At 28.4% G+C, this 57671-nt stretch carries 13 protein-coding genes and 2 pseudogenes (2 of these 15 running past the window's edge); all 15 read right to left on the bottom strand.

Annotated elements, in window-relative coordinates:
- Positions 1–4504, bottom strand: the 5' portion of a protein-coding gene (locus P3X86_RS02755) for an amino acid adenylation domain-containing protein (protein ID WP_483291094.1). It extends 380 nt beyond the left edge of the window; the window shows 4504 of its 4884 coding nt (coding positions 1–4504); its start codon is at positions 4502–4504; its stop codon lies off the left edge, out of view.
- Positions 4505–4602: 98 nt separating this feature from the next.
- The gene (locus P3X86_RS02750) at positions 4603–10395 is read right to left on the bottom strand and encodes an amino acid adenylation domain-containing protein (protein ID WP_483291093.1); all 5793 of its coding nucleotides are present in this window, start codon (positions 10393–10395) and stop codon (positions 4603–4605) included.
- A gap of 150 nt (positions 10396–10545) precedes the next feature.
- Positions 10546–10797: a phosphopantetheine-binding protein gene (locus P3X86_RS02745; protein ID WP_483291092.1), complete on the bottom strand. Its 252-nt coding sequence runs from the start codon at positions 10795–10797 to the stop codon at positions 10546–10548.
- A 22-nt stretch (positions 10798–10819) separates the two neighbouring features.
- Positions 10820–12214 carry a phosphopantetheine-binding protein gene (locus P3X86_RS02740; RefSeq protein WP_483291731.1) on the bottom strand — a complete coding sequence of 465 codons (1395 nt, stop codon included), beginning with the start codon at positions 12212–12214 and terminating at the stop codon, positions 10820–10822.
- A gap of 195 nt (positions 12215–12409) precedes the next feature.
- Positions 12410–13588 (bottom strand): annotated as a pseudogene (locus tag P3X86_RS02735) (amino acid adenylation domain-containing protein); the annotation flags it as partial.
- 159 nt (positions 13589–13747) lie between these two features.
- Positions 13748–19762 (bottom strand): annotated as a pseudogene (locus tag P3X86_RS02730) (SDR family NAD(P)-dependent oxidoreductase); the annotation flags it as partial.
- Positions 19755–23708 (bottom strand): SDR family NAD(P)-dependent oxidoreductase, encoded by a 3954-nt coding sequence (locus P3X86_RS02725; RefSeq protein ID WP_483291091.1) that lies wholly within the window; start codon positions 23706–23708, stop codon positions 19755–19757. The gene P3X86_RS02725 and the pseudogene P3X86_RS02730, both read right to left, overlap by 8 nt.
- Positions 23709–23717: 9 nt before the next feature.
- Positions 23718–24977, bottom strand: a complete 1260-nt coding sequence (fabD, locus tag P3X86_RS02720) for an ACP S-malonyltransferase (RefSeq protein WP_483291090.1) — start codon at positions 24975–24977, stop codon at positions 23718–23720.
- Positions 24978–25006: 29 nt separating this feature from the next.
- A complete protein-coding gene (locus P3X86_RS02715; protein ID WP_483291089.1) occupies positions 25007–32857 on the bottom strand; it encodes an amino acid adenylation domain-containing protein in 7851 nt (2616 codons plus the stop codon).
- Positions 32858–32887: 30 nt separating this feature from the next.
- A complete protein-coding gene (locus tag P3X86_RS02710) occupies positions 32888–34021 on the bottom strand; it encodes an adenine nucleotide alpha hydrolase family protein (RefSeq protein WP_483291088.1) in 1134 nt (377 codons plus the stop codon).
- Positions 34022–34071: 50 nt separating this feature from the next.
- Positions 34072–43338, bottom strand: a complete 9267-nt coding sequence (locus tag P3X86_RS02705) for a non-ribosomal peptide synthetase (RefSeq protein WP_483291087.1) — start codon at positions 43336–43338, stop codon at positions 34072–34074.
- Positions 43339–43377: 39 nt separating this feature from the next.
- Positions 43378–46509 carry an amino acid adenylation domain-containing protein gene (locus P3X86_RS02700; protein ID WP_483291086.1) on the bottom strand — a complete coding sequence of 1044 codons (3132 nt, stop codon included), beginning with the start codon at positions 46507–46509 and terminating at the stop codon, positions 43378–43380.
- 34 nt (positions 46510–46543) lie between these two features.
- Positions 46544–48397, bottom strand: coding sequence for an asparagine synthase (glutamine-hydrolyzing) (asnB, locus tag P3X86_RS02695; RefSeq protein ID WP_483291085.1), 1854 nt, complete (start codon positions 48395–48397; stop codon positions 46544–46546).
- A gap of 1 nt (position 48398) precedes the next feature.
- The gene (locus P3X86_RS02690) at positions 48399–54050 is read right to left on the bottom strand and encodes an SDR family NAD(P)-dependent oxidoreductase (RefSeq protein WP_483291084.1); all 5652 of its coding nucleotides are present in this window, start codon (positions 54048–54050) and stop codon (positions 48399–48401) included.
- On the bottom strand, positions 54043–57671 hold the final stretch of the coding sequence (locus P3X86_RS02685) for an amino acid adenylation domain-containing protein (protein WP_483291083.1). The gene runs 4126 nt beyond the window's last position; 3629 of the gene's 7755 nt are visible here — the last part of the coding sequence; its start codon lies off the right edge, out of view — the gene reads right to left on this strand; it ends in the stop codon at positions 54043–54045. The genes P3X86_RS02690 and P3X86_RS02685 overlap by 8 nt, the downstream gene beginning before the upstream one ends.

The raw sequence follows: 57671 nt of genomic DNA, 5'->3' as shown, positions 1-57671 counted from the left end.
CTTTCACTTCTTTCAATAATTCTTTGATTCTCTGCACTGGGCTAACAAAATTTCTAATTGCTAATGTGTTGATAAACACTCCTACTATATTCTCTGTTTTTGCATGATGCCTTCCTGCTATAGGAGTACCAACAACAATATCTTCTTTCTTGCAAAACTTATATAGTAAAATAATGTAAGCTGTTAACGAAGCCACATACATGGTTACTTTATTCACCAAACATAAATTTTCCAATCTCAATTTCAATGTATTCCCTACCTTGAATTTAACACGTTTCAATCGTCCATCAGTTCTATAATCTAGCGAAGCACATTTACTAAATATATTTTGCCTTAAGTCATAATTCTTAAGATTATTGTCCCAATACTCTCTTTGCATCTTAATACCAGCAGTTTGCAATAACCTGCTTTGCCAACAAGCAAAATCTTTATATTGCAGTTCTGTATCAATTAAGTTTTCTCCACTATATAACATAGATAATTCCTTTAATATAATTTTACATGTCATAGCATCCGTACATATATGGTGTATGTCCATCAACATTATACACTCATTAATATTACATCTAATAATACCTACTCTTATTAATGACTCTGGTTTACTTAAATTAAATGGTTTTATAAAGTTTTGAATTAAATTATCAATGTTGTTATTATCCTGTTTTATTACTTCAATATTAAAATCTATATTTTCATTAATTATCTGTATTACGTCATCTTCATTCAATTTATAATGAGTTCTAAAAATTTCATGTCTTTTTATTAAACTTTTAAAACATCGTTCTAGCTTTTTAATATCCAATTTACCTTTTATCAATTTTATCGTTTGTACATTATAAGCAGTGTCTAATGGATTTAAACTTTGCAATACAAACATTCTTTTCTGACTAGATGAAACGGGATAAAATTCTCTTTTTTCAATCCTTGTTATTGTTTTTAATGAATGTTTCGAAGATTTATTTTCATCTATATATTTTGCTATATTCTCTATTTTCAATAGTTCTAGTATATCTGTAATCAAAATATTAACATCAAATTCTTTTTTTATCCTAGATACTAAAACCATAGCATTAATTGAATGTCCTCCCAGCTCAAAAAAACTGTCTTTTATTCCTATTTTATCTATGTCTAAAATATCACTGAAAATATCAACTAATAATCCTTCTGTTTTGTTTCTTGGAGGCTCATATTTTGAATTACTACATCCTTTAAGTCTTATCTTCAGTAATTCCCCTCTATCAATTTTTCCATTTGAATTCTTAGGAATTGTATTAACTTGCACATAATATGAAGGAACTTCATAGTCTGGAAGCTTCATCATTAAAAATTTCCTTAAATCTACAGTAGAAATATTTTGCTTAGCAACAAAATATGCTACTAGATATTTACCTCCCATATTATCCAATTTATCTAATACCACGACTTCTTTTATAATTCCATCCTCTTCAAAACAATCTTTATACCCTAATTCTTTTACAATACTATATATAGAATCAATATTAAAACTAGGATTCAATTCTTTTATAGCATTCTCTTTACTCGACAAACCCAGCCTACAATCCCAGCTTAATGGAATCATATAATTATGAAAACCTCTATTTTTTAGATGCATATATATTCCAACATCATTAATCAAACAATTTGATGAACAAAACCCTGTATCCTCTGGCATGCTCCATTGCTTGTCTCTTTCTAATAAGTATTTATGAATCATATCTGAGGAACTATTAGCATATCTAAAGAAATCAATAAAATAAATGCTTTCAAAGCTTTTATCATCTAATTTTATATTTAACAACTCACTAATTCTATCATTTATTGAATGATATATCTTTCTAAACTCTATTAGCTTTTCATCTATATTATCCTTATCGTATAAGTTAGCTTCTATAACAGACTGTAGTTTAGTATCTATTATTTGTCCTCTTGACAAACCTGTTATAATTACATTAATATTATTTTCAAAGGCTATTTTTGTGCTAATAGTCGTCAAGGCTTTGAAGCATCCACTGCATACAGTAGAATCTTGTTTTAAACTTTCTACAAATATTTCATATATATTACTATGAGTGTGTATTATGCTATCTACATTTAGACTACTTGTTATTCTCTTAATATTTTCAAACGCTCTTTGAGAAATATAGCCGTTATCAAAAGTAAAGGCTAAGACTTTATAACCCATCTCAACCAATTGATATAATACATAAGTACTATCTTTACCTCCGCTATATAAAAGCATGCAATCATACTCACTTTTTTTCTTTTTAGAAGCTTTATTCATCAATATTTTAAAATCATCTATTCCTTTAAAATAATCGTCAACTTGATCCTTATATTTTTCATATTCCTCACATATATTACATAATCCACTATCATGAAAGGTAGCATCTGGGCATTTTGATGTCATCAAGCAAGTTTTACATTCAATTACTTTGCTCTCTGTATTGTTTTTCTCTTTTTGATATGTCAATATTGTATTTTCTATTTCTTCTAATTCAATTCTATATCCTCTTATTTTGACTTGTGAATCAATTCTTTCAACATACTCTATATGTCCCTTGTAACTCCATCTACCCAAATCACCAGTTTTATACATAATAGAGTTATCATCATACGGATTATTAATAAATTTATAACTAGTTAATTCTTTGTTGTTTAAATAGCCTAGACCTATACAATTTCCTGATACATAAATCTCTCCAACAACTCCAAAAGGAACAATTTGTAAATTTTCATCAAGTACATAAATTTTTTGGTTAGCTAAAGGAGTTCCAATCGGTATTGTATTACCAGTATCTTCTAAATTATCTTTGCTTAATAAGAATGTAGTATTATCTACACAACATTCAGTAAGACCATATATATTATTGATTAGCACGTCCTTTTTTTCGTTTTTACTAAAAAATTTCTTAGCTAAACTATAATTTAATTTCTCTCCTCCTATTATAAAATGTTTAACTTTCAATTTGGATTCGTTTTTTAATGAATTAGCAATAATGCTTATATGAGAAGGGGTACCATCTGAAATATCTATACTGTTTTCAGAATAAAAATTTATTAAACTAGCTCCAGTTATTTTTTCATATTCTGAAGGGATAACTAATTTATGTCCATTGATTAAAGCCATAAATATTTGCTGTACGGAAGCATCAAAATAATACGGTGCTAAACAAGCTATGTTTAAGTTTTCTCCATAATTACTATAAATACTATCATATAACCCTAATATTAAATTTATAACATTCTTATGGCTTATTATACTCCCTTTTGGTTTGCCTGTTGTTCCTGATGTATATATTATATAAGCCAAGCTATCTGATGATATATTGTTTTTTGGATTTAATATTGTTTTGCTTGGTTTACTACTATCTACGGTAAGTACATTTTTTTCATTAACAAAAGTTATATTTTTTCTTAAATCAGCAGTGGTAATAATTTTTTTAGTAGTACTATCATCTAATATATATTTAACTCTGTCTATTGGATTATCAATATTTATTGGTAAATAACAACCTCCAGCTTTTATTGTACCTAATATTGCCACAATCATTTCTATAGATCTTTCAAAATATAATCCGACAACTTCACCTATCTTCAACCCACTTTCTATTAGCTTGTTTGCTACTTCATTGGCTTTCATATTTAATTGATGATATGTTAGCTCGTAATTTAAATACTTTACTGCAATGTTATAAGGCCTCTTTTCAACTTGCTTTTCAAATAAGTCACTCAATGTCTCATCGTCATCAAAACTTATATTCTTTCCTTTTCCTAAACTTAACAATCTAATTTTATCCTCCTTTGTTATAACCTCTATCATATTTAATTTAATACTTGTATTTTCGGATGTTTGTTTTAAAAAATTTATTAGATTGTTTTTTATAGCGTTAAGCTTTAACTCGCTAATCAAGTTATTGTTATATTTTATACTGCAATAGATACCTCTTTCTTTAACTCTAAAATTAAAAATTGTAGAAACATCAAATCCACTTATATCTTCGCTTGAACCAATATTTTCTAATCTAACTATTGTGTCGACTATTGCAGTCTTCTTATCAAACTCTTCTATTCCAGCAATTTGTTGTATTTGTTGTATTTCTATATCTTTAAATTTATTAATGTTACTAAACATTTCTTTGATTTGTAATAATAATTCTTTAAATTCTCTTTTTTCATCTATACTACTTTTAAGTATTAAGATATTATGTTTCTGCTTATATTTTTTATTAATTTCCTCTACTCCTACAACAACTTCATCATCACCAGTGTAAACTTTTAATATATATTGAACTGCAGCTATCATATATAAATATATACCTACATTTGAATTGTTACATATCATTAAAATTTTTTCTGATATTTCCTTTGGAATCATAAACTCTATATCTAAATATCTGCCATCTGTATCCATGGTTTTATCTGCAAACGTGCTTTTTTGCATATCTTTATCTATAATTTTTTTCCAAAATTCTTCACAGTTTTTTATATTGCTTTTTGAATTCATTAAATATCACTCTTTCATTTAAACTTTTTACTAATAGAAAAATAGAGAGTATAAATAATAACTAAAAATAATTATTATTTTCCTCCCATTATAAATCATTAAAAATTAAACTCTAGTTCTTCCATTTCATATACTTCATCATCAAAATTTTCTGCATACACTTCATTTAAATGAATATCTATATTTTCAGTAATAATACTTATCACTTTTATATAATACTCTATAAGGTTTTCTATTGTTTCTCTAGCAAACAATTTCGTACAGTATTCGAAATTTAAATATATATTTTCCTCTGTCTGGAAAGCATTTAGTGTAATATCAAATTTTGATATTTTATTCTCTGTTTGTATATATTTAATTTTAATATCATTTAAGCTCAATTCATTATCATAACTAGATCTAAAATTGAACGCTATATCAAATAAAGGGTTTCTTCCAGGTTCCCTGACTATATTTAATTTGTCTAGTAATTTTTCAAATTCAAAATCTTGGTTTGCATAACATTTTAATAAAGTTTCTTTTACTTCAAACAAAAATGATTTAAACGTTTTAGTCCCTTCTGGCTTAACTCTTATTGCAAGAGTATTTACAAACATGCCAATAATATCTTCTAAATCAGCATGATTACGCCCTGCTATCGGAACCCCTATTATTATATCTTCATCGCAAGTGTAATTTGCAATAAGAGTAGAATATGCTGTAAATAATAGCATAAACATAGTTACATTTCTTTCAAATGTTATATTTTTTAATTTTTGTGTCAATTCTTCTCCAAGCTCAAATTTTTGACTATTACCTTCGAAACTTTGAATTTTGGGTCTTGAAAAATCTATTGGCATATTTAATTTAGGTATTGAATCTTTATACATATTTAGCCAATATTTTTCTTGTTCTTTAAACTCTTTTGTTGCTATATAATCATTTTGCCATTCTGAGAAATTTTTGTATTGTATTTTTAAAGGTAACAACTTGCTACCTTCATATAATTTTGTGAATTCTTCCATCAATATTTCGATGGATTTTCCATCTGATATTATGTGATGTATATCAACTAATAATATATGTTTTTTTTCAGCAATTTTTATTATTCGTGCTCTAATTAAAGGTCCTGTTTTTAAATCAAATGATTTAATAAATTCTTTTTTTAGTAACTCAAAGTTAATTCGTTTTAGATTCAACTCCTTATACTCAACGTTAAATTCTATTTGGTCATGAATTTTTTGCACGATTTCATTATCTTCATATTTGAAGGTTGTCCTCAACGCTTCGTGTCTTTCTATTAATAATCTAAAGGAATTATTAATCTTTTCTAAATCCAACTTACCTTCTAAAGTCATCACTACTGGTATATTATAGTTTGTACTTTGTGGATCAAGTTGTACTAAGGAGTACAATCTTTTTTGAGAAGATGATGCTACGTAATGTTGTTTTTCTTTTATTTCTTTCATTGATAAAAATTTATTTTCTTCAATATTATATATCTTTTCAGCTATATTTCTAACATAAGGAGTTTCAAATAAATCATTTATGGTGATTTTAACATTAAATTCTTTATGGATTTTTGATAATAGTAAGATTGCTTTTAATGAGTTACCACCTAAGTTAAAGAAATTATCATTCATACTTATTTTATCCATTTTCAATAAGTCTTTTAACATATTGCATAGTCTTGTTTCTATTTCATTTGCTGGAGCTAAATATTCTTGTCTTGTCTCATCAACTTCTTCAAAAGGCAATGCTTTTACATCGATTTTCCCATTGAATGTAATTGGTAATCTTTCTAATTGTTTGATGTACTGTGGAATCATATATAAAGGAAGTTTTTTTCTAAGTTTTGTTTTTATAAATTCTATATCTAATGTTTCATTTGATATGATATAAGCACACAGATGCTTTTCTCCATCTTTACTATTTTTATCTATCACAACTGCTTTTTCTATATTTCCATCTTCTAACAGAACATTTTCTATTTCACTTAATTCTATTCTATATCCTCGTATTTTAACTTGATTATCTAATCTCCCCAAAAACTCAACATTTCCATCATCTAACCATCTAGCAAAATCACCTGTTTTATACATTTTACAATTTTTATCAAATATATCCTCAATGAATTTCTCTTCTGTCAGCTTCTCTCTATTTAAATAACCTCTTGCTACACCATCTCCCCCAATATATAGTTCGCCAGGAATTCCAATTGGTTGGACCTTACGGTTTTTATCTAAAATATAAAACCTAACATTAGGCATAGGTTTACCAATAGGAGTATTTTTTATATTTGGTATTTCACTATATTTTTTTTCATAATAGCTTGAATCTATTGTTGCCTCTGTTACTCCATAACTATTTAATATTCTTGTATTTTTATCTAATTTGCTAACAATCTTTTTATATTCATTTATTGGACATATATCTGATCCCATAATAAGTATTTTAAATTTTGGCATTTGTAACTTATTATCATCAATATAATCTATTAATGCACCTATCAATGATGGTGTAGATTCAAATATACTAATCCTTTTCTCTAAGATTAACGAGTATAAAAGATTAAAATCATTTTTAACTTCTGTTGTACAGATAATCATCCTGCCACCATTTAAAAGTGCTCTAGATAAATCACCTGCAAATACGTCAAAAGAAATACTTGCAGTTTGCAAGAGGTTTATCTCACTTTTGTATAAATCATAACATTCTCTCCATCCCAATGCTGCATTAGTTAAATTCGTATGACTTACTAATACGCCTTTTGGTTTTCCAGTCGTTCCAGAGGTATATATCACGTATGCTAAATCTTCTCCCTTGATTATTTCGGATAGATTTTTCTTATCTTCTATAATCATTTCTTTATCTTTAATATCAATAATATCGCCATTAAAGAAATCTATTTCTTTAACCTCTCCTTGAGTTATTATCAGATTCACTTTACTATCTTCAATTATAAGTTTCTTTCTAGCTTTTGGATATTCTATATCTATTGGTACATAAGCAGCTCCTGATTTTAATATCCCCAATACGCTAATAACCATGTTAATAGATCTATCAATCATTATTCCTACTAGTGCATTTCGAGAAACGCCTTTCTTATTCAATACTCTTGCTAGTTTATTAGCTTTTTCATTTAGTTTTTTATAAGTAATCAACTCATCTTTACATTCTACTGCTATATTATTAGGTGTAAAATTAACTTGCTCTTCAAATAAATCTATAAAGTTTTTACTATAGTCATATTCTCTTTGTGTATTATTGAAATCTAATAACAACTGTCTTTTTTCTAATTGAGAAATCATATTTACTTTCGATAGTTGTATATTACAATTATCAAGTATTTTGTTTACAATGTTTTCAAAATGATTTGTCATTCTTTTTATAGTTTCTTTTTTAAATTTGTTAGCATTATATTCAAAGATAAACTGTAATTCTTCTTCAGAACTTTTCATTACTACATCTAATTGTATATCTAGGTTTGCCTCTCTATAGTTAAATTGATTATTAGGTTCAAAACCTAAATCATCTAAATCTAAATCTTTATTATTTTCTGTATCAGTATGAAAATTAACAAGAGTATTAAATAATGCACCTATTGGTAAATCATTATTAATCATTTTTTTCTCTTTTATGATATCAAATGAAAAATATTGATTTTTGTAACATTCTATAAACAACCTTTTTGTTTTTTTCAAAAATTCTGTAAATGTTTCTTCTTCATTAATCTTCAATCTAATTGGGATTATGTTTATAAATGGACCTATTATATTCTTGTATTCTATTAAATTTCTTCCTGCTGAGATTGAACCAATAACTATATCATCTTGCCCACTATATTTATTTATTAATATTGTATATAGAGAAAATATAACCATATGCAAGGTTGCATTATTTTTACCTGCTAACTCAGATAATCTTTTTGTATATTCTTTTGACATTCTTATATCTACTATTTGTCCTTCATATCCATCATTTTTATAGTCAGAAGGCATATTTAGTAGTGGCACACCGTCGTCAAACTGATTAAGCCAAAATTCTTGTCTCTTTTGCATTAAATCTGATTTCAATAATCCCATATGATGAACTAAATAATCTCTGTAATCATATTTCTTATCTGGTAACTCACTACCTTTGTATAAAGCTAGTAATTCTTGCTCTAAAATACTCATAGAATATTTGTCTATTATTATATGATGTACTATAACAACGAGAACATATTGTTCTTTACCAGTTTTTAAAAGCCAAACTCTCAACAGTGGCGGCTTGGTTAAATCAAAATGTTGAAAATAATCATTAATACTTATATCATTCTCTGAAATTTCTTTATACTCAATACTAAAATCAACATTGTTATGAATTTTAAACATAGGTTGTTCATTAACCATTTCTATAGATGTTCTAAATACCTCATGTCTTTCTATTAAAGTAATAAAAGCTTTTTCTAAGTTATTAACATTAATGTCCCCTTTTATATTAACAATCATAGGTACGCTTGTATTTTCTCTTTCTGTTTCATTTTCATTTATCAGGAAAAATGTAAACTGAGTTGGTGATAATGGATAGTATTCATTTTCGTTTGCTTTCACTAAAGAATAATGTTCACTCTTTTCTGCTTGTTCTATATATTCACCCATTCGTCTTATTGTAGATATTTCAAAAAATTCTTCTAGTCCAATTTCTACTTTTAGTTCTTTGTGTATCATAGCAATTAATTGTATCGCCTTTAGGGAATGTCCTCCCAATCTGAAAAAATCATCATGTACTCCTATTATTTCTTTTTCTAATACTTCACACCATAATATTGACAATTTTTCTTCTATTTCATTGTTTGGTGCCTCATATTCTGTTTCTGTGAGGTTTTGATTATCCTCTTCACTCAGCTCTTCTATTTTGTATAATCTAGGATTGTTGTCACGTTGTAAGTTTTTCATCAATTTAATATATTCTTTTTCCTTAAGCAATATCATATCTAATATTTCTATTGATTTTTGTACAGATTTAACATTATATATTGACGAAAACAGGTATTTTGCAATAGTTATCCTTATTCGTCCCCAATATTTAATTAGCTCTTTATTAGCACTTACTACTTCTGACTCTTTTCCAAAGAATTTAGTAATCTTATAATCTTCAACCTGCTTAGCATTTATTATCTTGTTAATAATATTTAGCCATTCCAGACATACTTTAGAAAATTCATTCTCATCAATTATTATTTTTCTATAGGTTTTTATAAATTCATCTAAACTATGTATTCCATGTTCTATGTTATCAAGGTTATTGCTGAAATTTTTGATATATTTTTCAATGATACCATCGAATTCATCTTCTAATTTATATTCTTTAGCTGAATCATCTAGATAAAATTCAAAATATACTAATGTGTCTTCACAACAAAAATTCTCTATATATCCCTCATATGAATTAATAATATCATCATAACTTATTGTTGTTTTTCTATATGAAAGATTGTCTTTATGTTCGTGTTCAATTACTATAAATTCATTTTTAGAATCATTAAAGCCACAAAATAATAATGTATGTGGTAAATGCTCTTTTAAATATGTATCTACTCTTATTGATTCATAATAATTATCCACCCATAAAATCACAAATCTATCTTTAGATATCGCTGACTTTATATCATCAATAACATTTTCGCATCTTCTTTTTTTATTTATTATTAAGCCCATTGTTTTGATGATATCAATTTCTTTTTCTTTTTCTAAGTAGTTTACATCTATACCATTCACACGCTTTTCATATACAATTATATCATTGGCAAATAAATGTAATATATTTCTTTTGTAATATTTCACAATAGGAAAAAGTGAGTTGTAGAAGCAGTTTTTGTAATAAACATCGTTAAACGGTTTAATTCCAATTATTTCTTTGTCTTTCATTTCCTTAACCCCTTTATTATTGCTATTTTTTATAGTCTTACTTAGTAAATTCAATAAGAGTTATTTTTAGCATGAAATAAAAGGTACTATTTTATCTAAAAAAGTACCTTTCCTTTTTCAATTACAATGTAACATTTTATATCACTAATATTATACACTCATTTGCTTTTCTTTAACTATATTTACTACATCATTTATACATGTTATATTAGTAAAATCTAACTCTGTATCTTCAAACTCTATCCCAAATTCTAGTTCTAATTCTACAATCATTTTAATAAACGTAACAGAATTTATACCAATATTCTTTATGCTATCGCTAGTTGTTAATTTATCTATCTCGATTGAATTGTCTATATTTTTTTTTATAATTGCTATTATTTTTAATTCTAATTCATTCATGAAGAATATCCCCTTTGTTATATTATAGTATTTGCTTATTTACTGCTAAAAGTAAGTTTTTGTATTCATTTTCTAGTTTATATATGCTTTTTAAGCCATCACTTACTGTTTCCATGCTATTTTGATTATATTTATTTGAATACATGTATTTAGCTATTATACCTCTTATATATTTCCATTTTTCTAAAACTAAATCTGATATTTTAACTGGTGAAGAATCGTTTCCTAATAACTTTTCCATCTTATATTTTTCAACCAGTTTAGCATTAATGGAGTCATTTAGGAATTCTAATATAGACTTTACGTTTTCTTTCAATAATATTTCATCTCTAATTATTGTATTAAAAGACTCTATTATTTTTTCAAGGCTGTTCAACCCATTGTTCAGCACATTAACATTATTATTTAAGTTTTCTAGGAATTTTTGAGTATAATTTTGAGTTGATATATCGTTATTTATAGATTCGTTTAATTTGATTATTACTCCATAATATTTTTCTTTATCATCAACATCCAATAAAAAGTTATTTTTATATCCAGTAATGCATTCATTTAATTCATCATATCCAATTATTCTTTTTTCATAATATAAATTATCCTTATGCATATGTTCAATAATATTGAAAGTTTTTTTCACTTCATCATATCCATAAATAAGCAATGTATGTGGCCAATGAATTTTATTAAACATTTCTGGTCTTATAGATTCATAGAAACAATCTATCCAAATGACTACTGGAATTTTTTTAGAAATTGAAATTTTTATGTCATCTATTATTGTTTCAATATTCTTCATATACTGAACTTTTAGACCTTCTTTGATTAGTATATTTTCAATTGCATCGCATTGATGGTATTGCATATCATATGTTATAGTGTCATTTGCTTTTTTATATTCATAAGTTATTATGTCGTTTATTAAAAATGATTTTAAACTTTTATTATAATAGTTAAGTATAGGAAATGAAGAATTATAGAAGCAATTTTTATAAAATAACTCGTTAAATGGCTTTATTCCTTTTATTATGTTAGTATTACTACAAACAGCCACTTCTTGTAAAGTTTCGTTGTTTATCTCATTTGTGTTATTATCGCTATTTTCAATATTTTGATTAATATATACACCCATAAGCCTAATAGTATTATACTTAAAGATATCAGCACTATTTATTTTGATACCTTCTTTTTCTAGTTCTACTTCTAATTCTATAGCATTCAGTGAGTTGCCTCCTATAAAAAAGAAATTATCTTTTACATTTATGTGATCTGTCTTAAGTACTTTACTCCATATTTTATATAACAATTCTTCCGTAGCATTTGAAGGTTTTACATATTTATTATTGTCTTCTATATTTTTTATATCTTGTAATGCTCTTCTGTCAACCTTACCATTTGAATTAATAGGAATAGCGTCCATATGGACAAATTTTCCAGGTATCATATACATAGGAAGTTTTGTTATTAATATGTCTCTCAGTTCTTCGACTGTATTCTTTACACTTGATTCATAATAACAAACAAGTTCATTTGTTTCTCCACATTTTTTGCAGATAACTACAGCTAACTTTATATTATTATCTTTCATTAGCGTATTTTCAATTTCTCCTACATCAATACGATACCCTCTAACTTTCACCATATTATCACTTCTGCCTATATACTGAAAATTACCGTCAGAAAGCAATTTACCTTTATCTCCAGTTTTATATATTAAACCATATATATCATGTTGAATAAAACTCTCTTTATTTTTTTGTTCATCTTTATAATAGCCCAAAGTAATATTTTTACCGCTGACGTATATATCTCCAATAATTCCTTCATCACAAATCCTTAAATATTTATCTAATATAAACATTCTATTGTTTATGATTGGTTTACCTATAGGAATTTGCGTCTTCTCATATATACTTTCATCAATCGTATAACTTGAAACCCAAATGGTTGCTTCTGTAGGGCCATACATATTTGTTAATTTTGTATTCTTAAAATTTTTCATAATCTTTTTAGCCAATTCTATAGACCATGCTTCACCACCAAGCAGTATGTGCCTTAAGTAGAGCATATTATTTTCCTCTGATGTATCATTCATTGCTAAATGTTGTATCATCAATGATGGCACAGAATGCCATATAGTTATTTCATTTGCGTTAACATACTTATTTAATTTATTAGGATTATGAATTTCTTCCTCTTTAAGAATATGAAGTTCAGCTCCACTCACCAAAGCGCCAAATATTTCAAATACTGATATATCAAAACTAATTGATGTTACTAGCATCATTTTATCTCTTTGCTCAAGCTTAAAGTGTTTTACAGCCCAATCAATAAAATTAGTAACATTTGAATGTTTTACCATTACTCCTTTTGGCTTTCCTGTGGAACCTGAGGTATACATTATATACATCAAATCACTTGGTGCATATATTACTTTTTGTAATTCTCCATCTATGTTTTCATAGTCTTGTTTAAAATAACACTTGGTTTGTTCATAGTTAAATTTATCACATTGATCTAAGCATATAATAGTATTAATATTTTTAAGTGCTTTAGAGTATTCATCGTTTGTTATTATATTACTTTCCGTAATAAGTATCTTTGCGCCACTATGTTCTATTATATGTTTTATTCTCTCTATGGGATGGTTCTGATTAATTGGTACATAACAGCCTCCTGCATTAAGTATACCAAGTATTCCTTTTATGATTCCTATCCCTCTGTTTACCATAATAGCAATAGGTTCATTACGCAAAGACATATTTTTTTGTAACAATATACCTATTTTTTTTGTACTTTCATTTAATTCTAGGAATGAGTATTTATCCTCACCAAATACTACATTTGAATTTCTATTTTTTCTTAAATTCTCGCAAAAAATTTCGTGTACAGTTTTGGTATTACTATTTAAATTACTCACTATATTACAATCATATAATCCTAATATTTTTTTCTCTTTCTTATCAGATAAATAATTAATATCAGCTATCGCGATATCTTTTTTATCTTTTACACTGTCAAGTATGTTTCTAAAATATTCTACAAAACGTTGAATAGTTTTAATTGAAAATAAATCAGTATTATATTCCAATCTAATTTCAAGTTGTCCATCTTTTTCTTTGGCAAGAAATGATAGTTCAAATTGAGTGACCCCTTTTTGTTCTGGTGGTATATAATCAGATAATTGAAAAAATGTACTAAATATAGGATTCCTACTCAGATCTCTTTCTGGGTTAATATTTGATATAATTTCACCAAACGGATATCTATTATATTGAATTGCTTTATTAATTTTATCTTTTACAACTAAAACTAAGTTTTTAAATGATTCAATTTCATCATATTTTACACGTATACATTGAGTATTTACAAAAAGTCCTATAACTTTTTCAAGCTCTTTTCTCTCTCTACCTAGATAAGGAATTCCCACGATTATATCATCACTACTTGATACCTTATGAAGAAATATAAAATACATTGACAAAAGAGTATTAAATAACGTTGTACCATAATCTTTACTTATATTTTTTATCTTTTTCAAGTCATCTTCGTTGATATTAATGCTCATAGAGTTACCGTTATAAGTTTGCATTAGAGGTCTTTTATTATCATATGGTAATTCCAATATAGGTAATGGCTTAGATAATTCTTTTATCCAAAAATTACCATATAGCTTGTATTCATCAGTTTTTTTCCATTCTAAGTCTTTCTTTAACCAACTTATATACTCTACATTCAATCTATCATAGATTTTATTTTTTCCTTCCTTAATTGCTAAATAACCTTCTAGTAGTTCATCTAACATTACTTTTATACTCCATCCATCACTTATTATGTGATGGATTTTTACAAATAGATGATAAAAATCATTTTTGGACTTGTATAGATTAACCTTTATTAACTGAGAGTTTAAAAGATTAAAAGGTATGTTACTTTCATTAGAAATATGTTCCTCTATTTTATTTTTTGCATCATCACTATCTGTAAAATCATAATAATTTACATGATAATTTACGTCCTTGCTAACGTACTGCTTAATAACACCGTTTTCTTTTTTGAAACCTATCCTCAATGCACTCTGATGCTCTGCCAATTGATTTAGTGCCTTATTAAAAATATCAATATCTATCTCTTGTTCTATAATATAAGTCATAGCTAAATTATAAGCTGTAATTTCTGGATTTAAATTTTGTAAAAACCAAATTCTCTTTTGTGCATCAGTTAATTCAAATAATTGATCCGTTATTTTGTCACTGTAGATTTCTTGATTATCTAATACTACTTTGTTTTTGTCTTGTATGAAATTTGAAAACTCCCTTATACTCGGATATTCAAAAATATCAGTTATGTTTACATCCCAGTCACCTTTTTCTCTTAATGAATTCACTATTTGAATTGCCTGTATTGAATCTCCTCCCATTTCATAGAAATTATCATCAATATCTATTTCTTCAATTCCAAGCACCTGACTCCATATAAAACCAACCTGTTTTTCTATCTTTGTATAAGCGTTATCATTTTTTCCTTTTAGTTTAAACCATTGTTCTATATTAGATCTTTTAACAATAGGTTTCTGTATAGCTTTTTTTATATCTTCAGAAATTAAAAACATTTGCTCCTCAATTACCTCTACCGATTTAATATTGAGGTTTGTATTGGCAATTATTATATTATTTATTTGTTTATTAATAATCTCATCAAATCCCCTTAATGCTTGATCTGTCATTATTGATTTAAATATTTCATTATCTTCATTTACACCAAAATCAACAGCCATACCAATTTCTTTCCATGCTGTCCAATTGATTGTAAGTGCTTTTTTCCCTTGCATATTTCTGTACACTGAAAAACCATCAAGGAAGCTATTTGCAGGTGAGTAATCACCTTGCCCCATTCCTCCTAAAAATGAACTTGTTGATGAAAACATAACAAACAAATCTAATTCATCTTCTTTGGTTAGTTTGTGTAAAAGTCTTGTTCCTATAATTTTCGGTTTAATAACGTCGTTAAACTTTTCTTCTTCTTTTTTATACAAAAGATTTACTCCTGCTACCCCTGCTGCATGTATTAAGCCATTTATACGTCCATACTTTGCTCTTAATTCATCTAACGTCTTCTTTAAATCATGTTCGTTTGTAATATCTAAAGAACATAATAGTACATTTGAACCAGACTTTTCGATTTCTTTTATTTTATTAATTTTACCAACAGTTCTATTATTAGTATTAATCTTTAATATATCATCCCATGTATCTCTATCTGGAAACACACTTCTATTTATTAAAGCAATATTCACATTATTTTTCGATGCTAAATATGATGCCATTTCAAGTCCTAATCCACCTGTACCACCAGTTATTATGTAAACTCCATTAGTATTAAACGTCATTTGTCTCTCAGGTAAATTATTTATATCAACTCTTATGAGTTCTTTTAGAAATCTTTTGCCACTTCTAAAAGCTACCTGTCTTTGACACTTATCATATTCAACTTCGTGTATTATACTTTCTATATCAGTCTCATCGTCAATATCAATACATTGACATTCAATATTAGGATATTCCTGACTTATAACATTCCCCATTCCAATGATAGCTGTATTATATGGTATAATTCTTTCTTGCTCTGGTATAACTTTGTTAGCGTAATTAGTGATTATAGTGAATCTAATATTGTTATTTATATTATTATTGATCAACGACTTAATTGTGTAGTAAATATTGTTTGTCCCATATAATAAAGCTTTTTCATCTTCTTTATTTTCATCATAAATCATCCTAATTGATGTAATATGATATATTTCATCAATTCCTTTACTCTTAATTTTATTGATAATACTAAATATTTCATCATAATTTCCTGTAGTATTGTAATGAACTTCAGATTGTTCTTCATAGTAATCTGCCATTTTTACAAATGTTACTTCACGTCCTGCAAGTTTAATTTGTTTAAGGAAATCTTTGCAAAATTTGCTATCTATACCAATTACAACAGCATTCACATTTTTACTTTTATGTTCTATATTCTTTTGCTCTTTTTCTACCCATCTAAAGCTATGATATAAGCTCTCGTTGCTACTGTGAGATTTATTAAATACAGACTGCATATTATGAACTCTTTTTATTGCATATCTTTCTATATCAATAATTACTTCACCTTTTGAATTTAAAATCAGTATATCGGAATATAGAGTTTCAGATTTTAAATTGTCTTGTTTAGCTTTGCTATGATTATTTTTTATATAAACATAGAAACAAGGTTGTAAGCTGTCATATATTTTGATACTTTTATATGTTAATGGTAAATATGTGCCATCAACCATATTAAATGCAACCCAATTTGCAGCATTATCTAACAATGAAGGATGTAACCAGCAATCTTCTAAGTCTTTCAAAAATGGATTTGGTAAAACTAACTCCAATAATATGTCATTTTCACCGATATATACTTCATTGATGTTGTCCCATCTACTTCCCCAATTAAATACGTCTGTTGAAATAGTTCTTGGATTATCCAGTTTTACATCATATGAATATCTTTTATTGGTAAGTTTACTTTTTAATTCTTCAATTTGATAAACATCATTATTCTCGCTCATTATGTTATGAATTTGCCCTGTTGCATGTGTTAACCAAGTACTATCCATCTTTGTCTTACCATTTTCTTTTTTACTTATAACGGTAAATTTTAAATACCCTTTATCTGTTTTATCAATTAATGTTTGAACTTCTCTTATTCCATTGTCTGTAACATAAAGTGGACTTAAAAAAACTACATCTTTAAGCTCAATATGTCCTTCATCAAAATATCTTTTACCAATCGTTCTAGCAATCTCTAAATAGGTAACACCAGGTATTGTAGGTATTCCTTTGATTTTGTGTTCATGCAAAATCCAATCTTTTTCTATATTAAAAGTTGAAAGATACACATCTTGATGTATTGATTCACACAAGCATGTATCTACTAGATAATGATTGAACGTTTTTTTATGATTACTCTCTATTTTTGCAATTGAGTTAGGCAAATATTTATTATTCTCAAATGGATAAGTAGGTAGACTTATTTTCTTACTATGACTTTCTTTATATAATATATCCCACTTGACATCTGCACCTTTAACGTAAAGACTGCATACATTTTCAAGTTTTTCTTTGTTAGTTTTATTAGTTTGTATACACTTTTTCAAATAGTCATCTGCTTTAAAAGTTAATGTCTTTTTTTCTTCTTTACTTATTGCATACGGATTAGAATTATCATTTTTATTTATAACTAACTGATGCCTTGCAAAGTGAATACCTTCCATATTAATATCGTCTAGATTTTCAAGAACAGATAATTCATCTAGCTTTTCTATTAAGTCTGTCATATTATTTGAAAGAATGACTAATCTGTAGTTGTAATGACCTCTACCTGTATTCACAGTATAGCAAACATCTTGTACTTTAATATCCTTTTTTGCTACTAGAAAATCCTTATATAGATTAATTAGCTGTTTAATTCCATTAGTTGTTTTTGCTGATATAGTAAGAACATTTATATCTTCTTTGTGTTCATTTATTATTTGCTTAGGAGCTTCTTGTAATATCATATGGCAATTAGTCCCACTAAATCCAAATGAGCTTACTCCCGCTCTTAAAGGACTGTTATCTTTGTCACAAAATTCCATTAATCTATCAACAACATAAACTGGTGAATCATCAAAATTTATTAGTGGATTTGGTGATTCAAAGTTTAATGTAGGAGGTATTTTTTTATTTTTTAGACTCATTATAACCTTAATAAGTGATGCTATTCCTGATGATGCCACAGTATGTCCAATATTTGTTTTTACAGATCCAATGCCACAAAATTGTTTGCGAGTTGTATATTTTTTAAACGCTTCTGTAATCCCTTTTATCTCCATTGGATCACCTAATAATGTTCCTGTTCCATGAGTTTCAATATATTTGATTGTATCAGGGTTTATATTAGATTTTTTCCAAGCATCAGTAATCACTTCTACTTGAGACGTCATTTTAGGAGCAGTAATACCATTTGATGCCCCGTCATTATTTATTGAACTACCTTTTATTACAGCATATATATTGTCATTGTCCTTAATTGCTTGTGACAACGGTTTTAGAAGTACAGAACCAATACCTTCTCCCCATACAGTTCCATTTGAATCTTTATCAAAGACTCTAATCATATTACTCTTTGATTCTATTTCATTTGTTCCTATAGCTGTTTGTGGTAAAACTACAACATTTACACCTCCTGCTAATGCCATCTTACAATCTTTATTCTTAATCGCATTACATGCTTGATGAACAGCAACTAAACCAGAAGAACATGCCGTATCTACAACTATAGCAGGTCCCTTTAGATCAAATATATATGAAATACGACTAGCAATAATGCCTGTCAATGATCCTGTTAGTGAAAGAATATTATTGTTATCCAATATACTTCTATATATAGATGAATTTGTTGTATCCATACCAACAAACACACCTGTATTACTTCCTTTCAGTTTTTCTCCTCCATAACCGCCATCTTCCATGGTTTTATATGCAACTTTAAGAAAGAGCCTCTGCACGGGATCCATATAAACTGCTTCTTTAGGTGATATTCTAAAAAAAGATGCATCAAACTCAAATATTTCATTAAGATAACCCACTTTATAATGTGATTCATTAAATTTATCTTTTAAGTTCGGCATAAAATTATTCATATCATCTAGTCTATTCTTAGGTAGTTTTCTAATACTATCTTCTTGACTTAAAAGACTATTCCAATATTCATCAACATCATTAGCATTAGGATATAAGCAAGATATACCGATAACTGCAATATCATCTTGAAAATCTTGTACTTCTTTTTGACTTTCTATTTTATGAACAGATTTCAAAATCTTATATGCATGTGCTTCTTTAATCTCACCCTTTTGAATAAGCCCAAGTATATATTTACTTAAATTGTTATTCATCGGTCCACTCCTTACTTATCAATTCTAAAGTTTCTTCAAGCGATATTTCTCCGTTCTTTAATTCTTTGAATAATCCTTTAATATTATCTTCTTCTTTATCAATCATCTTTTCAATTTGTTTGTTTTCTTCTACTATTTGTATTGATATATACTCTGACATTTCTAATACCGTTGGATAAGAATATATATCAACAACACTTAAAACATCAGGATAATCTATATTAATCCTTTGTATAAGTGATTGAGCTGAAATGGAATCCCCCCCTAAGTCATGGAATGAATCATAAATATTGACCTCTTCCATTCCTAAAACTTCAGCCCAAATTCTGGCTATATTCGTTTCTACATCATTGTATTGATCATTTTTTCTACCTGTCACCTTGAAGTTTAGTATTTTTTTCTTTTCTAAACAATCCTCACTATTTTTAGTATTTAAATTATTCCTTTTTAGAACTAATTCTTTAAGTCGCTTTGATATCTTAAATATTTCAAATTCTGATTGATTTATGTTAAGATACTTGTAGTTTATCTCGCAAATCATAACGTTAATAATTTGCTTTGTTAACACTTTATCTAGTCCATTTAATGCACTAAATGTGCTTATTGCTTTAAAGTAGTCATTATCTATATTTACACCATAATCAACTGCCATACCAGTTTCTTTCCATGCTGGCCAATTGATACATATTGTTCTCTTACCCATAGAATCTCTATATTGAGCATAAGAATCCATAAAACTATTTGCTGCACAATAATCGCCCTGTCCTAATCCTCCAATAATAGCGTTAACTGACGAGAAAAGTACCATAAAATCTAGATTATCACTCTGAGTTAATTTATCAAGTAAAACTGTCCCTATTGTCTTTGGTGCTAGAACTTCTTTAAATCTCTTGAACTCTTTTCTATATATAAGACGTTCTCCAGCTATTCCAGCACAATGTATTATTCCTCTGATTTCCCCTAAACTAGTTCTAATATTATCTAATATGGTGCTTAACTCATTCTTATTAGTGATATCTACTTGATAGCTTAAAACCTTCGATCCATTTTTTTCTATTTCTCTAATTGTACTTATTTTTTTATATAGCTTTTCATCTAGATTTTTATCTATACTATCCCACATATCTCTTGAAGGTAATGCCGATCTATTTAACCATACTATCTTAACATTGTTATTTAAGGCTATATATTTGCTTAATTCAAGCCCTATGCCACCAGCGCCACCTGTTATTATATAAACTCCATTATTTCTTATTTTTGTATTGCTATCATTAATCTTTTCAATATCTACGATATCAAACTCAGATATGTATCTTTTCCCATTTCTATAAGCTATTTGACTATTGGTATTATCACTCATCGCTTCATTAAAAATATCATTTACTGAATAAGATTTATCTATATCAATACATTTACATTGTATATTTGAATATTCTTGGTTTGCTACTTTCCCAAGACCGAAAAAAGCTGCTTTTTTTGGATTACCATAAGCATCTTTGAAAATTTTATATACATTATCAGAAATTAATGTTATTCTTATATTCATTTTATTTATTTGTTTATTTAAAATTAAATTCTTTACTAAACAAAAAAGATTACATACTTCATAATTAATCATGTCATATTCATTGATATCATTCTTAAAGTTCGTATTATCCGTATATAAGAAAATTATTTCTTTAATATCTGTATTTTCTAATATTTTAGCTATATCTTTGAAATTTTTATTTATTTCATCGTCGTTATCTTCTAAGGCTAGATTATCCAAGCAAACTTCCTTAAAATGAATATTACTATGTTTCAAATATTGTGTGAAATCTGTTGTAAACTTTGATTTCTTTAGTGTCAATACTAATTTAGTACCCTTAGAATTGACATTGATTTCTTTTGGTAACTCTTCATTAACCCAATTAAGTTTATAATATTCATTGAAAGACTTATCATTGATTGTTTTAGCAGATAGCAATACTTTGTCTGTATTTGAATCTAACCAAACTTGATGTTTATCAAATGGATACACTGGAAGATTTATTTTTTTATGCTTTCTATCCTTATATAATAGTTCCCATTTAATCTCTGCACCTTCTACATAAAGCTTACATATTTCTTTTAATTTATTTGTATAATCTTCACGTATATTTATGTCTATACCATTCATAATTTCTAATGCTGTATTACTTAAAGTTCGTTTATTCTCCTCTGATATACCTTCTGCCTCTTTAGTTTTTTTTGTTTTTATTAGTTTATGTTTTTTGTAAAAAATACAATCATCTTCGTGGGCTTTTTCAAAATTATTACTTACGTATGTAAGCTTATCTATTAGATTGTATATTGAGTTAAATACAATTACTAATCTATGACTGTAATGTCCTCTTCCTGTGTTAGCAGTATAGCTCAAATTTCCACAATCAACATTACTATTGAATTTAATAAATTTTAAATATTTTTCTATTTGTTTTTGAATAGCTTGCTCACTTTTAGCTGATATTGTAATGACATATGTTTGATTATCATTTGCATAATCTACACTGTCATTTATACTGGCTTCTTCTATGACCATATGACAATTAGTGCCACTTAACCCAAAGGAATTTATCCCTGCTCTTCTTGGTGTATTATCCACTCTCCATGGAGTTAACATATCATTTATATAAACAGGAGATTCTTCAAAATCTATCTTTTGGTTAGGGCGCTTAAAGTTAAGCGTTGGCGGAATTTCTTTGTGCTTTAAAGCCATAACCACTTTAATTAAAGAAGCCACCCCTGCTGCATGATCCAAATGACCAATATTGGTCTTTACTGATCCTATAGCGCAAAATTGTTTCTTTTGCGTAAATTTCCTAAAAGCACAACTAAGACCTTCTATCTCTATTGGATCTCCAAGTGGTGTACCTGTTCCATGTGCTTCTATATAAGTGATAGTTGCCGGATCTATGTTTGCGTTTTTCCAAGCATCTAAAATAACCTCCTCCTGAGCGGTTGGGTTTGGTGCAGTAATTCCAATTGAATCACCGTCTTGGTTCACTGCACTTCCCTTAATAACTGCATGTATCAAATCACCATCTTTTATAGCTTGATCTAGTCTTTTGAGTAAAACCACTGCTACTCCTTCTCCTAAACCAGTACCACAAGCGTCATCATCAAAAGTCCTAGCTATGCCATCTGGTGATAATATTTTTACCTCATCACCATCATTTGATTTTACTGGTGCAAGGTTTATTTTAATACTACCAGCCAATGCCATATCACATTCACCATTTTTTACTGCCCCACAGGCTGTATGAACTGCTACTAATGAAGATGAACATGCGGTATCAATCATCATACTTGGCCCTTTGAAATCCATTAAATACGAAAGTCTTGATGCAATAATTGATTTTATGTTACCTGTAAAGGACAATTCTCCAAATTTAGGTTTCATAATTTCTATCGCCCTCTTATAATCAACACCAAAATCAGTACTATATCCAACATATGTCCCAGTTTTAGTTCCTTTTATCTTATCTCCACTATATCCAGCATCCTCAATTGCTTGCCAAGCTGTTTGTAGAAATAACCTTTGGTTAGGGTCCATTAGTTTAGCTTCTGTGTTAGAGATTTTGAAAAAACTATAATCAAAGTTACTTATATTATCCATGTATGCTGCATTTCTAAAGTTGCTTTTATATACTCCTGCTTTATTAAGTATGTTTTCAATATTTATAGCTCTATTTAAAGGAAAGTTACTTACTCCATTGACACCGTTTTTTAATACAACATCCCACAAATCTTGAGCACTATTTGCATAAGGAAACTTTGCAGCCATACCGATTATAGCTATATCATTGCTATCTTTATTATCTGATTTTTGGATTATCTTGATTATTTCGCTACCTGTAGCCATGTTTAACTTCCCAGATTTAACTCCCTCAATAATGTACTTATATACCATATTCATATTATCCATAATAACCCCTTATAATGTTAACATTTTTGGTAAATCTTCTTGTGGAATAAACTTATATGCCCCAGTTCCTTCAAAAAGTTCAGTATATCTCATTAATTGTTCTTCTACAGGAGCAAGTTTTGTTGTAAATGTTGATTCTAACATATTTAAACCTTCTTTTAAATCACTTAATAATGGCTCCAAATTCTTTTCTCTCATTTCTTTTTCATATGTTTTAATAGCTCTATATGGTATAACAAAATCCTTCTCATATTTGTCATCTTCCCAATTACTATTTCTCGTACATATCGCAATAGCGATACACTTTGTTATGAAATCTTGTTTTCTCTGTTTCAAAGTTGAGTTTATATATTTATCCAGTTTTTGACCATCATTTTTTTCATCTAATGAATATCCCTCTATTTGAGGGCAATTCTTCTTCATTAATTTTCTAAGGACATCTTTTGGTCCACATTCAACTATGAATTGAATGTTTTGATTACTCAAATATCTCATAGAATCCACCCATCTTACTGGCATTGTCATTTGCTTTACTAGTTTATATGCTATATTGTCATCATATCTGTACGGTAAAGCAGTAACATTTGATATAATAGGTTTATGTGGCTCTTTAAATGTATACTGTGCCAAGGTTTTCTCTAGCTTTTGAGCAGCAGTCTTCATCAATGGACTATGGAAAGCTGCACTAACATTCAATTGAGCTGTATTATAGCCACTATCTTTCAATATTTCATTAATTACATCAACCGCATTTTCATGTCCTGATATTACTACTTGCTCTGGTGAATTGTAGTTTGAAATAACTGCTACTCCATCTTTAATATTGCTACACTCTTTAGAAATGAAATCGTAATCAATATCTCCTCTAACTGCAATCATTTTACCTATACTAAAGCTCATTGCTTCTTGCATATATACTCCACGCTCGTGTACTATTTTTATAGCATCTTTAAAATCAATTGCTCCTGCACATGCTAATGCAGTGTATTCGCCCAAGCTATGTCCTGCGAAATATTTTGGTGTTAATTGATATTTTTCCATAAAAATCTTGTAAGCTATATAGCTTACAGTTAATATAGCTGGTTGTGTATTTTGTGTTAAAGAAAGTTCTTCTAACTTGCCATTAAAACATAACTCTTTTAAATCAAAACCTAATGCTTCATTTGCTTGATTGAATATTTCTCTAGCTATAGGATATTTTTCATAATATTTTTTCCCCATTCCGATATATTGTGATCCTTGACCTGGAAAAACAACTGCAAACTCCATAATTAACCTCCCATTTTCCTTAAATATTTTTAGTTTTGTAGTTTCTTTATAGCTTCATCAATATCTATTTCATCATCCATTACCTGTTCTAATATATCTATAACTTCTGTATTTTTAGATGACTTTATGCTATTGCTCTCCTCAATATGTTTAGCTAATTTCTCTATTGTAGGATACTTAAACATATCTGTAATAGAAACTTTATTTTTATAGATTTTATTTACATTAGAGTGAACTTGAACAACTGTAAATGAGTTACCTCCTATATTAAAGAAATTATCTCTTACTCCTATTTCCTCTATGCCGATAACTTGTCTGTATATATCCAGCAATTGTTCTTCAATACTATTTTTTGGTAATACAATTTCGCCACGCTTTGTAAAATTGTCTCCTGGCTCTGGTAAAGATTTTTTATCTATTTTTCCATTAGGTGTTAAATTAATTTTATCCATTTTTATAAATATTGATGGAATCATATATTCAGGTAGTTTATTTCTAAGACTATTCTTTATATCTTCAATTTCTACATGTACTGTACTAACGTAATAACATATGAGCTGATTTATACCATTGACGTTTCTAGCCACTACAGCTAATTGTTTAATAGAATAATCAATCTGATTAAGTATGTTTTCAATCTCTCCTATTTCTACTCTATAGCCTCTTATTTTTACCATACTATCATTTCTTCCTACATATACTATGTTTCCATCTGTAGTATATCTTCCTAAATCTCCAGTCTTATACATGACTGTTCCATTTTTATTTTCAATAAACACCTCTTTTGTTTTCTCTACATCCTTATAATATCCCGGCGTTACATTTTTACCTGAAATATATATCTCTCCCTGTACTCCAACTCCACACACATTGTTATTACTGTCTAGTATCAACATGGAATTACTAGATATAGGAGTACCTAAAGGCATTTCCAATAGGTTGTCCATGTCTTTATTAAGATGATGACATGAAACCCAAATTGTTGTTTCAGTCGGACCATACATATTTGTAACGGTTGAATTTTTGAAATATTTATATATATCTTTAGCAAGCTGTGTATTCCATTGTTCTCCTCCTATCATAATGTTTCTCATGTTTTTCACACATTCTAAATCCTTAGTATCTTGTTGTTCTTCTAATGCTATAATCAATTGCATCATTAATGTAGGAACAGAATGCCATATGGTTATTTCATTCTCATTTAGATACTTAAGTAATTGTGCTGGGTTATATAGTTTTTCATTAGAAACAATGTGTAATTTTGCACCACTTGCTAATGCTCCAAATATTTCAAAAACTGATATATCAAAACAAACAGATGTCACTGACAGCATAGAATCTTGAGGCATTATTTCAAATTCATTTATACTCCATAATAAATAATTTATTGCATTTTCGTGTGTAACCATAACCCCTTTTGGAATCCCTGTAGATCCTGAAGTATATATCACATACATAAGATTAGTCATATGTATTGATACATTCATACTATCTTTACTTTCCATAGTTATATGTTCTAAAGAATAAGAATTAATTATATTATTATGACTGAATTTTTTCGAATTTGATATATTTATTAATGCATCAAATTTACACTCATTATTGCAAAGTTCATTGACTTTATATTCAAGGCTATTTTCGCTTATCAGTATTTTACTTTCACTATGTTCAATTATATATTGAATTCTATTTGATGGATAATTAGGATCTAAAGGAACGTAACATCCTCCAGATTTTATTATTCCTAACATACCAACAATCAAATTTAAACTTCTATCTAACATTATTGCCACTGGTATATTCGGCCCTACACCATTTTTCTTTAATAATCTTGCTAATTGATTCGATTTATCATTCAACTCCATATATGTCATTGTTTGACCTTCAAATATAACACAGACTTCATATGGGGTTAGGATAGCTCTTTCTTGAATTAGTTGCACAATATTCTTATCAAAGCTGTACTCAATATCATTTGTAAATCTGGCTAAGAGTTCTTTATGTTGTTTTTTATTTATAAGTGTGATATTTTTTAATTTTTCTTTTGGATTAACTACTAACTGTTCTACTATATTAGAAAAATAGCTAGCAAAATTTCTAATAGTTTCATCTTTGAATAAATCCTTATTATATTCAAGCCTTATTTCAATGCTCTCATCAACTTCACGTGATATAAAACTTAATTCAAACTGACTTATGCCATCATTTTGCGGAGGTACTTCCTCGTAAAATTGGAAGACTGTATTAAATATAGCATTTCTTGAGAGATCTCTTGGCACATTTATTTCTGTTACAAGTAATTCAAATGGATATGTTGAGTTTTTGTAGGCTTTAATACTCTTATCTTTCACAGCATTAACAAGCATACTAAAGTTATTAATTCCTTCTAAGTTTACTCGTATACTTAGAATATTTATAAACATTCCTACAATCTGCTCCATCTCTTTACTATCTCTTAATGAAATAGGCATCCCCACAATAATGTCTTTGTCACCTGTAATTTTAGAAATAAACAAAAAATATGCCGATAACAAAACAACATTCATTGTTGTTTGTAATTCTCTCGCTATTTTTTTTAACACTGTTGAAGTTGATTCTCCAATTTTAAATATATAATTTCCACCATTATACGTTTGTAAAGGTGGACGATGATAATCTATTGGTAAATTAAGCTGAGGTAGTGGTGCTGTTAACTCTTGCTTCCAAAATTCTTTCATCATCTTAAAGTGTTTTTGTTTTTTTGATTCTTTCTGTTGTAATATCCAATCTACATATTGAACTGAAATAGGCTTTAATGAAACATCTTCTTTTTTGATTTGTGCTTGGTATAAACTCATTAACTCATCAAATAATATACGTATACCCCAACCATCAATAATTATATGGTGCATATTAAAATATACACAGTACTCGCTTTCTTCTAGTTTATACAACACAGATTTTATCAATGGTTCAGATAAGTTAAACACATGCTTATTCATGGCTAACATACATTTATTTAATTTCTCAAGTTTGTTTTCTTCATTAGATATATCCACAAAATCTATAGGAAACTGGAAACTAGGCAATACCTGTTGCTTTGGTATTCCATTCTCTTCTATAAATACAGTTCTTAACATAAGATGTCTATCTATTATTTGATTAAATGCTATCTTCAAAGCTTCTATATCCACTTTATCCTTTATAAAATAATATGAGGGCAAGTTATATGCTACAAGTTTAGGATCGTACTTTTGTAAAAACCAAATACGCTTTTGAGAACTTGACAAATCAAAAATTTTGCCTTCATAACTATCAGTAACAAGCTTTGTACTTTGTATTTCTACTTTATCATTTTTGCTTAAAAATTCTCCCAATTCAATAATTGTAATATTTTCAAACAAGTCACTTATGTTTATTTTATTTGTCATGACCTTATTTAGGCTATTGACTATTTGTATAGCCATTATTGAATCTCCTCCAAGGTCATAAAAATTGTCATAGATATCAATCTCATCTCTATCCATGACTTCACACCATATCTGAGCGATTATTTTCTCTGTATCTGAAATAACCTCTCGCCCTATTATCTTTATATTTTTTTTACTTGTCGTCTTTGATTCAACTGTTGATATTTTATCACCTTGTAGCTCTATCTTAACCATACGATTATTTGCATATTTATCTAATTCGTTTTTATCAAGCCTTCCTACAATCATATTATTAAGATTATATTTTAGTATATAATCTAAAGCCATTATTGCCTCTTTTGTATTTATCATCTTGAAAATTCCATCATCTGAAATCCCAAAATCAACTGCCATTCCGGTTTCCTTCCATGCTGCCCAATTTATTGATATACTTTTCTTATGTTCTATATTTCTATAATTACTATAGGCATCAAGAAATGAATTTGCAGCGGTATAATCTCCTTGTCCAATTCCCGATAATATCGATGTTATAGATGAAAACATAACAAAGAAATCTAATTCATCATCTTTTGTTAATTTATCCAAGGCTATTGTTCCATCTATTTTAGGTAAAATTACTTTATTGTAATCATTCATTTCTTTATTTACTAATATTCCATCGCCAGCAATTCCTGCACAATGAAAAATGCCGTTAATTTTTTTATGTTTTTTTCTTATCTCATATAGTACATTTTCAAGTGCTTTAATGTCAGACACATCAGCACTATGTAACGACACCTTTGCTCCTAAGGATTCTATCTCTGATATGAATTTTGCTATTTTTAATGCCTTAGGATTTTTATTTGATTCTATGATAGTCGTATTCCTACTTAAAAGACATATATTCTTTGCATTATTTTCAGCTAGATAATTAGCAATCTCAAGTCCTAATCCCCCTGTACCTCCAGAAATAACATAACAACCATCTTCTTTAATTTGATTTACTATTTCTTTAGGGTTATCATTAATATTCGACAATTTTTCTATATATCTTTCATTTTGTCGATATGCAACCTTATAACTATCACTTGAACTTTTCATTTCATCAATTATATAACTACAATCAGTCTCACTATCTATATCAATACATCTACAACTCAGATTGGTATTTTCAGCCTCTATAGCTTTCCCTATACCAAAGCTCGCTGCTCCTATAGGATTTATATTTTTTTCTTTGCCAGTAATTTTATCAGTAGCCTCTGAAATAATTATAATCTCTATATTATGCCTGATTTTGTTATTGACAATTGACTTTATCATATGAAATAAAGCATTAACACTATTTTTTCTTTGTATTAATGTTGAGATTTCAGATTTATATGGATCAATCTTAAATATAATATGCGCAATTCTGCTCATATCTATTGCATCAAAAAGTATATTATATCCTTGCTGTGAGCCGTCTATGCAATAACTATTAACTCCTAATTGTCTATTCGATTCACATAGCTTAGCAGATATCACATTATTAAAATTATTTTTTATCACACTATAAAGCTCGGTGTTTAAAGCATTTTCACTACTAAGCATCAATATATTTTCTATTTTCCTTCGTTCATAATCAATAGATGCTTTTACCCAATCTATTTTATGTAACAATTTTTTTAGTATTTGGTTATCACTTGTATTAAAGTTATGAACACGCTTTACAGTATAATTTTCAACTTTAGCAAAAATTTTACCATTCGGCAATATTAACGTTACATCAAATTTGCTTGTTTCTCCTGTCTTATTATCAATATCTTTTCTTTTAATCAAACTATAAAATGCTCTAGGCATCCGTTCATAAATTGTAAGTTTATCATAATAAAAAGGTAAAAAAGGCCCCGTTCCTACAAAATTATTGGCATAGTTTACAGCACAATCCATTAGAGATGGATGAAAATAAAAATCATTTAAATCTTCATCATATTTTTTATCTAACTCTAAATAAGCTAATACTTCATTATCTCCAATAAATATTTCCGATACTGTATCCCACCTACTACTAGTAGAAACTATTTTGTCTTTATTTTCTTCAACCTGATTCAAGTTAGTTATATTACAACGCTCTTTAATATTGTCTATTTCTAAAACTTCCAACTTTTTTCTGTTAGATATATTTACCTTTCCACCGGCATGTTGTATAAACTGTTTATCATTTTTGCCTTTAGAAGCTATTTCAAATCTATAACTATCTTTTTCGATCTTTGTGATAATTGTATGTGTCTCTCTTGTCTCCATGTTATTCACCATTAATGGATTGTAGAATAAAAGTTCACTAAATTCATATATTGCTTCTTCATTTTTTCTCATCAAAATATTGTTTATCATTTCTATATAAGTAGTTCCTGGCACAACATTAAACTCATGTACTTGGTGTTCTGATAATACCCAATGGCTTTCAGGACTAAAAATTGTTAGATAAACATCAGTATTATAACTTTCAACTAAACATTTGTGTATCAAAGATTTTTTAGGTATTATCTTTTTAGACGGTTTTTCAATCTCTAAACGACAATTTTTATTTTCAAATGAGTATCCCGGTAGTACCATTTTATTAATTTTTTTATTTGCATAAAGTGCTGTCCAATTTATTAATACTCCTTGTACAAAAAGCCTACACAAGCTATCATGCAATACATAATTATCATTATCTTCTTTAATCTTTTCTATGATTATATTTGACTCTTCTTCTTTTTTCATTAGCTCTGCTTGAGTAATATCACCCTCTACTAGACTATTTTTTTGAGCCGGCACAATTCTATGCTTGTTTATATATACATTATTACATGAATCCTTTGAAAAATTACTCTCAATGAATGAATGAATTGTATCTATCAGATGATTTAAGCTATTAATAATTATCGCAACTCTATAATCATAATGTTCTCTGCATGTACTAGCTGTAAAACAAATCTCTTCAAGAGAAATATTCTGTCTTTCCTTTAAAAATTCATAATAATCTATCATAATCCGTTTTAGAGAGTTTTCATTTTTAGCAGAAATACAAAAAATCATATTTTCTTGACTTATTTGCTTATTCTTATTTTGAATTTCAGGAGCTTCCTCCAGTATCACGTGACAATTTGTTCCACTCAATCCAAAAGAACTTACTCCACATCTTCTAGGTGACTTTCCTGTCTTCCATTCTATAAGCTTATCATTTACATATACAGGTGATTGTTCAAAGTTAATCTTTTCGTTAGGTAATGTAAAATGTAAATGTGGCGGAATCTTTTTTGCCTTTAACGAAAGTACTGCTTTTACTAAACCTGCTATTCCTGCTCCACTATCCAAATGTCCTACATTTGTCTTGATTGACCCTACAGCACAAAACTGTTTTTTATCTGTTTTTTTCTTGAATGCCTGTGTAATAGCGTTTATTTCTATAGGGTCACCAAGCTTAGTTCCTGTTCCATGTGTTTCTATATATGATATAGTCTCAGGGTCAATCTGTGCATCTTTCCATGCTTGTAAAATAACTTCTGTCTGAGATTTTGTATTAGGTGCGGTAATACCTACTGTATTACCATCTTGATTCATACAACTCCCTTTAATAACTGCATGAATATAATCACCATCTTCTATAGCTTTATCCAATGGCTTTAGCATAATTGATGCTACACCTTCTCCTAACCCTGTTCCACTTGATTTATTATCAAAAGTCCTTGCTTTGCCATCTATTGATAAGATTCCTACGTCATCTGTATTTTTAAATTGAGGAGTGAAGTATACTTTCACTCCTCCTGCAATAGCCATTTCACATTCATTGTTTCTTAATGCTTTACACGCTAAATGTACAGCCACAAGTGTTGACGAGCATGCTGTATTAACCACCATACTCGGTCCCTTTAAATCAAATATATAAGCTAGCCTACTTGCAATAATAGATTTAATATTACCAGACATACCAATAAATAATGAATCAGGTTCAAGAGCTGAAAGTATATCATGATAGGATAAAGTAAAATCATCACTATATCCAACATATATTCCAGTTTTTGAACCCCTTATTCTATTTCCCATATATCCAGCATTTTCAATAGTAGAAAACGCACACCCCAAGAACAATCTTTGGTGCGGGTCCATTAACTTAGCTTCTTTTGGAGATATAGAGAAAAAGTCATAGTCAAACTCATCTACACTTTTTAAATACCCTGTCTTATATTTTATGTCCTTATACTCATTGCTGTTGTTACCATTTTGATTATAGTTTTCAATATATCTTTTATACAAGCTATTCCTTTTTTCTGGAAATGGTATGACCATATCTTCTCCAGAACTAAGAGCATTCCAGAGCTCATCTAAATTATCACTTCTTCCGATTTTACCAGACACACCTATTATAGCTATATCTTTTTTATCTACTTTCTTTATTTTGTTATTTTCATTCTTTGAAAATATATTGTTTAATGAAATCCCATTTAACAAGTCATTACTAGAGTTCATAATCAATTCCTCCATAAAAATTCAAGTACTTTAACACCTATTAATATCAGCTAAGTCAAATCCTATTTTCTGTGCAGTATTTTTTATACTTTTTATTTGCTTAACTACATAGTTAACATGCTCTTTCGTTAAAAGTCCCTTAGTTTTTTTACATATCTCATCATATTTACTATCATCTATCTCCTGACCTTCTACTATCTTAACTATTGTTTCTTTTAGATATTCTTTATTTTGTAGCAAAGCTTCTTTATCAATCATATTTCTTCTTATCTCGTCTGAGTAGTCATACTCATAAAATAAATATCCATAATGCTTAATTGAAAAATAGTTAAGTATTCCCCATAATTCACAATGAGTCATAAACGGATCTGATTCGTATAAATCGAACTGCTTTAATATTTCTACTATTTCTTCAGCATTATAGTTGTTCCATTTTATATATGGAAAAATGATTTGTGGCCTATTTTCATGCTCAATCATCTCCTTAGCTGTTTCTCCAAAAATGGACTTGAACACATCTTCATTTGTAAAATCAACCATGTTTTTCACGATCTTTTCAATATCACTGTCCATTTCAAGCATCTGTACTGGGTCCGCACAATATAGTATATATGGTATATCCATTCTTTTAGCTAACTGAAAAGAGATTATACGCATATATAGTGCACAACATAAACAAGGTAATCTCTCGATAAAATTATATTGTTTTTCTAGTTCACGAAGTTTTTTATTTTCGGCTTTAAAACCATGCTCAAGCATTAAATGATATGAATCACGTTTTGGCGATATATTAATGTGATCAACATTTAACTTATTGATTACCTTTTCAATATTTTCTTTTGCTTCTTTACTCTCATATGGCAAATTAACTGTTACTGCTAGTATTTTTGCTTTAGAATCTTTTAATAACGTATAAAGCATATATACACTGTCTTTTCCACCACTAAGCATAAGAATACAATCATAGTTACTACTCTCATTTCTTTCAATATATTTCTCAAATGCTATATATTTTTTAAAAAGCTTCTTTTTTTTCATATACAAGCCTTTTTCATCTATATCTACACCATTACATAAGCTACATACATCGTTTTCATCAAAAGTAACACTTGCATACCCTTTAGGTAAGATGCATTTTTTACAATAATTTCTTTCAAAATCCATACCACATTTCTCCTATATTATATTCTGTAATACTCCAACCACATTTTTTGTTATTGCTCGTTTATTAGGTACTTTATTAAGTTAAGATATCCATTAAAAAATTCCTCAATCTTGTCTGGATTTAACCTCATATCTTTATATGAACAAGAGATAGATATTTCGTTATCTTGAACATTAGCTTTTAGTATAATGTCAAAATGCTTAGATATTTGAGAATCAACCATATTAAAATCGCACAACATTGGATATATTCCAAGATCTTTAGTCGTATCTTCTGGTTTAACTATAATATTTGAAATTAAGTTCTCATCATTCATCCTTAAGTTATTAGCCAAATTTTCTACATGCTTAGCTATATCCCATACTGAGTTAAATTCTGAAATATTAATCTTTATAGGTATTAAGTAATTATCTATTATAGAATATATAACTATTTTTTCTTGTTCATTTAATAGGTTAATAACCAAAATATATACTGCTGAAAGAAAACTCATAAGCTCAATATTGTTCATTTGTAATTTTTCTTTTAATTCTAAACTCAGTTGTTCTTCTAAATTAGTAATTAGCAAACTACCTTTTATATCACTACCATTAAAATACTCTAACGGTAAACATGAATACTCTAAAACAAAGACTTTATGTTTCTCTTGTTTATTATCTCTTATAAATTCTGCCAACTTATTTATTGATGGATAAGAAAATAAATCTGCAACAGTTAATAGCCCTGGATAGAGCTTGTCTATTTCAGAATGTAATTGTACAATTTGTACAGAATTACCACCAATATCAAAGAAATTATCATAAATTCCTATATCAGTATTCCCTATTACTTTATACCAAATATCCATTAATAGTATTTCTTCTTTAGTTTTTAATTTGTCATGCTTTTTCTTGTTAGTTTTTTTGACTGGTTCTGGTAGCTGTTTGTAATCAACTTTTTTATTTGGTGTTAATGGTATTTCATTAATCTTTACAAAATAGGACGGTATCATATAGCTTGGTAACATCTCACTAAGAAATTCTCTTAACTGTCTACTATCTATAGTTGCACTACTCACATAATATCCAATAAGAACTACATCTCCAAAACTAACTTTCTTCAATGCCACAACTGAATCAAGTACATTAGCATAGCTATCAAGTATTGTCGAAATTTCATCCAATTCTATTCTATGTCCATGCAATTTAATCTGATTATCTATTCTGCCACCATATTGAATAGAGCCATCACTACTCCAGCGAGCTATATCTCCAGTTTTATATATATATTCATTTAAATTGTAAGGGTTCAATACAAATTTCTCACTTGTTAATTCAGGATTATTCAAATATCCTCTCGCAATACCTAATCCACCAATATAGAGTTCTCCCCAAATACCAACAGGTTGTATTTTTAACTCTTTATCTAATATAAGTATATTTGTATTTAATATTGGTTTACCAATATCTATTTCGTTGCAATTTGAAAGGTCTTTTACGGTTGACCATACTGTAGTTTCTGTTGGACCATACATATTGAAAATCTTACCATCATATATGCTTTTTAGATCACTAAAGCTACTGTATGGTAAAGCTTCCCCTCCAACCATATAATCAGTTATAAATTTACTCCATGCGTTATCTTCTTTGTTTATCAACAACATTTTAAGTGTTGTAGGTGTGGACTGAATCATATTCACGTTATGTTTTACGATTAAATTTTTTATTTTTGTAGGATCCTTTTGTTCATATTCATCTGCTATTACAATGGTTTGTCCTTTAAATAATGGCACTAATATTTCAAGAATAAATATATCAAACGATATGGTTGTCAATGCAAGCACTCTTTTATCCTCAAAAAACTCAATCATTTCTGTAATTCCAGATGCAAAATTACTTAATGCTTTATGTTCTATCATTACACCTTTAGGATTACCCGTAGAACCTGAAGTATATATAACATATGCTAATGAATTTAAATCAGGTCTTTCATAATCATAATAATTCTCATTACATAGCTTACTATCTTCTACGTAAATTTTTACATTATTAAATACGATATTTTCAATTAATCCATTTTGGCCTACTAGAAATGTTGCATTACTATCTTTCAGCACATAATTTATTCTTTTTATAGGGAATGATGGATCTATTGGTAAAAAAGCTGCGCCGCTCTTTAGTACACCTAGTATAGCTACTAACATATCAATAGAACGTTCAATCATAATTCCAACAATATTGCCTTTCCCTGCTCCAGCTTTAGAAAGCATTATAGCTAATTTATCGCTTTGTTCATTTAAAGCCTTATATTTTATACTTTCGTCTCTAAATATTGCAGCTATCTTATCTGGAAACTCATATGCCCTCTTTACAAACATCTCATGTATTGATATGAAGTTAGATTCTTTAAACTTAGTCTGCCCATATTTGTTAAGCATTACTTCTCGTTCTAAGCTATCCATTAAACTAATATCTTCTATCTTTATATGTGGATTATCCAATACCTGATCTATAATATATTTAAAGTGCTTTATATATCTTTGTATGGTTTCTCTTTTGAATAAACTAGTACAATATTCTATGCTCATGTAGAATACTCCATCTTTCTCTATAGCTTCCATTGTCAAATCAAATTGTGAAGATTTATTATCGAATTCGTATGGTGTAAAAACTAGATCTGAGGCTCTAATCTCAGCGACTTCATGATTGTGCATAGAAAACATTACATCAAACAAAGGGTTTTGGCTTAGGTTTCTTTTAAGTTTAAGATTATCAACAAGTTCTTCAAATTGGTAGAAGCGGTTTTCGTATGCTAATAAGAAATTTTCCTTTACATTGTTTAAAAATTCACCATAAGTTATTTCCTTTAAAGGCTTATTCCTCAATGCTAACATGTTAATAAATGCTCCAACCATGTTAAGTTGATTCTCATGTTCTCTACCTAATATTGGAGTACCTACTACGACATCTTCTGTTCTCGCATATTTTGATAACAAAATTGTAAAGAATGATAATAAGACCATATAAGATGTGGCTTTATTATCTTGAGCCATTTTGTTTATTCTGTTTGTTTTATTTCTATCTAGTTCAAATGTTGTTGTATCACCATCAAAGCTTTGAACTTTTGGCCTAGCAAAATCTAATGGTAAATTCAACGTTGGAATTTCTCCTTTAAAGAGGTTCATCCAATAGTCTTTCTGATGCTCTATGAACTTTGATTTGGATCTTTCAATTTGCCATTGGGTATAATCCTTATATTGCAATTTAAGTGGCAAAAGGTCTTTTCCTTCATATACACTACATAGTTCCTCAACAATTATTTTTATAGACGTTGCATCTGCAATAATATGATGTATGTCAAATAGTAGCATATATTCTAAAGATGATATCTTTATAACTTCTGCTCTTATTAGTTGTGATTTAGATAAATCAAAAGGTTTTACAAATTGCTTTAGGATAATCCCAGTATCCAAATTAATATTTTCTCTTAGTACTAGTTCTAATGGTTTAAACTCTTCAATTTTTTGAACCATTTCACCATCAACAATGCTGAAGTGTGTTCTTAATATTTCGTGCCGTTTTATTATTTCATTTAGTGCTAGTTCGAGTCTATTAATATTTAGATTTCCTTTTATTTTAAAAGCTGACGGAAGATTATAGCTAACATTATTTTTTTCTATTTTGTTTAATATAAAAAACCTTCTTTGACTTGCTGACATAGGATAAAAATCTCTTTGCTCTACAATTTTTATAGGTTCTATAACATATCGATCTTTATTTATCAACATGTCTGACATTTCTTTTATAGTGCTATAATTAAATACATCTGATAAAGAAATGTCCTTTTTCAACTGCTGTTTTATCCTATTAACTAACATAATTGCTTTAATAGAATGTCCACCTAAATTAAAAAACTCATCATTAACTCCTAGTACATCAACATTTAATATTTCTTTCCATATTTTATGCAGATTTACTTCCATTTGATTAGAAGGTGCACAAAACATGTTGTTTAACTTGTGCTTTATTTTAGGTAATGCCTTTCTGTCAATTTTTTTACTTTGAGTATAATTCATTTTTTCCATTTGTATAAAGAAAGATGGAATCATATACTCTGGAACCAATTTTCTTAAGTGTTTTTTTATAATATCTACATCTATTTTTTCATCTGATGTATAATATGCACATAAAAATTTATCACTCTCTTCATCTTCATCAATAATTACCACTGCTTCGTTTATAGTTTCAAATTCTAATAAGCAATTTTCTATTTCACCAAGCTCAATTCTAAATCCTCTGATTTTCACTTGATAATCATTTCTTCCTATAAGTTGGATTTCACCATTTGCTAGCCATTTTGCAATGTCTCCTGTCTTATACATTTTGGGGTATGAATCAAAAGTATTAGCAATAAATTGTTGGTTAGTAAGCTCTATATTTCCGTAATACCCCCTAGAGACACCCTCTCCTGAAATACATAATTCTCCACTTACTCCAATAGGCACTAGATTGTTATTTTCATCAACAATGTACACCTTAGTATTTATTATAGGTTTTCCTATAGTAATTTCATTAGTATTTGTAACATCTTTCATAGTTGACCAAATAGTTGTCTCTGTTGGACCATACATATTGTAAATGTTAGCATTAGTAGCCTTCTTTACTTTTCTCAGAAGATTATTATTTAATGCCTCTCCACCTATTAAAACATGGCTTATGTTATTTAAACTATTAGAAAAATCAACATTACTAAAATGCATTGTTAATGCCGAAGGTGTTGCTTGAAGTATGTCTATCTTTTCTTTTACTATTAATTTACTTATCAGCTCTGAATCATTGTGACTTATTTCATCTGCAACCACAACTTTCATACCACTACATAAAGGAAGTATAGTTTCTAATATAGAAATATCAAAGGAAATGGTAGTAAGATTTATAATATTTTTATCTCTTGAAAAATCTATATTCTTTTTTATTGCCATAATAAAATTAAACAGTGACGAATGTTCAATCATAACCCCTTTTGGTCTACCTGTAGAACCTGAAGTATAAATAACATATGCAAGATTATATGGCTTATTTATTATTTTTATATTTTCTGTATCATAAATATTAAAATCAATTTTGTCATAGTTGAGTATTTGTCCTGAGTAGTTAAGATTATTAGTAACATTTGAATAACTCAATAATATATTTGCATTACTGTCTTTAAGAATATACTCTAATCTATCTTTTGAAGTTTTAATATCAATAGGTAAAAATGCTCCTCCTGCTTTCAATATACCCATAATACCTATTATCATTTCCAAAGATCTTTCTATCATTATTCCTACAACAGTACCCGATTTTACTCCCTTTTCTCTAAGTAAATTTGCCAAATTATTAGCTTTTTCATTTAGTTGCTTATATGTTAATCTACTGTTTTTAAATACTAATGCTATGTTATTGGGTGTTTCTTTAACCTGTTCTTCAAATAATTTATTTATTGTTTTAGACTGTAAATCTATATGACAACTATTGAACTCATGTAATAATAAATGTTTTTCTTTATCTGTCATAATATCTATTTGATTTAGTTCGGTAGTTCTATCTTTAACTATTGCCTTTAATATATTAACGTAATGCCTTAGCATTCTTTCTACCGTTTTCTTTGCATATAGCTTTGTACAATATTCAAGGTCTAATATTATATGTTTATCTACCTCAGTAGCAGACAAAGTTAAATCAAATTTTGATACTTTATGTTTGTCCTCATGTTGTATAAATATTAAATCGTTTATATCTATTTTGTTTGATTCAGTGTTTTGCATTATAAACATTACATCAAATAATGGATTCCTGCTTATATCTCTGTATAAGTTTAATTTGTCCACTAATTCATCAAACTGATAATCTTGGTTTTCATATGCCTTTAAAACATTTTCTTTTACTTCATTTAAAAACTCTATATATTTTATATTCTTTCTGGGTTTATTTCTTAATGCTAATGTATTTGCAAACATGCCCATTATATTTTGAATATCCGCATGTGGTCTTCCTGCTATTGGTGTTCCTACTATTATGTCTTCTTGCCTGCTATATTTAGATAAAAGTATATTAAATGCAGATAGTAAAACCATATGCATTGTTGTTCTAGTATCTTTTCCTAGTTCATACAAAGCTCTTGTAATTTCTTCACTCAATTCAATTTTTACATTATCACCTTGAAAGCTTTGCACTGGGGGTCTTTCATAATCATGATGCATATTTAACACAGGTATTTGGTCACTGAACATCTCTATCCAATAAGTTTCTTGTTTCTCTATTTGCTCTGAATTTAATAAGCTGTTTTGCCATGCTGCAAAATCTTTGTATTGAAGCTTTAGAGGTTCTAGCTTCTCTGCGTTGTATAAAGTCAAAAATTCTTTTGTCAGTAATTCACAAGAAATACCATCGGATATTATATGATGTATATCAATTAAAAGATATTTTACCCCTAATGTTTCTACAAGCTCTGCTCTAAATAAAGAAGGGTTTGACAAATTAAACGGTTTGACAAAATCATTTACTATCTCATCTATTGTTTTATCTTCTATTCTCTCTACAAGTTTAAATTCATAGTTATTATCAACTTTTTGTACTATTTCTTCCTGATAAATCTCAAAATAAGTCCTTAGTGCCTCGTGCCTCTTAATTAATTTTTTAAATGCATTTTCTATTTTATTCTTATCAATTTTCCCTTCTATTCTAAGGATCTGAGGCATATTATATGCTGTTGCATCTTCATCAAAATCTTGCATAATATATATTCTTTTTTGTGCTGATGAGGTTTCATAATACTCTTTCTCTTCTATTTTTTCTATATTAGAATAAATACTTTCTTTTTCATTTTTTATAAACTCACTGAGTCCTTTTATTGTTGGTGATTTGAATAACTCTTTTAATGGAATTCTTTTATTTAGTTCCTTGTGAATTTTAAATGTAAACATCATAGCCTTTAATGAATGTCCTCCTAATTCAAAGAAATTGTCATTTATTCCTATTTTATTCACATTTAAAACTTCACTCCATATATTAACTAGCGTTTCTTCTAATTTATTTCTTGGTGCCTCATATTTATTTAACCTTTCGTCTAAATTAGGCTTAGGGAATGCTTTCCTATCAAGTTTTCCATTTTGTGTTATGGGCATTTTATCTAATTTAACAAAATATGATGGAATCATATATTCTGGCAATCTTTCTTTTAAGTATTTTTTTAAGCTTGAGCTGTTGAATTCTTGGGTACTTACTATGTATGCACATATTTGCTTATCTTCTTTTTCCTGTCTTGCTATAACTGCAGCTTCTTTTATATTATTATTTTGTAATAGTTTATTTTCTATTTCTCCAAGCTCTATTCTAAATCCCCTTATTTTAACTTGATTGTCTATCCTTCCTAGAAATTCTATATTACCGTCTGCTAGCCATCTTGCTAAGTCTCCCGTTTTGTACATCTTCCTTCCTAGCTCAAATGGGTTGTCCACAAATTTTTCTGCTGTTAATTTTATTTTATTTAAATATCCCCTCGCTAGGCCATCTCCAGAAATACATAACTCTCCTGGTACTCCTATAGGCTGTAGTTTACCATTTGTGTCTATAATATATAAACTAATATTACTTATTGGTTTACCAATTGGTATTATTCTCAAATCAGTATTATTTGTAGTGTTAAAATAAGATACATCTATTGCAGCTTCAGTAGGTCCATATAAATTAATTAACTTTTTATCATCTTTAAATAAATCATAAAATCTTACTACTTGTTTATATTTTAATGCCTCTCCACTACAAAAAACTTGCCTTAAACTATTTAGATTTATAGTTTTTTCACTTTCTTCTAAATAATACAAGAATACATTTAGCATTGAAGGAACAAAATGCATAGTGGTTATGCTATACTTATCTATTATTTCAATTATCTTTGCTGGATTTTTTTCTTCATTAGGACTAAGTATACATAACTTCGCTCCTACTAATGACCACCATAAAAGCTCCCATACAGACACATCAAATGTATAAGTTGTTTTTTGTAATATAGTATCCTGCTCAGTTAGCGGATATTTATTTTGCATCCACAGTAGTCTATTAACTAACGCCTTATGTTCAATCATTACTCCTTTAGGATTTCCTGTGGTACCTGAAGTATATATGATATATGCTAAATGCTGTGCACCATTTAGTTTATTTAAATTATTACAATCTTCTTTATAGACGTTATCTCTAAATAAATCTATTACTATCCCTTTAAAGTTAATTTTTTTTACTAAGTTACCTTTGCTGAGTAGTATACCACTACCACTATCTTCTAAGATATACTCTATTCTATCCTTTGGATAATTAGGGTCTACAGGTAGATAGGCTCCGCCAGCCTTTAATATTCCCATTATACCTATTATCATTTCCACAGATCTATCTACCATAATTCCTACTATAGCATCTGACTTAACACCTTTGCTCCTTAGAGTTCTTGCTAGACTGTTTGCTTTTTCATTTAACTCTCTATATGTTAGCTTCTTATCTTCAAATATTACAGCTATGTTATCTGGTGTTTTTTCTACTTGTGCTTCAAAAAACTCTTGAATCGTTTTATCTTTTGGATATTCTGTCTTTGTATTATTAAATTCGCCTTTAATCCTTTGTTTTTCATGTTCATTTAATATCTCAATATTTGATATCTTTATGTCTACATTTTTCATGCTTTGCTTAATAATCATAAGCATGATATCCATAAATCTTCCTATAGTAGTTTTTTGATAAATGTTTGTATTGTAAGTAATATTTAGTTCAATCTTATCAACTTCTCTAGAAACTCTAAGTTTGATATCTATATCATCATTTTTTATTGTTTTAAATCCGTTATGCATTGACTGCATATATAAAACAATATTTAGTAATCTTGAATATCCCTCTAGGCAGAAATTTTCTAATAATTTTTCAGTAGGATAATCTTGATGATTATAAGCCTCTGTTACAGTTTGTTTTACAGCATATATTAATTCTTTAAACGAGCTTGATTCATTCACTACATCTCTCAATATAACACCGTCATTGATATTATTATCTGTAAAGAACGATGGTACTAATAAAGCTATATCTTTTTTACCTGTAATTTTATGAATTAATATTTTTAATGATGCTGACATAAAAACAAATAGAGAATTATCCTGACCACGTGTGACTTTATTTAATATATCAAACAATTCTCCATCAATAATCCTCTTATATAGCCCTTCATTATACTTATCTGATTTATAGAAATCAGTAGGCAATGAGCTGTCAAATTGGCATCCTGATAATTTTTCAGTCCAATATTTTAACATTCATCTACCTCCTTTCATTTACTTAAATTGAACTGATTATTAAAAGTCAAAATCAATCTCCATAGTTTTTTTATGTTTTATGCCATGTTCATTTAACCCTTGTATATCTATTATTTTGATATCATTATCTGTAATAATCTGCTCTAAAATTCTTTCAATGCATTGCTTCCATATATCAACCGCTTCTTTTTTAAACAACTTTCTGTTAAACATAATTTCTATTGTTATATCTTCATCTGTCTTCGTAGCTGAAATCGTCAAATCAAATTTAGATTCCATAGTATCTTCTATAGGTGTTATCTTAAGGTCATCTGTCCTTATAATTTCTGTCTCAAATTCTTGTAATTGAAATAAGCAATTGAATAAAGGGTTTTTAACTATATCTCTATTCTTACAAATATTCTTTACAAGCTCATCGAAAGGATAATCACTATTTTTTATTACTTCAATAGTATTATTCCTGACTTTTCTTAAAAAGTCAGTAAAACCTTCTTCATAATCTAGTTCATTCCTTAATACTACCGTATTTACAAACATACCTACAACGTTCTCGAAAATATCATCAGTTCTTGTTGAAACGGGAGTTCCAATGACTATATTCTTTTGACCAGTTAATTTACTTAAAAAGATATTAAAAACAGCTAATAAACTAACAAATATAGTTGTTTCATATTTAGCTGCAATAGAAGTAATAAAATTCACATGTTCTTTTGACAGATTAAATGAAACAATACCATCACTAGCTTTATTTTTGTCTGACACTGGATACTCCAAAGGCAATCTCAATTCTTCTAAATTACCTTTTAGTTTTGATATCCAGAACTTCTTCTGACTTTCTAGTAATTTCGAAAACTCTTCGCTATTTTGCCATACTGCGTAGTCTTTATATTGAGCTTTTATCTCTGCTAATTCAATATTTTGATAAATTGACATAATATCATTAATTATTATATTAAGTGATAACCCATCCGATATTGAATGATGAATATCTAGTAAAATTAAGTTTTCATTCTGTTTTAACTTAATAACTGTGACACGAAGTAAAGGAGGTTTACTCAAATCAAAACTTCTCGTAAACTTTTCTATTGCTTCTTTAATCGGCATATTTATGCCATCTTTCACAAGTATTTTAAAGTCAACATTCTCATATGTTTTTTGTACTATTTTATTGTCAACTTGTAAGAAAGCAGTTCTTAATGATTCATGTCGTTTAATTAATTTTCTAAATGCTTCTTCGAGTTTTTCTAGATCAAGCAACCCCTCAATCATTAAAGCTTTTGTAATATTATATATAGTACTATCTTCGTATAACGCATCTAAAATATATATCCTTTGTTGCGCATATGATAAAGGATAGTACTCCTTTTTCTTTACAATCTCTGTAACATTCTCTTTTTCATGCTTTTTTAAACTCTTTATTATAACTGCCTGCTTTTCAATAGTATTATTTTCAAACAACATTGTTAACGGTACTTTAACACTAAATTCTTTAAATATTAGAGATATAAGCTTCATAAGATTGAGAGAATTTCCACCCGATTTGAAAAAACTATCATTAACACTAAGTTCATGTTTTCCCAAAACATTAATCCACATGTCATATAAAGTTTTCTCAATTTCACATCTTGGAAGAATTTTTTCCTCTTTTCTTTCATTGTAAATATTTGCTAGAGTTTTATAATCAACCTTACCGCTTGTTAATCTTGGAAGATTTTCAACTAAAACAATATCTGATGGAACCATATATTCAGGCATACTTTCCTTAAGAAATAAAGTTAACTCTTTTCTTATAGTTTCATCTGGCTGTAAATTTAGTGATACTATAAATGCTACTAGCATATCACTAGTAGCTTTGTTTAATTCATGTTTAATTACAGCTGCTTCTTTTACTGAGTCATTCTTATATACAATACTCTCTATTTCTTCAAGCTCTATTCTTATTCCCCTAATTTTTACTTGTCTGTCTACTCTTCCTAACAATTCAATATTACCATCTAAAAGTAATCTTCCTAAATCTCCAGTTTTATATATAATGTCATTTTCGTCATTATTAAATGGATTCTTTATAAACTTTTCTTTGTTTAATTTTGGACTGTTGTAGTATCCTAATGTTCTAAATGGTGTCCTTATATAAATTTCACCAGTAACAAGTGGATCGCATATCTCCATATTCTCATTCAAAATAATTGCCCTAGCACCTTTAATAGGTTTTCCAACTGGCATAACTTCTCTATCTGTATCAGCTTCGCTCATAATATAATAGAGTTTTGCTAGTGTTGTCTCGGTAGGACCATAGAGATTGACTAGTTGTACTTGATCATTCATTTTTTTATACCAACTTTTTAGCTCTGATGGATTCACTTTTTCGCCTGCCATAAGAATATACTTTAGTTTAGATAGATGTCTGCCTGTTAGTTCTTGTGAATTAATTAATCTAAACAAAGTTGGTACACAATGCATAAGATGTATATCTTTTTTACTAATCCACTCAATTAATGACATGGTATCTAATATTATATTTTCATTTTCTGGTATAACTATAGTACCACCACTCAAAAGTGGAACAAATACATCTCTAAGAAAAACATCAAAGCTTGGGTACGTAAACTGACTAAATTTATAATTTCCTTCTAACTTAAAAGTATCTATCTCCCAGTTGATAAAATGAATTAAGCTTTTGTTTTTACCTACGATAGCTTTTGGTTTACCTGTTGAACCAGATGTAAAATAAACATATATTTTATCTTCTTTATTGTACTTAACGTTATATGGCTTACAAATATCTAAGTTATATATATGATCTAGCAATAGAACTTCACTATTTAAGTAATCAATATCCATACACGTTTGTACATCACTGATTATATGACTAATATTAAGTTCATTAATCATCTCTTTTGTTCTTAGTAATGGGTTTTTAACATCAAGTATTACAAAAATACATCCTGCTTTTAAAATTCCTATCATCATGTTTATAATATTTATACGATCTTTTGAATAAATTCCTATAAAAGCTTGATTCAGACCTTTTTCATTTAATGTACTAGCTATTTTATCTGAATTTTTATCTATCATACTATAAGTTACTAACTGAGTTCCTCTTTCTATTGCAATATTATTTTTATTTTTGTCAAAACTTTCATAGAGTTTGCTTTGCAATATATCGCTCACATTTTTACCTCCTTATTTAGCTATTAGAAATAATTTAGCCTATTTTAAATTCATTTAGAAAAACACCTAGTGTTATCACCACAATCAATAAGTCTGGCTCGAATGGAACATTTAATGTAAAATCCTTTTTAGAATACTGTTTTTTTAATTTCTCCACTACGTCTGGATTAAAGAACCCTTGTCGCTTGATAGTATCATAAGACAAAATATCATTTATATATTCCCAGTTTTCTTTAATTAATTCTGAACTTCCAGGTGCCACAAAGCTAAATTTTTCCCTATCAATTATTTCTTTTGGTAAAAATTTCTCTGCAACTCTTTTAAGGATGTATTTCTCATTGTATCCATTTAGTAAATATTTTGTTGGTATAGTAGCAATAAACTCAACAACGTTTTTATCTAAAAAAGGATACCTAGCTTCTATAGAACTTGTGTATGCCATTCGATCACCGTGATTTGCAACCAAATGATCTACTATTCTCATTTTATAATCTATATAGGATCTTTTATGAATTATATCTCTATTGTTTATTCTGTCTTTATTTATAACTGGATGGTTTAAACAGTTAATATTATGAAAATTTTTATTGATAGAATGAGAATAGAGTTTTCTTTTTATACTCTCAAAAGAGTGATAATCTTTTTCATAAAAAAACTGTTGATCTCCCCAAATTTGATTTCTCAAAGCATATTCACTATAGTTAGAAGATTTGTCATCGAATTGTCTGAACTTGTCAAACCTATATCCTATATAACCTGCAAAGAATTCATCTGCTCCCTCACCACTTAGCACTACTTTAATTTGTTCTTTTTTTACCGATTCTGCCAATGCCATTGATGCACAGTTATAGGTTTCTTTTAATGGCATCTCTGAGTGATATATCACTTTAGATAACCTTTTTACGATATCTGATACTTTAAACATCAATTCATTGTGTTGTAAGTTAAATCTGTTAGCTACCATCCGTTGGTATTTAGATTCTGACAATTCTTCATTTTTAAAATCTATAGAGAAAGATTTAAATGTCGTATCAGGACTTATTAATTTTGCTTTCCCTGCAATTATTGAAGAATCCAATCCTCCGCTCACATATAGGCCAATTGGTACATCTGCCCTAAGCCTTAATTTTATAGACTCAGTTATAAGCTCGTCCAATTTTTCAATATAATACTCTTCTCCTTTATCCTCAATTTCGTTATTGGAATTTTCGGGATAAATCAAATCCCAATATTCTACATCGATTATTTTACTATTTTTTATGACTATATAGTGTCCATTCTCAAGACTTTTTACATTTTCAATTATTGTTCTAGGACTTAATATTCCTGGGAATGTAAGTATTTGATCTATAGAAACTAAATCTATATCTTTTTTTACCCATGGATGCTTTAAAATCGCCTTAATTTCAGAACCAAATATAAACATTCCATTTATTACTGTATAAAAGAAAGGCGCTATCCCAAAATGATCTCTTGCACAAAAAACTGCTTGTTCTTTAAAATCATAAATTACAAATGCAAATTGTCCATTAAGATGATTTACCATTTCTGTTTTATATTCTTCGTAAAGATGCACTAAAACTTCTATATCAGTTCTTGTTATAAACTTATGACCTTTATTTATGAGCATCTTTCTAAGCTCCACATAATTAAATATCTCACCATTACATATAAGCATCACTGATCTATCTTCATTGAAGATAGGTTGCATACCACCTTCTATATCTATAATACTAAGACGAGTGAATCCAAATGTAACATTTGGGTCATAAAAAACATCTTTAGCATCTGGTCCACGGTGCAGTAAACTTGACATCATTTCTTTAATTATACCCTCTTCTATTCTTTTTTCATGCTTCAAATCAATCATGCCGCAAATACCACACATCCTATTCATCCTCCAAATCATCATTAAATTGTAAAAATATTTTGTTTTTATTTTTGTTACTAATTATATTTTCTATATATTGTTCTTGATCATTTATAATAATTTCGATAATTTCTACAAGATAATTATAAAATGCTTTTATTGTATCTGGCTTAAATAAACCTGTATTATATTCAAATATTAATACCAAAGTTTTGCCATTATCAAGACCTTCAATGTTTAAATCTAGCTTTGAAGATTTATTTTTAAAAGGATAATATTCAAGGTTAAGATTAGATACCTCAACTTTTGGTAAATATACATTTTGATATATGAAAATCACATCATAAAGCGGATTTCTAGATAATTCTCTCGGTATTTTGAGTTTTTCTAATAAATCATCATATGGATATTCTTGATTTTCAAAAGCATCTATCGTTTGTTTCTTTACATCAGCTAAGAAATCTTTAAATGTAATATTTCTACACGGCTTATTTCTTAAAGGTAAGTAATTTAAAAATAATCCCAATATATTCTCAAATTCAGGTTCAGTTCGTCCTGCTACTGGAGTTCCTATAACAATATCTTCACTGGAACTAAGTTTACTAAAAAGTAAATTGAGTATAGATAGTAAAAGCATAAACATTGTTACATTATGTTTAGACGAAAGTTTCTTTAAACCCGCAGTCAAAGTTTCATCAAGTTCAAACTTTATCTGATCTCCATAGAAAGTAGCTATCTTAGGTCTCTTATAATCAGTATGGATATTCATTAAAGGGATATTCGTTTTAAATTGGCTTAGCCAGTATTTTTCTTGCTGTTTTAATCTCTTTATGAATTTTTCACTTTTTTGCCATTCTGAATAATCTTTATATTGAAACTTTACTTCTGGTAGTTTCTTTTCACTATAAATATGCATGAATTCCTTTATCATAATTGCAATTGTAACACTATCGGATATAATATGATGTATATCAACTACCATTAAAGATTTGTCTTTTTTTAGACTAATTATAAGTACCCTTATCAATGGTGCTTCTTCAAGATTAAAAGGTCTTATAAATTCCTTGATAGTATTTGTAACTTGTTCGTCTTCTATATCATCAACATCGAGTGTATTATGTTGAATATTGAACTCTACAGCATCACTTATTTTTTGGTATGGAGAATTATCTATTTTTACAAATGCTGTTCTTAGGCTATCATGTCTTCTTATTATAGTTTTAAATACGTTTTCAAATTTCTTGATATCAACTTTTCCTTCGATTCTAAGAACAAATGGTAAATTGTAGTTAGTGCTATTTTTATCTATTTGTCCAGCAACATAAATTCTCTTCTGTGCATTTGATAACTCATAAGCTTCTTTATATTCAGTATTAGCAATTTTCACCTCGTTAACTTCTTCACTTTTATTTAAACAATCTGATATTGCTTTTATTGTTGGATTTTCTATAAATTGCGATAAGATAATTTTCTTTTTGAATGACTTTTGAATTGCAGATATAGTATTAATCGCTTTAAGTGAATCTCCTCCTAAATCAAAAAAATCATCCAATACGCCTATTCCTGAATATCCTAATTGATTTTCCCATATTTTCTGGATTTCTAATTCAGTATTTCCTTCAGGTGATAAATAATCAGATAATAGATTTGGACGTTCTTTAAGCCTAACTGAACGTTCTCTTTCTTGATTACTTTGTGTTATGTTAACTCTATTTAATATCCATTTTTCATATCTTAGCATTAAATCTCTTGTAGATATAAGTAATTGCTCTTCTTGTATATAAGATAGTACAATGTGGAACGCTTTTGTTCCTTCATCTCTTATTATTTCTAACTGTTTATATGCATGATTATCACTGTCATCTTGAGTTTCACTCAAATTCCATCCGTCCCAATTAATTACTGTCCATGGTACTAAGCTATTACTGTTATGATAATGAACATATCCATCTAAAAACGCATTTGCACAAGCATAAGCCGCCATACCTATTCCTCCAAGGATAGGTGATAATGATGAAATAAGTATACAAAAGTCCAAACTTTTATTCTTAAACACTTTATCCAACACCATTGTTCCATAAACCTTTGATGAAAATTGCTTTTCAAATGCACATTTGTCTAACTCACTTATGAGATTGTTCTCATCGGTTATCCCAGCAGCATGAATTACACCATTTATAATTCCATATTTATTTTCTACCTTTGACACTATGTCTTCTATATGCTCTTCATTTGATACATCGCCACTAAATATTGTAACCTCTGATCCCAATCTTTCTAGTTCTTTAATTTGAGCTATCTTTTTTGATATACGGTCTTCATATCCTTTATTAGATATCCAACTTTCCCATTGATTACGCTCTGGAAAATCAGCTCTCCCTATTAATACTAACCTCGCTTGGTATTTATCTGCTAAACATTTAGAGAAGATAAGACCTAAATTACCTAAACCACCGGTAATTAAATATACCCCATTTTTAACTATAGTAGTTTTTTTACTTTCTTCTAAATAATATGGCTCATATGTTTGAATCCACCTTTTACTTTGTCTGTATGCTACTATAAACTCCTTGTTTTCACTTATTACTTCATTTAGTAGATAATCGCCTAATATGTTAAAAACTTTATCATCAATTAAAATATCAATTATCCTACAACTTATATTATTGTATTCCTGCATTGCAACTTTAAGGAATCCTTGTATTGTATAATTTTCAGGCAAAAGTAATTCTCCATCATTTATACTCACTGAATTATTTGTAACAGCAGTAATTGTAAAAGCATGATTACTTGCATATTTGTCCATGACATGTATGAAATCAAGCAGTAAATATAGCCCTTGTTCCTGTCGTTTTATAAAATTAACCTTGTTTTTGGTATTATCCTCATATTTGTCTAACGAGCATAAAAATACAACTTTATCTGGTAAAAGCTCATTATCTACAAGATGTTTAACTAGTTTTTCCATATCTTCTATTGATGTATTTCTAATATAATAATTATTATTATCATTCAATTTTACGCTATCACTAAGTTTTACTACTTTATATTTATAGTTAAATTTTTCTAGTGATTTAGTTAGTTCTCTCCCAACTCCAATATCATCGGAAAACACTAACATCTCACCTTTATTATGTTGGATTTCTCGTATAAGTTTTTTTTGCTTCCATGATGGGTAATAAAACCATTTGCCAATGTCACTATACTTTTCCTCTAATAAGTCTCTATTAACAGTTTCTTTCATGAAAATTTCGTCAAGATTTTTTTCGTACTTATACAATTTACGCTGAAAAGGATATGTTGGTATAGATATTCTTTGTTTTTCTTTATCCTTGTATAATTGTTGCCAATCAATTGCTATACCTTCTATCCACAATTTTCCAAGACAATATAAGAACTTATTATATACTTTGTTTTTATCATATATTTTGTACGCGAAAGATATTGTTATAGTGTTATATTTGATTTTTGAAATAACATTGGTTATTACTTGATTAGAACCAATTTGTATAAATATGTTTTTATTTTGTTCCATGAAGTTTCCATTGACATTTTTGTAATATTCTGTGTTATCAATATTTTTTATCCAATTCTCTCGATTTAAGCCTTCATGCGTATTCACATATTTACCTAATCTACTTGAATAATAAGTTTTTAGTGGCTTGTTTATTTCTATTTGAGAAAATACTTTTTCAAATGATTCTATACGTGTGGATATATCATCCTCATCTTCACTTTCTGGAAATAGCATTTGTGCTTCTTTAATCACTAATCTAATACAATTATCTAATGAAAATACTCCATAATTATGAGCTACTACATACTCGCCTGTTCCAATCCCAACAATAGCATCCATGTTAATACCTAAAGAAGATAGAATATTTACTAATGAATACTCTACCATAAAGTTTAAGATATATTTTTGACTATCAGATATATTGTTATTTTGCTTAATAAATTCCTTCTTTATATCATGTAAATAATGCTTCTTTATATTCTCAAAGCATTTGTCCATACTTTCTTTAAAAAAAACATTTTCTTTATAAAGTTCAATACCATAATTAATGCACTCTGTCCATTGTCCACATATAATTACAGCTAGATTTTCCTCTATGTTTTTAGAATCATCTACTTCCTTTAATGTTACTGTATTGCTTGATAATTTTCTAATAGCTTCATTATTATCTTCACAAACTATTACCTTTCTTACTGGTAACTGCGATCTTCCAACCTGTAATGTATAAGCTAAACGACTTAAACTAGTAAGAGGGTTTTTATTTAAATATTCTACCAAATTATTGCAAATATCAGACATTGCACTTTTGTTCTTTGCTGATATGGTCAATATATTACATCCCTGAGATTTGTCTTCTTCTATTTTTGAAGGAGCTTCTTCTAGAACTACATAAGCATTAGTTCCTCCCATCCCTAAAGAGTTTATTGATGCTCTCCTAGGATAATTTGTTTTCTCCCAATGCTTTAGATAGTTATTTACATAAAAAGGACTATTCTCAAAATCTATATTACTATTAGGTGATATAAAATTTAGCGTTGGAAGTATAAGCTTATGTTTTAAAGATAAAGCGGTTTTTATAAAACCCGCTACTCCAGCTGCCCTATCTAAATGTCCAATGTTAGTCTTAACCGACCCTACCGCACAAAAACTCTTTCTATTAGTATCAAAAGAATCACTAAGTGCTTTGATTTCTATAGGATCTCCCAAGCTTGTACCTGTTCCATGTGTTTCTACATATTGAATTGTTTCAGGATTTATTTCGGCTATGTGATGTACAACCTGCATGATTTCCATTTGTCCATCAATACTTGGTGCACTGTAAGCAACTTTTCTTGCTCCATCATTATTTATAGCTGAACCTTTAACTACAGCATATATATGGTCTCCGTCTACAATGGCATCCTCTAGGGGTTTCAGTAACACTATCCCTGCTCCATTGCCTCCTACTGTTCCGTTTGCCTTATCATCAAAAGCTTTACAATGACCATCTGATGAAAGAATATATCCATCTTGATACATATATCCTTGTGTTTGATTAAAAGCGATGGTCGCTCCGCCTGCCATAGCCATTTCACATTCTCCACTTAATAATGATTGACATGCTTGATGGATAGTCACTAACGAAGAAGAACATGCTGTATCTAATATCAAGCTAGGTCCAGTCAAATTTAAATTATAGGAAATTTTAGATGCCACATAATCCTTATCACTAAGCATCGATACATTAAATTGTTCTGATCCAACATTTTCTAGCATGCTATGTGCAAAGACTTGCCAATGTACATTTGGAGCTGCTCCTAAGAACAAGCCTATCCTTTGATTATACCTTTTTACATCATACCCTGCATCTTCCATCGCTTCCCAACAACATTCATGTAACAGTCTTATTTGAGGATCCATTACCATAACTTCTTTTTCGGAATAGCTAAAAAAATCAGCATCAAAATACTCAACATTATCAATTACACCATTAGCTTTAACATAATTGGGATTGCTAAATGTTTCCTTTTTGATTCCCGAATTAATAAGTTCTTTATCATTAAAAAATTGGATGCCTTCACATCCATTTTTTAAATTATTCCAAAACTCATCTATTCTATTCGCACCTGGAAATCTACAGCTCATACCAATTACTGCTATGTCTAAATCACCCATTACGCTTCACCTGCTTCTTTCTTCTTTGTTTTAACCGTTCCCGACCTTTATCTGCTTTACTTAAAACTTCGTTCTTCCTTTTTGTTAATTCTTCTTCATCTTGGGAAAGATTTGAAACAAAACTTCTTACAGTAGTAAATCTAAATAAATCATTAACTGCAACATCTAATCCTAAAGAATTGTTTAACTTAGTTCTTAGCAACAAAATACTTATGGAGTTTCCACCCACATCAAAAAAGTTATCATCGATTCCAACATTATCAAAGCTCAAAACCTCTTTCCATATTTCTAGAACTTCTGCTTGTAATGTATTCTGTGGAGCAACGTATGAAGTTTTTGATTCTGATTCTACATCATAAGCCCTCAACCTTTTTCTATCAAGCTTTCCACTTGTGTTAAAAGGAAATTTCTTTAACCATGATATTTTTGAAGGTATCATATAACTTGGTAAGTATTTTAATAAATAGCTTTTTATTTCTTGAACATCTAGCCCCTTTTCACTGCGATAATAAGCATAAATACTGCTAATTCCATTAATATTTCTTATTACTACAGCAGCTTCTATTATACTAGGATATTTTAATAAATATTTTTCTATTTCTGATATTTCTATTCTATATCCTCTAACTTTAACTTGATTGTCATTTCTTCCAATATATTCTATGTTTCCATTTTCTGTCCATTTACCCAAATCACCTGTCTTATACATTTTTAATCCATCACAAAATGGATCATTCATAAACGATTTATAAGTTAACATAGGATTATTAATATATCCTCTTCCCACTTGTATTCCAGATATATAAATCTCACCAACTACTCCAACAGGCACAACATTATAATTTGAATCTAAAATATAAAGTCTTGTATTAGCAGCAGGTTTGCCAATAGGTATTATATCATCCTCACAATTAACTTTATAATAACTTACATCTATTGTAGCTTCTGTTGGTCCATATAAATTGTATAACTCAGCTCCTTTAATCTTATCAAAAAACATATCTTTGTGTTTTTTAAGTAATGTTTCTCCACTACATATGCATGCTCTAAGCTTTGTTTGCTTAGTACCTCTTTTGTAATTATATAAAAATGCACCTAGCATTGATGGAACAAAATGGGCAACTGTAATCCCTTTATTGGTTATAATATTTTGAAGATAGTCAGGGTTTTTTTCTCCTCCTTGCTTTGCAATATACACACTAGAACCTACTATAAAAGGCATAATAATTTCCCAAACTGAAACATCAAATGTATATGCAGTTTTATGCAATATTATATCTTTTTCATTTATTCCACAAAGCTCTACCATCCATAATAATCTATTCATTAGACTAGCACTCTCAATCAAAGTTCCTTTTGGATTTCCTGTTGAACCTGATGTATAGATTATGTATACACCGTCATTTGGATTATGACTAGTTACTGGATTTTGGATGATGTTTGTATTATTTAAAATATCCTCTATATTTATTTTATCAATTGTAGATGGATATTGAACATCATTGTCTTTAGTAGTAATAAGTACGTTAAGATTACTATCTGTTAGCATCATTTGTTTTCTGCTCAATGGGAAATCTGTATTTATTGGTAGATATATTCCTCCAGCTTTTAATATCGCCCATATACCTATAAATCTTTCAACACTTCTATTAATTTCTATTCCAACAACAACATTATTTTTAACACCTTTTTTTATTAGAACATCAGCTACTGAGTTTACCTTGTTATTAAATTTTTCAAATGTCATTGCACCACTTTCATGTACGATTGCTATTTTTTTTGGTCTTCTTTCAGCATTTTCTTCAAGATAACTTATGATTGACTTATTTGTATCAAACTTCTTATATGTTTGATTAAATTTATTTAGTATTAGATTTTTTTCTTTATCGCTTAATATATCAATGTCTCTAATTGGTATATCCCAATTTTCTAATATATCATCAATAATTTGATTAAGAAACTCTGTCATTTTAACTATAGTATTACTCCTAAATAAGCTTGTAGCATATTCCACGCTAATAGTGATTGATTCGTCATCATTTTCGTAACCAACAAAGCTTATATCAAATTTAGATACTTTTTTGTTATTGTGATATGGTAAAACAGTAATATCTTTCATGTCAATTTTAGGTTTTTGCATATTTTGCCATGCAATCATGACATCAAAAAGTGGGTTTCTACTTGGATCTTTTGCTATTGATAATTTGTCTATAAGGTCTTCAAATTGATAATCTTGGTTACTAAATGCGTCGAGTATTCCATCTTTAACAGCTTGAACAAACTTACTAAATTTTATATCACTGTTAACACTATTTTTTAAAGCAACAGTGTTAACAAACATACCTATAATATTCTGTAATTCGTCTAAATTCCTTCCTGCAACAGCTGTGCCAATTACTATTTCTTTATTCCCAGTTAATTTATTCAATAGTATATTACAAACAGCTGTAAAAACCATAAAAATTGTTGCATTTGATTGTTGTGCATACGTGCGTAATTTATCACTTTTCTGCTTATTTATTGTAAACAATACTGTATCTCCATTATATATACGATATGGTGGTCTAGGATAATCTAATGGTAGATTTAATATAGGTATATCATCATTGAATAAATTCACCCAATACTCTTCTTGCTTCTTAAGATTACCACTATTTATATTATCTTTTTGCCAATGGCTATAATCTTTATATTGTATTTTTAATTCTGGCAAATAGTTTGAATCGTATAATTCCATTAATTCTTGAATTAGTATATTTTCGCTTACACCATCTGTAATTGTATGATGGATATCAATAATTAAAATGTTCTTATTCTTTTCTATATTTATTAAACCCACACGCATAAGCGATGGCTTGCTCAAATCAAATGGTCTAATAAATTGATTTATAGTTTTATCAACGTTATTTTCAGCTAGCTTAAGATCTTCTATGTCAACTTTTATATCATCATATATAATTTGAACTAATTCATTATCTCTAAGTTCAAATCCTGTCCTCAATATTTCATGTCTTAATACAAGTTTATTAATAGCACTTTGAAGCTTAATTATATCCAAAGAACCGTTTAACTCTACCAAAATAGGTTCATTATATGCTGTTGTTTTTTCATCAATCTTATTCAATATATAGAGTCTTTTTTGTGCTGCTGATGCAGTATAATAGTCCTTTTTTGGTATTGGTTTTATTGCATTCTTTTCGATAACTGAACTTTCTTGTGAAATCAATATTTCTGTAGCTTCAATAGTAGGTTGGTCAAAAAAGTCTACTAATGAAATCTGTATACCTATTTGCTTCCTTATTTTAGCTATTATATTAATAGCCTTCAAAGAATCTCCACCTAGTTCAAAAAAGTTATCAGTTATTCCTATCTGTCTGATTCCCAAAAACTGTTGCCATAACTCTACAAGCTCTTTTTGAGTAGCGTTATTTGGCTTTACATAACTATTAAGTAATTGAGGTCTATCGGCTATGGTATTATTTTTTTGCAAGACAACATTATTTATATTTATCTCATCTAGCTTAAGCCATTGCTGTAATCTAGTTTTTATATCTCCCGAAGATATCACTATTTGTCTAGTATCAATGTCAGAGGTAACTCTTTCAAAAGTTCTTATGCCCT

The organism is Abyssisolibacter sp. ZYX002, from assembly GCF_056892235.1.
The sequence above is the reverse complement of the archived record's forward strand: the minus strand, read 5'-3'. Positions and strand labels throughout refer to the sequence as shown.

Coding starts and splice junctions, on each gene's coding strand:
- P3X86_RS02750 (WP_483291093.1), bottom strand. CDS start 10,395: ATGAAAGACAAAGAAATAATTGGAATTAAACCGTTTAACGATGTTTAT.
- P3X86_RS02745 (WP_483291092.1), bottom strand. CDS start 10,797: ATGAATGAATTAGAATTAAAAATAATAGCAATTATAAAAAAAAATATA.
- P3X86_RS02740 (WP_483291731.1), bottom strand. CDS start 12,214: ATGGACGCTATTCCTATTAATTCAAATGGTAAGGTTGACAGAAGAGCA.
- P3X86_RS02725 (WP_483291091.1), bottom strand. CDS start 23,708: ATGGATAATATGAATATGGTATATAAGTACATTATTGAGGGAGTTAAA.
- fabD (WP_483291090.1), bottom strand. CDS start 24,977: ATGGAGTTTGCAGTTGTTTTTCCAGGTCAAGGATCACAATATATCGGA.
- P3X86_RS02715 (WP_483291089.1), bottom strand. CDS start 32,857: ATGAACTCTAGTAATGACTTGTTAAATGGGATTTCATTAAACAATATA.
- P3X86_RS02710 (WP_483291088.1), bottom strand. CDS start 34,021: ATGGATTTTGAAAGAAATTATTGTAAAAAATGCATCTTACCTAAAGGG.
- P3X86_RS02705 (WP_483291087.1), bottom strand. CDS start 43,338: ATGTTAAAATATTGGACTGAAAAATTATCAGGATGCCAATTTGACAGC.
- asnB (WP_483291085.1), bottom strand. CDS start 48,397: ATGTGTGGTATTTGCGGCATGATTGATTTGAAGCATGAAAAAAGAATA.
- P3X86_RS02690 (WP_483291084.1), bottom strand. CDS start 54,050: ATGGGTGATTTAGACATAGCAGTAATTGGTATGAGCTGTAGATTTCCA.